This window comes from Myxococcales bacterium, from assembly GCA_016706225.1.
Lineage (GTDB): Bacteria > Myxococcota_A > Polyangia > Polyangiales > Polyangiaceae > JADJKB01.
This window is the reverse complement of the sequence record JADJKB010000002.1, coordinates 115344-169938: the sequence shown is the minus strand read 5'-3', so window position 1 is coordinate 169938 and position 54595 is coordinate 115344. Positions and strand designations below refer to the sequence as shown.

58 protein-coding genes, 1 tRNA gene and 1 other RNA gene (2 of these 60 only partly in view) are annotated in these 54595 nt (G+C 67.8%); 37 read left to right on the top strand and 23 right to left on the bottom strand.

What is annotated here, in order from left to right; translation table 11 throughout:
* Together IPI67_00895 and IPI67_00890 are read right to left on the bottom strand one after the other, a co-directional pair.
* On the bottom strand, positions 1-1363 hold the 5' portion of the coding sequence (locus tag IPI67_00895) for a hypothetical protein (protein ID MBK7578734.1). 29 nt of this gene lie to the left of the window's left edge; the window shows 1363 of its 1392 coding nt (coding positions 1-1363); it begins with the start codon at positions 1361-1363; its stop codon lies off the left edge, out of view.
* Entirely contained in the window at positions 1360-2028 is a 669-nt protein-coding gene (locus IPI67_00890; GenBank protein ID MBK7578733.1) for a ribulose-phosphate 3-epimerase, read from the bottom strand. The genes IPI67_00895 and IPI67_00890 overlap by 4 nt, the downstream gene beginning before the upstream one ends.
* Before the next feature lie 104 nt (positions 2029-2132).
* Between IPI67_00890 and IPI67_00885 the strand changes: the two genes are divergently transcribed.
* The 4 genes from IPI67_00885 to IPI67_00870 all read left to right on the top strand — a co-directional run bounded on the left by IPI67_00885 (position 2133) and on the right by IPI67_00870 (position 4910).
* Positions 2133-2570 (top strand): GNAT family N-acetyltransferase, encoded by a 438-nt coding sequence (locus IPI67_00885; GenBank protein MBK7578732.1) that lies wholly within the window; start codon positions 2133-2135, stop codon positions 2568-2570.
* A 2-nt stretch (positions 2571-2572) separates the two neighbouring features.
* Entirely contained in the window at positions 2573-3376 is an 804-nt protein-coding gene (locus tag IPI67_00880) for a TIGR02266 family protein (protein MBK7578731.1), read from the top strand.
* An 83-nt stretch (positions 3377-3459) separates the two neighbouring features.
* Positions 3460-4401 carry a hypothetical protein gene (locus IPI67_00875; protein MBK7578730.1) on the top strand — a complete coding sequence of 314 codons (942 nt, stop codon included), beginning with the start codon at positions 3460-3462 and terminating at the stop codon, positions 4399-4401.
* Complete coding sequence (locus IPI67_00870; protein MBK7578729.1) at positions 4341-4910, top strand: cyclic nucleotide-binding domain-containing protein; 570 nt, start codon at positions 4341-4343, stop codon at positions 4908-4910. Before IPI67_00875 ends, IPI67_00870 begins: the two co-directional genes overlap by 61 nt.
* 1 nt (position 4911) lies before the next feature.
* Here IPI67_00870 and IPI67_00865 read toward each other — a convergent pair whose 3' ends face one another.
* The 4 genes from IPI67_00865 to IPI67_00850 form a co-directional block, all read right to left on the bottom strand.
* The gene (locus IPI67_00865; protein MBK7578728.1) at positions 4912-5382 is read right to left on the bottom strand and encodes a hypothetical protein; all 471 of its coding nucleotides are present in this window, start codon (positions 5380-5382) and stop codon (positions 4912-4914) included.
* A 132-nt stretch (positions 5383-5514) separates the two neighbouring features.
* Positions 5515-5901 (bottom strand): hypothetical protein, encoded by a 387-nt coding sequence (locus IPI67_00860; GenBank protein MBK7578727.1) that lies wholly within the window; start codon positions 5899-5901, stop codon positions 5515-5517.
* A 110-nt stretch (positions 5902-6011) separates the two neighbouring features.
* A complete protein-coding gene (locus IPI67_00855) occupies positions 6012-6845 on the bottom strand; it encodes a prephenate dehydrogenase/arogenate dehydrogenase family protein (GenBank protein MBK7578726.1) in 834 nt (277 codons plus the stop codon).
* The gene (locus IPI67_00850) at positions 6842-7717 is read right to left on the bottom strand and encodes a hypothetical protein (protein MBK7578725.1); all 876 of its coding nucleotides are present in this window, start codon (positions 7715-7717) and stop codon (positions 6842-6844) included. The genes IPI67_00855 and IPI67_00850 overlap by 4 nt, the downstream gene beginning before the upstream one ends.
* A 111-nt stretch (positions 7718-7828) precedes the next feature.
* Here IPI67_00850 and IPI67_00845 point away from each other — a divergent pair, with 111 nt between their 5' ends.
* On the top strand, positions 7829-9451 hold the full coding sequence (locus IPI67_00845) for a protein kinase (protein ID MBK7578724.1): 1623 nt from the start codon (positions 7829-7831) through the stop codon (positions 9449-9451).
* Complete coding sequence (locus IPI67_00840) at positions 9439-10674, top strand: SAM-dependent methyltransferase (protein ID MBK7578723.1); 1236 nt, start codon at positions 9439-9441, stop codon at positions 10672-10674. The genes IPI67_00845 and IPI67_00840 overlap by 13 nt, the downstream gene beginning before the upstream one ends.
* 27 nt (positions 10675-10701) lie before the next feature.
* Here IPI67_00840 and IPI67_00835 read toward each other — a convergent pair whose 3' ends face one another.
* Positions 10702-11052, bottom strand: a complete 351-nt coding sequence (locus IPI67_00835; GenBank protein MBK7578722.1) for a hypothetical protein — start codon at positions 11050-11052, stop codon at positions 10702-10704.
* Between the two features lie 444 nt (positions 11053-11496).
* Here IPI67_00835 and IPI67_00830 point away from each other — a divergent pair, with 444 nt between their 5' ends.
* On the top strand, positions 11497-12027 hold the full coding sequence (locus tag IPI67_00830) for a hypothetical protein (protein ID MBK7578721.1): 531 nt from the start codon (positions 11497-11499) through the stop codon (positions 12025-12027).
* Between the two features lie 47 nt (positions 12028-12074).
* Positions 12075-13379, top strand: coding sequence for a serine--tRNA ligase (gene serS, locus IPI67_00825; GenBank protein ID MBK7578720.1), 1305 nt, complete (start codon positions 12075-12077; stop codon positions 13377-13379).
* A 4-nt stretch (positions 13380-13383) separates the two neighbouring features.
* Here the strand turns inward: serS and rnr are convergent, their stop codons facing one another.
* A complete protein-coding gene (rnr, locus tag IPI67_00820) occupies positions 13384-15855 on the bottom strand; it encodes a ribonuclease R (GenBank protein ID MBK7578719.1) in 2472 nt (823 codons plus the stop codon).
* A 114-nt stretch (positions 15856-15969) separates the two neighbouring features.
* On the opposite strand from rnr, the gene IPI67_00815 reads away from it, so the two are divergent.
* The gene (locus tag IPI67_00815) at positions 15970-17301 is read left to right on the top strand and encodes a thioredoxin domain-containing protein (protein ID MBK7578718.1); all 1332 of its coding nucleotides are present in this window, start codon (positions 15970-15972) and stop codon (positions 17299-17301) included.
* Between the two features lie 62 nt (positions 17302-17363).
* The gene (add, locus tag IPI67_00810; GenBank protein MBK7578717.1) at positions 17364-18551 is read left to right on the top strand and encodes an adenosine deaminase; all 1188 of its coding nucleotides are present in this window, start codon (positions 17364-17366) and stop codon (positions 18549-18551) included.
* Here the strand turns inward: add and IPI67_00805 are convergent.
* The 5 genes from IPI67_00805 to IPI67_00785 all read right to left on the bottom strand — a co-directional run bounded on the left by IPI67_00805 (position 18511) and on the right by IPI67_00785 (position 23277).
* A complete protein-coding gene (locus tag IPI67_00805) occupies positions 18511-19425 on the bottom strand; it encodes an AgmX/PglI C-terminal domain-containing protein (protein ID MBK7578716.1) in 915 nt (304 codons plus the stop codon). The two genes, add and IPI67_00805, sit on opposite strands and share 41 nt — an antisense overlap.
* Positions 19426-19445: 20 nt before the next feature.
* Positions 19446-20378, bottom strand: a complete 933-nt coding sequence (locus tag IPI67_00800) for a J domain-containing protein (GenBank protein ID MBK7578715.1) — start codon at positions 20376-20378, stop codon at positions 19446-19448.
* Between the two features lie 18 nt (positions 20379-20396).
* The gene (locus IPI67_00795; GenBank protein MBK7578714.1) at positions 20397-21257 is read right to left on the bottom strand and encodes a class I SAM-dependent methyltransferase; all 861 of its coding nucleotides are present in this window, start codon (positions 21255-21257) and stop codon (positions 20397-20399) included.
* Between the two features lie 17 nt (positions 21258-21274).
* Positions 21275-21520: a DNA-directed RNA polymerase subunit omega gene (locus IPI67_00790; GenBank protein ID MBK7578713.1), complete on the bottom strand. Its 246-nt coding sequence runs from the start codon at positions 21518-21520 to the stop codon at positions 21275-21277.
* Between the two features lie 80 nt (positions 21521-21600).
* A complete protein-coding gene (locus IPI67_00785) occupies positions 21601-23277 on the bottom strand; it encodes a hypothetical protein (GenBank protein ID MBK7578712.1) in 1677 nt (558 codons plus the stop codon).
* A 124-nt stretch (positions 23278-23401) separates the two neighbouring features.
* Between IPI67_00785 and IPI67_00780 the strand changes: the two genes are divergently transcribed.
* The 3 genes from IPI67_00780 to IPI67_00770 are packed head-to-tail and all read left to right on the top strand — an operon-like array spanning position 23402 to position 25005.
* A complete protein-coding gene (locus tag IPI67_00780; GenBank protein MBK7578711.1) occupies positions 23402-23770 on the top strand; it encodes a hypothetical protein in 369 nt (122 codons plus the stop codon).
* Between the two features lie 11 nt (positions 23771-23781).
* Positions 23782-24363, top strand: coding sequence for a hypothetical protein (locus tag IPI67_00775; protein MBK7578710.1), 582 nt, complete (start codon positions 23782-23784; stop codon positions 24361-24363).
* A gap of 30 nt (positions 24364-24393) precedes the next feature.
* Positions 24394-25005, top strand: a complete 612-nt coding sequence (locus IPI67_00770; GenBank protein ID MBK7578709.1) for a DUF938 domain-containing protein — start codon at positions 24394-24396, stop codon at positions 25003-25005.
* Here the strand turns inward: IPI67_00770 and IPI67_00765 are convergent.
* Positions 25002-25289, bottom strand: coding sequence for a DUF2277 domain-containing protein (locus tag IPI67_00765; protein MBK7578708.1), 288 nt, complete (start codon positions 25287-25289; stop codon positions 25002-25004). The two genes, IPI67_00770 and IPI67_00765, sit on opposite strands and share 4 nt — an antisense overlap.
* A 154-nt stretch (positions 25290-25443) precedes the next feature.
* Between IPI67_00765 and IPI67_00760 the strand changes: the two genes are divergently transcribed.
* The 3 genes from IPI67_00760 to IPI67_00750 all read left to right on the top strand — a co-directional run bounded on the left by IPI67_00760 (position 25444) and on the right by IPI67_00750 (position 29528).
* Positions 25444-25929 carry a hypothetical protein gene (locus IPI67_00760; GenBank protein ID MBK7578707.1) on the top strand — a complete coding sequence of 162 codons (486 nt, stop codon included), beginning with the start codon at positions 25444-25446 and terminating at the stop codon, positions 25927-25929.
* Between the two features lie 66 nt (positions 25930-25995).
* Positions 25996-28644 carry a right-handed parallel beta-helix repeat-containing protein gene (locus tag IPI67_00755; GenBank protein MBK7578706.1) on the top strand — a complete coding sequence of 883 codons (2649 nt, stop codon included), beginning with the start codon at positions 25996-25998 and terminating at the stop codon, positions 28642-28644.
* A gap of 122 nt (positions 28645-28766) precedes the next feature.
* The gene (locus IPI67_00750) at positions 28767-29528 is read left to right on the top strand and encodes a hypothetical protein (GenBank protein MBK7578705.1); all 762 of its coding nucleotides are present in this window, start codon (positions 28767-28769) and stop codon (positions 29526-29528) included.
* Positions 29529-29715: 187 nt separating this feature from the next.
* Here IPI67_00750 and IPI67_00745 read toward each other — a convergent pair whose 3' ends face one another.
* Together IPI67_00745 and IPI67_00740 are read right to left on the bottom strand one after the other, a co-directional pair.
* Positions 29716-30228: an alpha/beta fold hydrolase gene (locus IPI67_00745; GenBank protein ID MBK7578704.1), complete on the bottom strand. Its 513-nt coding sequence runs from the start codon at positions 30226-30228 to the stop codon at positions 29716-29718.
* Positions 30229-30351: 123 nt separating this feature from the next.
* A tRNA-Ser gene (locus IPI67_00740) sits at positions 30352-30438 on the bottom strand.
* 364 nt (positions 30439-30802) lie between these two features.
* Between IPI67_00740 and IPI67_00735 the strand changes: the two genes are divergently transcribed.
* Both IPI67_00735 and IPI67_00730 read left to right on the top strand, forming a co-directional pair.
* Positions 30803-31357, top strand: coding sequence for a DUF433 domain-containing protein (locus IPI67_00735; protein MBK7578703.1), 555 nt, complete (start codon positions 30803-30805; stop codon positions 31355-31357).
* Complete coding sequence (locus tag IPI67_00730) at positions 31332-31730, top strand: DUF5615 family PIN-like protein (protein MBK7578702.1); 399 nt, start codon at positions 31332-31334, stop codon at positions 31728-31730. The genes IPI67_00735 and IPI67_00730 overlap by 26 nt, the downstream gene beginning before the upstream one ends.
* A gap of 56 nt (positions 31731-31786) precedes the next feature.
* Here the strand turns inward: IPI67_00730 and IPI67_00725 are convergent, their stop codons facing one another.
* Positions 31787-32194: an OsmC family protein gene (locus IPI67_00725; GenBank protein ID MBK7578701.1), complete on the bottom strand. Its 408-nt coding sequence runs from the start codon at positions 32192-32194 to the stop codon at positions 31787-31789.
* A 42-nt stretch (positions 32195-32236) separates the two neighbouring features.
* Positions 32237-34060: a hypothetical protein gene (locus IPI67_00720; GenBank protein ID MBK7578700.1), complete on the bottom strand. Its 1824-nt coding sequence runs from the start codon at positions 34058-34060 to the stop codon at positions 32237-32239.
* Positions 34061-34206: 146 nt separating this feature from the next.
* Here IPI67_00720 and aspS point away from each other — a divergent pair, with 146 nt between their 5' ends.
* Complete coding sequence (gene aspS / locus IPI67_00715) at positions 34207-36099, top strand: aspartate--tRNA ligase (GenBank protein MBK7578699.1); 1893 nt, start codon at positions 34207-34209, stop codon at positions 36097-36099.
* On the opposite strand, the gene IPI67_00710 is transcribed toward aspS, so the two are convergent.
* Entirely contained in the window at positions 36083-36268 is a 186-nt protein-coding gene (locus IPI67_00710) for a hypothetical protein (protein ID MBK7578698.1), read from the bottom strand. The genes aspS and IPI67_00710 overlap by 17 nt on opposite strands.
* Positions 36269-36293: 25 nt before the next feature.
* On the opposite strand from IPI67_00710, the gene IPI67_00705 reads away from it, so the two are divergent.
* From IPI67_00705 to IPI67_00670, 8 genes are read left to right on the top strand one after another with little or no spacing between them, the layout of a single operon-like run.
* Positions 36294-37691: a response regulator gene (locus IPI67_00705; GenBank protein MBK7578697.1), complete on the top strand. Its 1398-nt coding sequence runs from the start codon at positions 36294-36296 to the stop codon at positions 37689-37691.
* Positions 37691-38059, top strand: a complete 369-nt coding sequence (locus IPI67_00700) for a hypothetical protein (GenBank protein MBK7578696.1) — start codon at positions 37691-37693, stop codon at positions 38057-38059. Before IPI67_00705 ends, IPI67_00700 begins: the two co-directional genes overlap by 1 nt.
* Entirely contained in the window at positions 38056-38832 is a 777-nt protein-coding gene (locus IPI67_00695; GenBank protein ID MBK7578695.1) for a methyl-accepting chemotaxis protein, read from the top strand. Before IPI67_00700 ends, IPI67_00695 begins: the two co-directional genes overlap by 4 nt.
* Positions 38829-40811 (top strand): Hpt domain-containing protein, encoded by a 1983-nt coding sequence (locus tag IPI67_00690; GenBank protein ID MBK7578694.1) that lies wholly within the window; start codon positions 38829-38831, stop codon positions 40809-40811. The genes IPI67_00695 and IPI67_00690 overlap by 4 nt, the downstream gene beginning before the upstream one ends.
* A 55-nt stretch (positions 40812-40866) precedes the next feature.
* On the top strand, positions 40867-41337 hold the full coding sequence (locus IPI67_00685) for a GNAT family N-acetyltransferase (protein ID MBK7578693.1): 471 nt from the start codon (positions 40867-40869) through the stop codon (positions 41335-41337).
* 3 nt (positions 41338-41340) lie between these two features.
* On the top strand, positions 41341-42174 hold the full coding sequence (locus IPI67_00680) for a dihydroorotate dehydrogenase electron transfer subunit (protein ID MBK7578692.1): 834 nt from the start codon (positions 41341-41343) through the stop codon (positions 42172-42174).
* Positions 42171-43079: a dihydroorotate dehydrogenase gene (locus IPI67_00675; protein ID MBK7578691.1), complete on the top strand. Its 909-nt coding sequence runs from the start codon at positions 42171-42173 to the stop codon at positions 43077-43079. Before IPI67_00680 ends, IPI67_00675 begins: the two co-directional genes overlap by 4 nt.
* A gap of 8 nt (positions 43080-43087) precedes the next feature.
* The gene (locus IPI67_00670) at positions 43088-44377 is read left to right on the top strand and encodes a hypothetical protein (GenBank protein MBK7578690.1); all 1290 of its coding nucleotides are present in this window, start codon (positions 43088-43090) and stop codon (positions 44375-44377) included.
* Between the two features lie 8 nt (positions 44378-44385).
* Here IPI67_00670 and IPI67_00665 read toward each other — a convergent pair whose 3' ends face one another.
* On the bottom strand, positions 44386-45024 hold the full coding sequence (locus tag IPI67_00665) for a hypothetical protein (GenBank protein ID MBK7578689.1): 639 nt from the start codon (positions 45022-45024) through the stop codon (positions 44386-44388).
* Between the two features lie 172 nt (positions 45025-45196).
* On the opposite strand from IPI67_00665, the gene IPI67_00660 reads away from it, so the two are divergent.
* On the top strand, positions 45197-45934 hold the full coding sequence (locus tag IPI67_00660; protein MBK7578688.1) for a metallophosphoesterase family protein: 738 nt from the start codon (positions 45197-45199) through the stop codon (positions 45932-45934).
* A 9-nt stretch (positions 45935-45943) separates the two neighbouring features.
* On the opposite strand, the gene IPI67_00655 is transcribed toward IPI67_00660, so the two are convergent.
* Positions 45944-47485 carry a cysteine--tRNA ligase gene (locus IPI67_00655; protein ID MBK7578687.1) on the bottom strand — a complete coding sequence of 514 codons (1542 nt, stop codon included), beginning with the start codon at positions 47483-47485 and terminating at the stop codon, positions 45944-45946.
* 14 nt (positions 47486-47499) lie between these two features.
* Entirely contained in the window at positions 47500-48264 is a 765-nt protein-coding gene (locus tag IPI67_00650; GenBank protein MBK7578686.1) for a rhomboid family intramembrane serine protease, read from the bottom strand.
* Positions 48265-48375: 111 nt separating this feature from the next.
* Here IPI67_00650 and IPI67_00645 point away from each other — a divergent pair, with 111 nt between their 5' ends.
* From IPI67_00645 to IPI67_00615, 7 genes are all read left to right on the top strand, one after another.
* Positions 48376-48879: a hypothetical protein gene (locus IPI67_00645; protein ID MBK7578685.1), complete on the top strand. Its 504-nt coding sequence runs from the start codon at positions 48376-48378 to the stop codon at positions 48877-48879.
* Positions 48876-49727: an ABC transporter permease gene (locus tag IPI67_00640; GenBank protein ID MBK7578684.1), complete on the top strand. Its 852-nt coding sequence runs from the start codon at positions 48876-48878 to the stop codon at positions 49725-49727. Before IPI67_00645 ends, IPI67_00640 begins: the two co-directional genes overlap by 4 nt.
* Positions 49727-50119 carry a hypothetical protein gene (locus IPI67_00635; GenBank protein MBK7578683.1) on the top strand — a complete coding sequence of 131 codons (393 nt, stop codon included), beginning with the start codon at positions 49727-49729 and terminating at the stop codon, positions 50117-50119. The genes IPI67_00640 and IPI67_00635 overlap by 1 nt, the downstream gene beginning before the upstream one ends.
* 84 nt (positions 50120-50203) lie before the next feature.
* Entirely contained in the window at positions 50204-50746 is a 543-nt protein-coding gene (locus tag IPI67_00630) for a MerR family transcriptional regulator (GenBank protein ID MBK7578682.1), read from the top strand.
* Positions 50747-50753: 7 nt separating this feature from the next.
* Positions 50754-51191: a DUF2203 domain-containing protein gene (locus IPI67_00625; GenBank protein ID MBK7578681.1), complete on the top strand. Its 438-nt coding sequence runs from the start codon at positions 50754-50756 to the stop codon at positions 51189-51191.
* 4 nt (positions 51192-51195) lie between these two features.
* Complete coding sequence (locus IPI67_00620) at positions 51196-51771, top strand: GTP cyclohydrolase I (protein ID MBK7578680.1); 576 nt, start codon at positions 51196-51198, stop codon at positions 51769-51771.
* Complete coding sequence (locus IPI67_00615; GenBank protein ID MBK7578679.1) at positions 51768-52445, top strand: SDR family oxidoreductase; 678 nt, start codon at positions 51768-51770, stop codon at positions 52443-52445. Before IPI67_00620 ends, IPI67_00615 begins: the two co-directional genes overlap by 4 nt.
* A 12-nt stretch (positions 52446-52457) precedes the next feature.
* Here the strand turns inward: IPI67_00615 and ffs are convergent.
* Positions 52458-52546: signal recognition particle sRNA small type (gene ffs / locus IPI67_00610), an RNA gene on the bottom strand.
* A 113-nt stretch (positions 52547-52659) separates the two neighbouring features.
* On the opposite strand from ffs, the gene IPI67_00605 reads away from it, so the two are divergent.
* Both IPI67_00605 and IPI67_00600 read left to right on the top strand, forming a co-directional pair.
* Positions 52660-53433 carry a hypothetical protein gene (locus tag IPI67_00605; GenBank protein MBK7578678.1) on the top strand — a complete coding sequence of 258 codons (774 nt, stop codon included), beginning with the start codon at positions 52660-52662 and terminating at the stop codon, positions 53431-53433.
* 11 nt (positions 53434-53444) lie between these two features.
* On the top strand, positions 53445-54595 hold the 5' portion of the coding sequence (locus IPI67_00600) for a hypothetical protein (protein ID MBK7578677.1). The gene runs 304 nt beyond the window's last position; only the first 1151 of its 1455 coding nucleotides appear in the window; its start codon is at positions 53445-53447; its stop codon lies beyond the right edge, outside the window.

Sequence of the window (54595 nt, the reverse complement as noted above, 5' to 3'; positions counted from 1 at the left end):
ACCGAGTAGCCTCGGCGCACTTGCTGAGCCCCTTCGGCCCGGCTCCCTCGCGCGCGAACGGCCCCGCCACCAGCGCGACATCGCGACCCGCCAGGACCGCTGCGATGGGGCCCGCGGCGCTGCGCTCGGCGCACACGTGTTTGGCTTTCGCGGCGGCCTTGGCGCGATCCGGCGACACGTACTCGGCGGGGCGTGCTCCAGCTGGGCGAAGCACGCCCCGGGCGAAGGCCGCGAGGCCGCGCGTCGCAGCGGCTTCGTTGTCGTAGCGAAGATGCCAGGCTAGCGCGTACTGATTCTCTTTTCGGAACACCGCGACGCGATCGCCAGCCCAGTCGCTCGCGCTCTCCGCGGCCGCGCGGCGCGGCATCCATTCCTCGAGCAGAATCCGAACTGACTGCTCACCCAGGATGTCTCGGTAGATGACCTCGGTAGGGCCGCCGGGCGGCGCGGACGGGATGGGGACCGGCTCGGCTTTCTCGCGCGAGACGTATTTTTCGGGGTGGAGCAGCTGTTCGGTGGTGGACGGAAGATCACGCCAGATCGCGTCCACACTCGCCCAGCCCCCACGCCGGCGGGACCAGTTCACGAACGAAAGGCCGTCGATGTACGGCGAAACCACCGATCGTTTGAGGATGCCCGGGACATTGGCCGACTCCATGGACAGCTCGATGGCGCCCCGCGCCTCGAGGCTGATGATCTCGTCGGAGACGTCTACGGCCCGGAGCCCCCGGGTGGCCAGCACGTGATCGAGCATGGCGCTGGTTGCGTCACCCTCGGCGAGAGCGTGAATCGCGCTCTGTTCATCGCCCGAGTCCTCGCGAAACTTGAGGCGCTTTTCCAGGTCGTAGTGCTGATCTTGCAGCGCGTGGACCAGCTCGTGGGCCAGGGTCGCGCTGCGCTCGGCGGGCGGCAGGTCGCGCGCCAGGAACATCGCCTTCTGTTTAGGATCGTAAAAACCAGCCAGCTGCGAGCCCATCAACTCGAGCAAGCTCTCTTCATAGTCGAAGCTCGCCGGCACGACCCCGAGCGCGAACAGCATCTGGGTCTCGGCGCCGATGATGGCCGGGGGCACCTCCGTCGCCAGCTCCTTCTTCACGAACGCGACCATCTCGGCGCGGCTGATGGAGTGACCCTTCACGGGACCCTTCGCCGCGAGCTCGCGATGACGTTCCACGACGCGAAGTGCTCCGGCAACGATACGATCGGCCTCGGCCTCCGGGCTGGCTCCCACGCCAGCGTCCACCGCTTCGACGAGCGGGTTTGCGGGCGGGGCCGTTGGCGAAGCGTGTGGGGCCTCCGCGGTCGGGGCCGGCCCACAGCTCACCAGAAGGAGCCCGCAGGCCAGCGCGACGGTGGGCCTCATTTCGTGCCCGTCTGGGCCCGGAGTGCCTGGATGGCAGCGGCACGATCCGACTGGCCGAAGACGGCTGAGCCCGCAACGAGCACGTTGGCGCCCGCCTCGATCACACTGCGCGCGGTGTCCGGCGCGACTCCGCCATCGACCTCCAAGTCGATGGCCAGGCCTCTCTGTTCGATCATGCCGCGGAGCGCGCGCAGCTTGGGCAAGGCCGACGGCAGGAACCGCTGGCCACCAAAGCCCGGATTCACACTCATCACCAGAATCAGGTCCAGGTCGTCGAGCACGTGCTCGATCGAGCTCTCGTGTGTGTGCGGGTTCAGCACGACGCCGGCCTTCTTCCCCAGACGCCGGATCTCCGCGAGGGTGCGCTGCAGGTGCAGGCTCGCCTCTACATGAACGCTGATCACGTCGGCCCCGGCCTCCGCGAACGCCTCCACGTAACGTTCCGGTTCGACGATCATCAGGTGGACATCCAACGGCAAAAGTGTGGCCGCCCGCGCCGCCCGGACCACCACCGGGCCCAAGCTGATGTTCGGCACGAATCGCCCGTCCATCACGTCGACGTGAATCCAGTCCGCGCCTCCGCGTTCGACTGCCTGGATCTCTTCGGCAAGGCGCCCCAGATCGGCGCTCAGAATGGACGGCGCGATTCGGAGCGGGCTCGACATGCCCTCCGGGGATACACGAGCTGCCTCAGCGCTGCCAGGCCTCCCCCGGTTTGTCGACACTCCGTCAAGTCGAGCGTGATATCGTCGGGTCGAGCGACGAAGCGATGATCACGCGTTCCCTCGGCAAGCAGGACTACGACCACATCGTCCAGGTCATCGACCGATGGTGGGGTGGCCCGACCAGCGCCCTGGCCCACCCGTTATTCTTCTACGAGCTCGGGCAGTTGGCCCGCGTGGTCGAGCACGACGGCATCCTGGTCGGTTTCCTGTTCGGCTTCATCGCCCAGGCTGCACCCAAGACCGGCTACGTGCATTTGGTGGGGATCCACCCGGATTATCGCCGACGTGGCGTCGGCAAGGTGCTCTATCAGAGCTTCGAAGAAGAGTGCCGCGCTCAGGGTTGCGCGCGGCTCAAGGCCATCACGACCGTCGGCAACGAGGGCTCGATCGCGTTCCACAAAGCCACGGGCTGGACCGTGACAGCGGTTGAAGATTACGCGGGCCCTGCCCGGCCGCGTGTGGTGTTCAACAAGGTTCTCTGACCATGACCAGCGTCGCTAACGCGCGTACGGCAGAGGTGCGATCTGCACGCGAAGCCCGGGCCATTCTCGCTGAGGCATCGGCCGGGCTTCAAGGGGCTCCCAGCGACGGGGAGCTGGAGAAGGCCATCGAATTTCTGGCGCAGGCCAGCAGCACGCTCTACGAGCTCGAGACGGATTCGCCAGCTTCCGAGGACTATCGCAGCATCCGAGCCGCGATCGCGCATTTGAGCCACGCCCTCGGCGTGCTTCAGGGACTGCCGCCGGGCCCGGCCGTCGACGCCGCGGTCGAGGCCTTGGCGCGAACGCTGGCGTTACTCTATCCCGTAGCGCGAACACACCAGCGCCGCCGCCGCCGGGTCATCCTGGACATTTTTGGCGACCCGGACTCGATGCCGGCGCTCGCGCCCCCAGCCCCGGAGCCCACCGGGGCGCCTCCAGAGCGGGACGACTTCGCCGGGCGGAACCAACGCGCCGGCGGGGACCGCGTGTTCGTCGAGGTCGACATCGGTCTCGCCAGTCAGTCGCATTTCTACACCGGACTCTCCCGAGACCTCTCGCGGGGCGGACTCTTCGTGGCCACCTACAAACCTCAGCCGCCGGGCACTCAGGTGACGGTGAACTTCGTGCTCCCGGATGGAAGAGCGGTCAAAGCGCGCGGGGTCGTGCGCTGGACCGTGGACGCGCGCGATGACATGGCCCCGGGAATGGGTGTCGCGTTCGAGCAGGTCGACGCAGAAGATCTGAACGCGATCGAAGACTTCTGCGGGGCGCGCTCGCCGATTTACCACCAATCCGGGGATGATTGAGCGAGGGCCGGCGGACCCTCGGATTTCATTCATACTCAAGAGGCGATAAGGTTTTCCGGCTCGCTCGTCCGCGGGAGGCATCCATGCGCAGGCTTTTCCTGATACTTGGCTTCAGCTCCCTCGCGAGCATTTTGAACTGTGCTCAGTCCGAGTCCGTCAGTGGCGGCGGTGGCTCCGGCGCCTTTGGTGGATTCGCAGGCGACGCAGGTCCCGGCGGGACTTCAGGCTCGGGCGGCGGCGGCTTCGGCGGCGCGGGGCTGACGGGAGGCGGCGGCGGCGCGGGCGGTGTTGCGGGCCAGGGCGCGGTCGGCGGGGGCGGCGCCAGCGGTGGAATTGGCGGCGCTGGAAGCGGGGGTGGCGGAACCGGTGGTTCCACCGGCGGCGCGGGCGGCTCGACCGGCGGGACTGCGGGCTGCACCCCCCCGGTAGTTGGTGGCGCTTGCGATACCTCCCCGCAGTGCGGGTGCAATAGCTCGGAGGCGTGCAACGTCACCAGCGAAGCCGGCACCACGCAGTGCACACCAGCAGGAACGATCACACCCTACAACATCTGCACCAACCTGAACGACTGCACGAAGGGCCACGCCTGTGTTGGCAGCGCATGCAAGGCGTACTGCGAGAAGGACGCGGACTGCAGCGCGACCGGCGGAGCGTGTTTCCAGGTTCAGTTCACCAGCGCCGGGACCAGCAAACCGATTCCCGGCATGAAGGTCTGCTCCAAGAAGTGCGAGCTGCAAAACCCGGTCTCCGCGTGCGGCCCCGGTCTGAGCTGCTACCCCGACGTGAAGGCCATTCCGCCGAAATCCGACTGCGCAAAAGCGGGCACTGCGACCACAGCGGGCGCATGCCTAGCGGACGGAACGGCGTGTGCGCCCGGCTACGCATGCCTCTCCAACGGCGACTGCAAGAAGTGGTGCCGCGTGAGCTTCACGGGCGATTGCGGCAGCGGTAAGACGTGCCAAGGATGGGCCTCGCCGAACGAGGTCATCGTCGACGGCATCACCTACGGAGTTTGCACACCTTGACCGGACTGCCCTCGACTGTGGAACCCGCGGAGCTGCGCGCCATCGGTTTGTTCGGCGCCCTCAGCGACGAGGTTCTCGCGCATTTGTCGGCGTCGCTGACCGTGACGACACCGCCGGCCGGCACGGTGGTGTTTCGTGAGGGCGACGAGGCCCGCGACATGTTCATCCTCGTCGACGGCGAGCTCGAGGTGTTGAAGCGCAGCCACCGCGGGATCGACGCGAGGGTGGCCATGCTCGGACCCGGCGACTGGTTCGGCGAGATGAGTGTCGTCGACGTACAGCCGCGCTCCGCGACGGTCCGGACTCTGGCGCCCACGCGACTCGTGCGCTTGACCAGCGCCGATCTCGACGCGCTCTACCGCTACGACGTCAAGTCGTACGCGATCATCGTGTTGAACCTGGCGCGAGAGCTGAGCCGGCGCCTGCGCGTTGCCGACGGCATCTTGGCGGACTTCATCGCCAACGTGCTCGACAGTTACCTGGTGCGCCGCGGCCCGGCCGCCGGCTGACTCAATCCGAGGCTGAATCGAGCGCTGCGTCGCCAGCGTCCGTGTCGGCGTCACCCGTCGCGCCGTCTCCTGCGTCGGCTTCGGCGTCGCCCCCGCCATCCAGATCGGCATCGCCGCCGCCATCGACTGGGCTCGTGCCGCCGGCGCCACCCGTTCCCGCAACGCCGCCGCCACCTGCCGCGCCACCACCACCGGCCGCGCCACCAGTTCCGGCCGCGCCGCCACCTCCGGCTGCGCCACCGCCACCGGCCGCGCCGCCCGCGCCCCCGCCGGCTCCGCCCGACGCGCCTCCGCCGCCATCCTGTAGCGAGCCGCCGCCAAAGCCCGAGCTCGCTCCCACTCCGCCCGCCCCGCCAGCGGGGACACCACCCGTAGCTCCGGTTTGATCCGAGGGGACCTCAGGCTGTGGGTTGAGATCACAGGCGGCGAGGGAGGCTGTGACAAGCAGAAAGAGCAGCCAACGGCGAGCCATGTGTCAACACACTAGCACAGCATGCGCCATGCGGCACAGTGACGATCTGCGGTCCAATTGGGGCGATTCGCTGCACCAAACCGGCACATGCTGGCACACCTGTCGGCCGCCAGGGTCAGTCGTGGCGCATGTTCAGTCCGCGGCGTCGGGGTCAGCGACCGCGTCGCCGACGTCGCTGTCGGAGCCTGCTTCTCCGTCGCTCGCGTCCCCGTCAGCGTCCGGACCCGCGTCTCCTGCGTCGTCGTCCGCATCGGCATCCGGGCCCGGGACTCCGCCGTCGAGGATGCCCGTTCCACCCCCAGAGCCCGAGCTCCCGGCCATACCGCCGAAGGAAGAGCCCGCTGCTCCGCCCACGCTCGCGCCGCCAACTCCTCCACCCGCGGCGGCCGACCCGCCAAAACCACCCGTCTCGTTGCCGCTCGGCACCTCGGGTTGCGGATTCAGATCGCAGCCCGCGGCGGATGACAGCATGAGCCCAAGGGCCCAAACCCATCGTGGAACGCGGCGCATGCGGGTCATGTGAAGCAATCCTCTGGCCAAACGTATCACGCGTCAGTGGGCCAGACACGCAACCGGTACGCGGGGCGCGGGCGCAAGAGCCAAGCGCGCCCAGCCCGCGGCCACGACGCTCAGTCGGACGAGCTGCCGCGCGCTCGCGCTTCGTGGATCAGGGCGAGCGCTGCTTCGACGTCCGGAGCCGCTCGTTCGAGACCCTCAGCGACCCTACCCAGCTCGGCCTGAAGCTCCCGCAACACCGCTGCGACCTCATCGGCGTTCGTGACCAGGATGTCCCGCCAGATCGCCGGATTTCCCCCGGCAACGCGGGTCGCGCTCGCAAACCCCGGACCCTCCGCCGCTCGGCTTCCCCTGCGTTCGGACAAGACCACCAGCACGCTGGCCAAGAGCTGAGGCACGTGGCTCGTGAGTGCGAGCGCTCGATCGTGAGTGGCAGCGCTCATCAGCACCGGCTCGGCGCCGAGCCCCACGACGAAGCCTCGCACGGCCTCGAGTGCCGCTTCGCTCGCGCCATCGGGACACAAGATCCAGCGCTTGCCAGCAAAAAGCTCGGCGTGCGCGGCCGCTCTTCCGGACCGCGAGCCTCCTGCCAATGGATGCCCGGGGACAAACACTCCGGCACGACGAGAGCGCGCCGCGACCTCTGCGATCTGCCGCTTCGTCGAGCCTGCGTCCGTGACCACCCGGGCCAGGCTGAGCACGCGCGGGAGCTCAGCCGTGATCACCGAGACCGGAGCGGCGAGCACCACCAGGTCCGCGCGTGCCAGCTCGGCGTCGACGGCCTCACTCGCCTCGGCGGCGAGCACGCGCGCGCCGAAAAATTCGTCGTTGCCAGGCTCGATGGCGGAAGAAGTGTCGATCGCAACGACCTCCGTTTCCGGCCTTCGAGCCGCGAGTGCCGCGGCGATCGAACCTCCGATCAGACCAAAACCGACGATGCAGATCATCGCCGCACGGCGGCGCCCACTGCGCGAGCTCGCTCGGCGAGCTCCACAGCGTCGGCCCAGCGCAGGGTCGCTGGTACGGGGCTGGGCACGTCTGCTTTTCCGACCCACACCCGCAGAATGATGCCATCGGCGCCCGCACCGATGGCCGCGCAGGCGACAGCAGCCGAATAACGCGTGCGCTGCGCGATGCTGGCCACATCGACCACGATCGGCAAATGCGTGCGGATCTTGGCGCGCGCAATCGCGGCCACTTCCAGCGTGCGCGCACCGTTCGGATATTCGCCGCCGGCCTCGAGCAGCACGACACAGCCTTCTTGGCGGGCGAGCTCGCGCTCGGCAGCGCCGATCCATTTGTTGGCGCCCCAGCTCGGCCCTCGCTCGACGAACTTCACCTGAGTCGGCGAAGCAGCGCGCACCTTCAGCGGCAGACACGTTAGCGAGCCAACACTGTCGGGCACGATGCGCGCACGACTCACCGCTGCATCGAAGGGTCGCCCGGCAGCGACCTCGTAACCGACGTCGCTGGAAGGCGGCCCGCTCTCGTCCCCGTCACCACCACCCAGCCCGATCGGTTCGATCGCCACCCAGGGGCGCTGTCCGCCGATGATGCCCCACGGACCCTCCGCCACGGTGGAGGCCTCGCGAAAGCGACGCGACGCCAAGCGGAACGGCTCGCTGACCCGCACGACATCCGCGACCCAATCGAGGTCCTTTGCGACCGCGACGTGAAGCTCCGTCACGTCTCCGACCACGCCGAGCAGCGTGCGTGTTTGGCCGCTCGAACGATGAACCTCGAAACCGGCACCTACCAGATAGGCGATGACGGCCTCGACCGCCGCGTCCGGCGCCTCCGACTCCATGACGACAACCATGGACGAACCAGCGTATCAAAACGGGGCCGCCGGAGAAGCCGAGTTCTTGCCGTTCTTCGGCTTGGCCTCCGCTCCGGCGGGAAGCTATGGTTTGGGGCCAAGGTGGACGGCATGAATCAGGGGCGGATGCCCATGGCGAGCCAACCGGACGAGCTGATCGGGACGGTCGTCGCGGGGCGTTACAAGGTGCTGCAGCGCCTTGGCCAGGGCGGCATGGGCACGGTCTACCTCGCCGAGCACCAGGCCATCGAGAAGAAGGTCGCGCTCAAGGTTCTGCGCGCCGAGTACTCCGCCAAGCCCGATCTGGTCACGCGCTTTCAGCGCGAAGCCATCAGCGCGTCGCGGATCAAACACCCGAACGTGCTCGACGTCTTCGACTTCGGCCAGCTCGACGACGGCTGCTTCTTCCTCGCCATGGAGTTCCTCGAGGGTCGGGACCTGGCCGACGAGCTCGAGTACTGCCGAGTGCTCACCGCCGAGCACGCGCTGCGCATCATGCTGCAGATCGCCAAGGCGTTGTCGGTGGCCCACGGCAAGGGTGTGGTGCACCGCGACCTCAAGCCCGAGAACGTCTTCCTCCAGCTCACGGCGGACGGAGAAGAGACGGTCAAGATCGTCGACTTCGGCATCGCACAACTTCGCACCAACGAAGAGGCCGCCGCGAACGAACCATCGCGTCGGCGCCTGACGCGAACCGGCATGATCTTCGGCACGCCGGAGTACATGTCTCCGGAGCAGGCGGCCGGAAAACACGCCGATTTGCGCGTGGATATCTACGCAACCGGCATCATCTTGTTCGAGATGTTGACGGGCGCGGTGCCGTTCACCGGTGACACCTTCTTTGCGGTGCTCAACGCCCACATGAACGACCCGCTACCGTCGATGCGCGCCATCAATCCCGAGGTCGCCATCTCACCCGATCTCGAGGCGGTGATCCTCAAGGCGCTGGCAAAGAACCCGGACCACCGCTTCCAGTCCATGCGCGAGCTGGCGGCAGCGCTGATGAACACGCCGGAGGCGGCCGCGCTCGATCCCCTGGCCCGCAAGAGTGCGCTGCCCGGGATCACGACCGCAGAGTTCGGCAACCTCGGCCGCGACTCGGCGGCGGATCTCGTGCCGCACGCCCACGTGCAACCCGGCGCCGCACACGACCCGAATGCGGCCGGCCTGGACCAGGCTGTGCGCGCAGACACGATGCCGGTCGGAGTGACACGCGAAGAGATCCCCGTGCGGCGTTCCGGCAAGGGCGTCTGGATCGCCCTGGCCGTGGTCACGCTGGCCGCCGTGGGCACCGCCGCGGTGAAATTCATGCCCGCCCCGAAGACGGTCGCGAGCGTCGAGCCTCCACCCCCGGCTTTTCCCAGCACAACGGTGCAACCCGTGGAAACGGCGGCCCCACCCGTGGAGCCTGCGACGAGCGCCACCGTCGCCGCGCCCAGCGGCGTTCAAATCAAGGTCGTGACGGAGCCCGACGGCGCGGTGGTGCTCAAGGGTGGCGCCCAGGTCTGCGACACCACACCGTGCGAAGTCACGGCCAAGAAGGACGAGACGCTGGAGCTCGAGGCCCGCAAGAACAAGCTGCGCGGTACGGCCAAGGTGCTCGCGCAGAGCGACCAGACCGTCACCATCAAGCTGGCGGCGCCGGCAGGCGGAAGACCCGCGGCCCAGCCGTGTTACCAGGAAGTCGTCACCGACGGGCTGAAGGGCTTGAAGCCCGTCCCATGCCCCAAGTGACGCGGCACACGCCGACAACTGGCGTCGGCCGCTTCAGCTTCCGCGGCAATCGCCGCGACACTCGCCACGGTTGGTTGCGTTTGACGCCAGCGTACTCGTTGCACCTGGTGCAATCGCTCGTGGCAAAGCGCGCGCGCGCCGATCTGCCAGTGCTCGATCCTTTCTCGGGTAGCGGCACGACGCTGCTCGTTTGCACCGAGCTCGGAGTGCCCTCGACGGCGCTCGAGCTGAACCCATTCCTGGTGTGGCTGGCGCGGGCCAAGGCCGCCCGTTACGACGCCGCCGCGTTGTCCGCGGCGTCGAAGACCGTCGAGGTCGCCGCGAAATCGGTGCGCGCGGCCCGGGCCCCGAGCGCCTGGACGCCCCCGCTCCACAACATCGAACGCTGGTGGGACGCCGCCACTTTGTCGGCACTTTCCCGGGCTTTCGCGGCGATCGGAGCCCAAGAGCCGAGCAGCCGCGCGCGGGACCTGTGCTGGCTGGCCTTCTGTCGGACGCTGGTGAGCGTGTCGACCGCGAGCTTTCGTCATCAGTCGATGTCGTTCGGCAAAGCCGCAGCGCGCACTCCCGCCGAGAGCCGCGCAATCGTCGCTCGCGAGCTCGAGAGCAGCTTCGCGTCGCTCTCTCGGGCCGCCGCCGTCCCACTCCCGACCGTTCGCCGCGAGGTCGTGCAGGGTGATGCCAGAGCCGTGGCGACGGCGCTCGGCAAACGGCGCTTCGGAACCGTGATCACCTCACCGCCCTACGCCAACCGCATGAGTTACATCCGCGAGCTACGGCCTTACATGTACTGGCTCGGGCACCTGGCGGACGGTCGCTCCGCGGGGGAGCTCGATTGGCAAGCCATCGGTGGGACCTGGGGCGCCGCCACCAGCAACCTTGGTCGCTGGAGCGCGCCCAAGGGTACGGCGAGCTCGTTCCGCGACCTGCCGGGGTTGCTCACCGCGATCGGCAAGAACAGCGAAGTGCTGTCACGCTACGTCGAGCGTTATTGCGTCGACATGGCGGCTCACCTGAAGAGCTTGCGAGCCGTCGTGGCAGACGGCGGGGAAGTGCACTACGTCGTCGGCAACTCGAAGTTCTTCGACGTGCTCGTGCCCGTCGAGGAGATCTTGGCCGCTGAGCTGAAAAAAGCCGGGTTTTCTCGGCCGAAAATCGCACGACTGCGCAAGCGCACCAGCAAGCGCGAGCTGTTCGAGTTCTGCGTCAGCGCACGGGGCTGACGCCTCGCGCGACGCGCGCCCGGTCTCTCAGGCCGCGTCAGCGAGCAAACCGAAGGCAGCGACTCCGAACCGCCGCAGCTCACGCCGCACCTCGCTCGCGCGTTCGGGGGCCCCGGAGAGCGCTGCCAAGAGCTCCGCGCACCAGCCGTCGAGGGTCGCCTCGCAGCTCGACAGATCTTCACTCTCACCCGAGAGCACACGGCGCCACGCGCGCGCGGTCACGCCCAGCGTGTCACTCATGCGAATGCCACCATCGCTGCTGATGGCGTGACCGCTCTCGACCAGCCGTGCGCAAGCCGGAGCACCGAGCGTCTCGATCGCGACGAGCTGGTCGGTCAAGAACGCCGGCAACACGGCCGCGGCCCGCGTGGCTCCCACGCCGAGCAGAACCCGACCGAGGAGCGACAGCAGCTGAGTGAAGCCGTCGTTCGGTGCGGACGCCGAAAGCTCGAACCCCGGCGCGGCTTCGACTTCGCGTGCGGCTTCGGCTTCGCGCGCCGTTTCAACTTCGCGCGCGGCTTCGGCTTCGCGTGCGGCTTCGGCTCCGCGTGCGGCTTCGGCTTCGCGCGCCGTTTCAACTTCGGAACACCGCGCTTCAGGCGGCGCGCCCGACCCGGGAGGACGCAGAACCGCACGGGGCCAGCCCGTAGGACTCAGGGTCACCCAGGCGGCGCCCGCGTGAAGCGCAGGGTTGTCGTTGGGGAGCTCGGCGCACGGCGCTCGGAGGGAAGCCACGCGGCCATTTCAGGCTGCGCCATCGGCTGCGGCCAACATTGTGGGGGCGCGCGAGCGCTCATCGCGGGACCACGCTATTCTCCGCCCATGCGCTCCGTTCTCGTGCTCCTGGCTCTTGGCGCCCTGAGTTGCTCGGCGAATCCGCCGCCGCGGTGGCAGGAGGGCGGCGCACCACTGATGATCGCACCCGCCCGCTGGGACCGCGGCGACGACGATCCCATCCAGATCCACGCCGATGGCAAGGTCACCGACGGCGGCGATCTGTTGTTCGTCGTCGACCGCGCGGGTCGTGTCGTCGACAAGGACTACGAGCCGGTCGCCATCCTCCTGCCCGACGGTCACATCGGCGGCCCCGACAACCAGCTCCTCGGCCGCATCGGCCAGGCCAACGCGGCCCCTCCGGGCTCGGCCGCCGCCTGGCTGGCCGTGCTGCCGAATGGGCAGGTCGTGCGCTTCGACGAGGAGGGCGACCGCCACAATGCGGGCGTCTGGTACGGCTGTGAAGGGCCGCAGAAGCGCACCTGCACACTGGTCACCCACGTGCTGTGGGTGCGGGACTACATGCGCAACTCCCGCGGCGGGGTCTCGGTTGGCGTCGGCGTGATGATGGTGCGCTGAGCACACCTATCGACGAACTCCCGGGGATTCGCTAGAACCTGCGCGCCATGTTGGACGGTCGTTGGGTCGCGGATCACCTCACCGATGCACGCGCGGGCCTCGCGCGGCGGTCGGCCGAAACGGCGAGCTTGCTCGACACCGCGGGTTCGGTGTTCGAACGGCGGCGTGTGCTGATTGGAAAGACGGAGGCGCTGCAAGCCAAGCGCAACGCCGCCAACGAACAGATGAGCAAGCTGGCGAAGGGCGGTGACAAGACCGAATTCGCCGCGCGGCGCGACGAGCTGCGCACGCTGTCGGCTGAGATCAAGACCCTGGAAGACGAGCTCACTGCGGTCGAGCGCGATGTCGAAGAGCGCATGCTCTCGATCCCCAACCTACCGCACAGCTCCACACCGGACGGCGCCGGAGAGGCGGAAAATCCCGTGCGCCGCAGCTGGGGTGAAAAGCCGAGTTACGATTTCGAGCCCAAGCCACACTGGGAAATCGGCGCCGCGCTCGGCATCCTGGACTTCGAGCGTGCGGCGAAGCTCTCGGGCGCGCGTTTCAGTGTGCTCTGGGGTCTCGGCGCGCGGCTCGAGCGGGCGTTGGTCGCGTTCATGCTCGATCTGCACACTCGCGAGCACGGTTACACCGAGGTGTACCCGCCGTTCATGGTCAAGGCCGCGGCGCTGCGCGGCACCGGACAGCTGCCCAAGTTCGAGCAAGATCTGTTCAAGACCTTCCGCAACGATCCCGAGGACGCCGACCCGCTGTATCTGATTCCGACGGCGGAGGTGCCGGTGACGAACCTGCACGCCGATGAGATCCTCGAGGGCGACACGTTGCCCCGGGCGTACACCGCCTACACACCCTGTTTCCGCAGCGAAGCCGGCTCGTACGGCAAGGACGTGCGTGGACTGATTCGCCAGCATCAGTTCGACAAGGTGGAGCTGGTGCGCTTCGTGACCCCGGAGAGCGCCGAGGAGCAGCTGGAGGTCCTGACCGGCCACGCGGAGCGAGTGCTGCAACAACTGGGGCTGCACTACCGAGTGATTTCCCTGTGCGCGGGCGACCTCGGGTTCAGCTCGACCAAGACCTACGACCTGGAGGTCTGGTTGCCCTCACAGGACGCCTATCGAGAGATCTCGAGCTGCTCGTGGTTCACGGACTACCAGGCGCGGCGCGCGAAGATCCGCTACCGCGCCGAGGCCAAGGGCAAACCACGGCTGGTCCACACCCTCAATGGCTCGGGGCTCGCCGTTGGACGCACACTCGTGGCAATTCTCGAACAGGGTCAACAGAAGGACGGCAGCGTGGTGATCCCCGAAGCGCTGCGGGCCTTCATGGGCACCGACCGCATCACCGCCCGGTGAGCGCTCAGCGGCGGCGCTTCTTCTTCCCGCCGCGACCTGAGCCAGCGGTCGGCGCGCCGGGACGCTGACCGCGTGCACCACCCCCCGAACGCTGACCGCGTGCTTCGCCGCCTGGGCGACCACTGCGTGCATCACTGGCCGCACCTCCGCGGGCCCCCGGCTTGCCGCGCCCGGCTGCCGCTTGTTTCGGCGCGGCACCCGGCCTTCCGCCGCGACCTCGGCCACCGGCATTTCCTCGGCCGGGCTCCGGGCGCCCTTTGCCTGGTCCGCCCGCTCCACGCCCGCGACCGTGCGCCTCTGCGCCCCGAGCGCGCCCGAGCTGTGCCAGAACTTTCTCCGGCAAGACCCGGCGTGCCGAGCTCATGCGACGAAGAATCGCCACGTCTTCGATCTCGACGACCACGCGATCACCGAGCGTCACGCGATCTCCAGAGCGCACACCGACCACCGAGAGCTCGTCTTCACTGGCCTCGTACTGATCGGGACCGAGTGCCTCGTAGCGGATGAACACGTCGACGAACGGAGCGTCGAGTGCAACGAAGACTCCACTGCCCACAATCGCCGTGACCCGGCCCTCGAGGATCTCACCGATGTGAGTCCGCATGTGAAGCGCGCGGTACAGATCGACGACCTCGCGTTCGACTTCCATCGCAGCCCGCTCGCGCACACTGGCCGCCGTGGCAGCGGCCCGCAGATCTTCGATTGCCTGCGGCGAGAGGTCGATTTTCCCGCCGCGCAGCACGTGTTTCACCGCGCGGTGCACCACCAGATCGGGGTAGCGCCGGATCGGCGAGGTGAAGTGCACATAGGCCTCCGATGCCAAGCCAAAGTGTCCGATGTTGGCGATGTCGTACTGCGCTTGTTTCAGCGAGCGCAGGAGCAGCATCTCGAGCACCTGCTTCTTCTCGTGTCCCTCGATGCTGGCCAGGAACGCCTTGACACCCTTCGGCTCGAACAGGACCTCGAGGTCGATCTCCATGCCGATCGTCTGTGCACAGTTGGCCAGGCGCTCCAGCTTCTTTTCATCCGGTTTGCCGTGCACGCGGTAGATGGCCGGACAGCGCCGTTTGCCGAGCCAGTCCGCGACCAGCTCGTTGGCCAAGAGCATCAGCTCCTCGATCATCTGGTAGGCGCGCTTGACACCCGGATCTTGCGCGCGGCGCACGACGTCCGTGGGCTCGCCGGTCTCCTGATCCAGGACCACCTTGGCCTCCGGAAGATCCAGGTCGAGAGCGCCACGATCGAGGCGCCGCTTGCGGAGTTTGCGGGCCAGATCGTCGAGGACCTTCAGGCCCTTCTTCATGCCCTCCGCCTGCGCGCTGCGGGGCGGGGCCTCGGTGAACCCGAGGGCTCGGGCGACGCCGGGGTAGGTGAGCATGGCCTGCGAACGCATCAGGCCCTCGACCACGTCGAATTTTTCCACCGTGCCGTGGCGATCGAGATCCGCGATCACGCACAGACACAGGCGCTCCGCCTCCGGCATCAGCGAGCAGAGATCCGCCGCGAGCGCCGCTGGCAGCATGGGGATCGCACGGTCGGGCAGGTAGATGGTGCAGCCCCGCGCCCGCGCCTCGGCGTCGAGCTCGGTACCGGGTTGGACGTATTCGCTGACGTCCGCGATGGCGATGTACGCGCGGAACCCGTCACCGAGGCGCTCGACCCAGACCGCGTCGTCGTGATCCCGTGCGTCCTCCGGATCGATGGTGGGCAGCGGGACGTGGCGCAGATCGACGCGGCCTTCGGGGTTGAGGCGGGAGAGCTTGGCCGCCATGGCCTCGGCCTCACGCACTGCACCTTCCGGGTGGTCCTCCTCGATCTGCTCCCGCACCAGGATCTTCTCGACCTCGACGATGGGATCGCCAGGCGCCCCGAGCACGGCGACCAGATCCGCTTCGGCGTTTTCGTTGGCGAACTTCGGAAAGCGCGTGATGTTGACCACCGCCGCGTCGCCGTCGTTGCCGATCCGCGCGTGACTCTTGACCACGATCGGCCCGCGCACTCGTGCGTCATCGGGCTCGAGCCACACACTCTTGCCGCGTCGGCGGAGCACGCCCGCCAGCCGCGGGCTGCGACGCGAAATGATGTCGTCGAGCCGCCCCTCCACGCCGCGCGACGTGCGACCGATCACGGTGACGCGCACACGATCACCGTGCATCGCCCCGCCGATGCCGTCGGGCGCGACGTACACGTCGTCCTGCCCAACCGCGGAGACGAAGCCAAAACCACGCGGGTGCACGCTGAGGATGCCGTCCCAGGTGGAGCCGCTCGCGTCCGGGCGACGCAGAGCTTTGAAGCGCTGGCCCGAGATCGGCTTGATCGTTCCGTCGAGGCCGAGCTGATCGAGCAGGGTGAGGAGTCGTGAATAGGCGGCTTCATCGACGCCAAGTCGGGTGGCCAGCTCGCGGGCGTGCAACGGCCGGTCGGCCTCGTGCAGACAGCCTACGATCTCGCCGCGCGCGGGCAGGGGTTTTGCCATGCGCGGGGGCATAGCCCGGGGCGCCGGCGCCGTCCTCTCGAAGCGGCGTCCGCGCGAAAAACGCGCTCTCAAACCCGGCTTCCAGCCTGCGTTTCCGAGTACTATGGCGCGACCGTGCGAATCGCTCTCTGGCTCGTCGTCCTGCGTGTTGCGGCGCTCGTCGCCCTCGGCGTGAGCGGCGCCCTGCTGGTCGACTACGTCAGCTTCAACCCCATGTTCTGCAGCGCGGATTCGGGCTGCTCGGCGGTTCGCGCCAGCGGGTTTGGTTACCTGTTCGGGGGCACGCTGCCGGTGCCCGCGCTGGGCATCGCGGGCTTCGCGGGGCTCTTCGTCGTGTCACTCTCGCGCGGGCTGAGACCCTGGTTGTTGCCGATGGCGAGCCTCGGAGCTGTTGCGGCGGCGACGTTCCTGGTGCTGCTGACCTTCGTCATCCACGAGTTCTGCAAGCTGTGTGTGATCGTCGATGCGTCGGCGTTCGTCTGCGTGCTGGCAGCCTACCTCCAGTACAAGAGCGATCCCGACGGCCTCGATCGCGATCCACTCGCGGGCTGGGCCTGGGCTGCACTCGCAGCCGTGGTCACTGCGACTCCGATGTTGTGGCCGTTCTTGCGGCCTGCGGCGCCGATCCCGGCCGCGGTGCAGCAGCTGTATCAGCCGGGCAAGATCAACGTCGTCGAGTTCGCCGACTTCGAGTGCCCCTTCTGCCGCGCGCTGCACCCGGAGCTGAAGAAACTCATCAAAGAGTACGAGGGGCGCGTGCACTTCGTACGCCTCAACATGCCGCTGCCGCGCCACCCGAGCGCGATGGGTGCAGCGAAGGCGGCCGTGTGCGGCGCCGCGCAGGGCAAGGGCGACGAGATCGCGGATCGACTGTTCGAAGCGGAAGACCTGTCAGCAGCCGCGGTGCGCCGCATTGCCGTCGGGCTCCAGCTCGACCCCAAGCGGTTCGATGCCTGTCTCAGCGACGAGAAGACGCTTCAGCAGATCGAGGGCGAAGGGAAGATCCTGCGTGACGCAGGCTTTCAAGGTCTGCCGACGACGTACGTCGGCTCGCGGCAGATCGTGGGCATGGTGGGAGAAGAAATCTTCCGCGAGGCGTTCGAGGCCGCGGCCCGGGGAGACGGCGGAATCGGCGTCCCTGCCGGGGTATTCGCCAGCATCGTGCTGGTCGTGATCGGCGGGGTGCTGTACCTGGGCCGGGGAGAACCTGCCCCGGTCGAGGTTCCCGCGCCGAAACCGGGAGCTGCGCGGGCACGACGCGACGACGACGACCCGGATGACGACGACGACACGGGCGGCGACGACACGGACGACGACGACACGGGCGGCGACGACCCGGACGGCGACGACCCGGACAGCGACGACCCGGACAGCGACGACCCGGACAGCGACGATGACGGCCCCGCCACGAGTGGTTCGAGCGAGGGCGACCCTTCGAAGGACTGAGCCCGGGCCAGGCGGCGGCCGCCGCCGGCATCCGCGCGACCGCCCTTGTGGTACACTCGGACATGCCAAACAAAACAACCGCAGCGCCTGCCGAGCTCGTCCCGCTCGAAGTGTTCCAGGCGCTCCCCAAGACGGACCTGCACGTCCACCTCGACGGCTCGCTCCGCCTGGAAACCATCCTCGATATCGGCAAGAAAGAGGGCATCGAGCTGCCGGCCAACAGCGTGGCCGGACTGCACGAGGCCATCGGGTGCGGACGAAACTTCGGCTCCCTCGTCGACTATCTCAAAGGTTTTTCCATCACGTTGCCGGTGATGCAGACCGAAGACTCGCTCGAGCGCATTGCGTTCGAGCTCGCCGAAGACGCACACCGCGAGAACGTCCGCTACATGGAGGTCCGCTACGCCCCGATGCTCCACACCGAGCGCGGGCTGAAGCTGACCAAGGTCGTGGAAGCCGTGCTGGATGGGTTGCGCCGCGCGCGCGAGACCTACGGCATCAAGGCCACCGTGATCATCTGCGGGATCCGCAACATCTCGCCGGAGAGCTCGTATGAAATGGCCGAGCTTGCCGTCGCGTACAAGGGGCGCGGCGTCGTCGGCTTCGATCTGGCCGGGGCCGAAGCGGACTTTCCGGCAAAACACCACCGCGACTCGTTCCAGCTGGTGCGCGACAACAACATCAACTGCACCATTCACGCGGGCGAGGCCTACGGTCCGGAGTCGATCGCCCAGGCCATTCACGTGTGCGGCGCACACCGCATCGGGCACGGCTGCCGCCTGCGGGAAAATGGCGATTTGCTGCACTATTTGAACGATCACCGGGTGCCGCTGGAGTGCTGCCCGTCGAGCAACGTCCAGACTGGCGCCGTGCGCGACATCGCCAGCCACCCGCTCAAGCTCTATTACGATCTGGGCCTGCGCGTCACCGTGAACACCGACAATCGTTTGATCACGGACACCACCGTGTCGAAAGAGCTCTGGCTCTGTCACACGAAGATGGGGCTCTCGTTCAAGGACATCAAGAGCATCATCGTCGCTGGCTTCAAGTCGAGCTTCCGCCCGTTCCACGAGAACCAGGCAGCTCTCCGCCGGGTGACTCAGGAGCTCGAGCGCTACGACGATCTCGGCAACATCAAGCCCGGCGCAGCACCCGCCGCCGAGTCCCGGCGCGCGCGCGCGAGCGCCGAGCTTCAGGCGGAACCTCCAGCTAGTGCCCCGGGTCGAGCGTCAGCGGGTACGACAAGCTGATGCTCTTGCCGGCTCCGGGAGCCGGAAACCGCAGCGTCTTCACAGCGGCCGCCACGCAGGCCCCGACCGCACTCTTGCCCAGGCTGCCGCGCGTCGTCACCGCGGTCACCACGCCCTTGGGGCCGATGGTGACGTTCAGACCGAGGTCGCCCTTCAAGGCGGGGTCTGCGGCCAGTCCTCGCTCGTAACAGCGGCGAAACTGCTGCTGCAGGCTGCGCATGCGGCGGCGAAGCTCGTCCGGCGTCGCGCGCGCCTTGGGGTCGACGACAAAGGGTTGCTCGAACAGAGTGCGGCAGCGGATAGCAGCGGCGTCGTGCAAGTGGGAGCGCTCGGCGATCTCTACACACTGTTTCAGCGCCGACCGCGCAGGCTCCCGGGCGGACTCGAGGGATGAGTCCAAGGTGGAGAGATACGTCGACGAGAGATCCCTGTCCTTGGCGATCTGTCGAGGCATCGCGGCCTCCCCCAGGCGGTACGTGCGCTCCGCCAGGCGCAGGGACATCTCCGCGGCTTCCGCGAGCACAGTCACGCGGTGTTCGTCAGTGAGGGCAGCGGCAAGCGCCGCCCGGTACTCGCGGTTCGTGTCCTCTTGAAGCTTGCGCGTTCCGGTCAGCCACGGCGCGAACTTCTCGGAGACGAAGCGCTGCGCGTCGGCGGAGGTCTGGTACTGAGCGATCGGCGGAGGCTTGAGCTTCTCCAGCTTCGAGCGAGCGGCTCGCGCACGCTTGAGCGCGAGGAAAAATGACTGCGGGTCTCCGGGAGCCGCGCGGGGAAAGCTCGCGCTAGGCGGCGGCGCCTGGGCCAGGGCAAGGCCCGGCAGCAGACACGACACCAACACCCCGGCCCGCCACAGACGCATGGGAAGCCGACGCATTCGCCGGGCAAAACCTTGGGTCAAAAGCGGATCCCGGCGCGCACGTCACCGGTCATGGCCGCCTCGAGCGTCTCGACCGCCTTGTCGAGCTCGGCGCCGTCCGCGGCCGGCAGCTTCACCAGGAATCTCACGTACAGATCCCCCTGCTGACCGCCGCGCTTCACTCCCTTCTTGGTGAGGCGCACGGTTTGACCGCTCTGGGCGTGCTTGGGCACGGTGAGGCTCACTTCGCCGTCCGGCGTTGGAATGCGGACCTTGGCGCCCGCGTGCGCTTCTCCCACCGTCACCGGCAGATCGAGATACAGGTCGAGGCCCTTGCGTTCGAAGTTCGGGTGCGGCGTGACCCGAATCGTCAACACGAGATCACCGGCTGCACCGCCAAAGCCCGGCGAGCCGTGACCCGCGACCCGGACCTTGTCCCCGTCTCCGGCTCCGGGTGGAACACGCACGGTGACCTCACCGCCGCCCTCCTGAACCCGCAGGCTGAGGGAGGCGCCGCGAATGGCGCTGACGAAGTCGACCGTCACCTCCGCCGCCACGTCGGAGCCTTTTGTCGCGCGGCCGCGGCCGCGGTTCTGGTTGAAGAGATCTCCAAAGAACTCCCCGAAGCCGCTGCCATTGCCGCCGCCGCTCAGGATGTCGTCGAGGGAAAAACCCTGGGCGCCACCCCGACCGCGCCCCGAACGCTGGGCCCGCTTGTAGGCCCGCGCCGCGTCCACGTTGAACCCCTCACGCAGACCCTCTTCACCGAACTCGTCGTAGAGTTTTCGTTGCTTCGAGTCGCTCAGGACCTGGTAGGCGCGATTGACGGTCTTGAAGCGAGTCTCGGCCTTCTTGTCGCCGGGGTGGCGGTCCGGGTGCAGCTTCGCGGCCAGCTTTCGATAAGCCTTCTTGATCTCGTCCTCGCTGGCGCCCTTCGCGACGCCGAGCTCCCCGTAGAAATCCGTGGCCATGACTTCTCAGGCAGGAACCTACGCTCGGGATCGCCCTCTCGCAACGGGGCGTCCGCGATTCGGGCGTCCGGCGACGGTGGCGCTGGCGACCAGAGAGTCGGCGTCGGGGCCCGGGGGGTCGTCGCTGAAATCGGCGGTGAAACGCAGGTCCGAGAAGCCGTTGTAGTGCAGCAACGCCTCCATCTCGCGCGGGAAGAACTGGCGATGGGACAGGGGGACACTGGAGGCCTCGGCGCCCCCGCTCGGTGTCATCTCCATCCAGACCACGAGCAACTGGCGCAGCGGGTGGTACTCGAAGCGCTCGCGGTAGCGCGTCGTACGCTTGGTGATGGGATGTTTGAAGCTCGGGGCGCTGAACGCACGATTGGGGTCGAGCGCCAGATCCGCCGGCGCCGGTAGCGAGAAGTCGAAGACAAACCGCCCGCCCGGCGCGAGGTGTTCGCGCACCCGGGCGAAAAATTCCTCGATGTCGCGGCGCTCATACAGGTGGAGCACGGTGTTGAACGGGGCGATCACCAGGGGAAAACGCCGGCGTAGCCGCACGCTGCGCATGTCGCCGTGCACCGGCTCGATCAGCTCGCGAAGACCAGCGTGGGCGCGTCTCAGCTTTGCATCCAAGCTCTTCAGCATCGCTTCGGACAGGTCCACACCCACGACCTCGAAGCCGGAGCGGGCGAGGCTGATCGCAACCCGACCGTTGCCCACGCCGTACTCGAGCACCGGTCCGCCATGGCGTTTGGCGACCGACACGTAGTACGCAACGTCACGCCGCCGGGCGCGATACGCGAGATCGTAGTACGCCGGATCGTCGTAGTGCGCGCGCGCCCCCGCATCGCGCACGGCATCGACGTCGTCGATCACCGGCCGACGCTTGGCCATCAGAGCAGCTCACCCGATCAGAGTGTGCGATCGGTCGCGATGCACTCCGCGATGTACTCGCGCACGACGTCGTCGGCGGTGCGGTGGAAACGCACGCGGCCCTTGGCGATCTCGCGCAGGCTGACGACCGCCGGCTTGTTCTTGGCGTTGACCAGCTGCGGAGCACCCTTCATCAGCTGACGACAGCGCGTGGCCGCGAGCACCACCAGGGCGAAGCGGTTCTCTTCTTGCTCCAGGCAATCCTCGACAGTGACGCGTGCCATCTAGATCTAGCTCCTTGGAAGGGGGCGCGGACACTAGCCAAAGCCCCGAGTCCGCGCAACTCGCCGGCGATTGTCGGTGATTAGCCGCGCTTTGTGGGCGGTCGGCGGCGTCGGCGGAGGGCGCCGAGGGCGAGCGCCCCGAACAACCCCGCGAGTGCAAACCCCGTCGGTCGGGCGCCGACGCGACAGCCGCACCCGCCATCGTCGCTCGAGCTGTCCGACTTCTTGCCACCGGTCCCGGAGGACGTGCCGCCGCTCGAAGCACCACCGCTCGAAGCCCCACCGCTCGAAGCGCCACCACTCGAAGCTCCGCCCGCGCCGGCAACCCCACCCACGCCCGCGCCGCTCACCCCGCCCGCTGCAGTGCCCGCCGCGCCACCGCTCGAAGCACCACCGCCGCTCGGTGCGCCACCCGCGCCGGTACCCCCGGCGGCAGTGCCTCCCGAACCTCCTGCACCACCGGTGCCGCCGCTGCCCCCAGTGGCCGTTCCGTACTCGTAAGCGCCGATGTCGATGGTCCCGACGGTCGGACGCGCCTGCGCCGTACCCACCGCTTCGACCGTGTGCAGCGGCGGATGGAACGCCGCCCCGATCGGCGACACGAACGGGTACCCCACGGGGCTCACGGTATTCGGCGCGCCCTTGTCGACGAGCGGACTCGACGCGAGCAAGTGCACATCGAGGGTCGCCGCGTTCACGAAGCCGGGATCAGCGCCGTTCAAGCTGCCGGTCCATTGTGCCGGGGCGTTGGTCGAGCCGGTCTTGTACCAGTTGTTGCTGCCGGCAATCACCGCGCTGCCACTCTTCCAGTTGGCCTCGACCATGCGCACCAGGTTCACCGTGCCGGCGCCGGTGGCCCAGAACACGTTGTTGTGCATCTCGACGCTCTCGATGCCGTCGAACAGCCGAAAAACCGCGCTGCCGCCTGGTTGTGTGATCACCGTGTTGCTCACGAAGCGGTAACGACCAAAGGTCTGTCCGGTGCCGTCGCCGCCGAAGCGCGCCACGAACGTGGTGGCTCCCTTGATCAACACATTGCCGACCACGTCGGAGTCTTCACGCGCCAACGACTCGGTCTGCCCGTCCGGACCGATCAGCTCGAGCTCGTGGTAAACGGCGCCCTGGATCCAGTTGTAATAGATCTCGTTGCGCTCGGCCCGAGACTTCACGTTGTTGCCACCGTTCGCGTCGTGCACGTAACAGTGCTGCATGCGAAACACGCTCTTCGGGTGCGCGGTCTCGTCGGTGGCCATGTAAATCTGATGATCGAAGGTGCCGCCGCCGCACTTGTAGACCTCGACGTACTCGAGCAGCAGGGTTCCGGAGTCCGAGTCGGCTCCGAGCAGCCCGTGTTTGGGGCAGTCGTGGATCACCGAGTCGCGCAGTGCAATGTCGTCGGCGTGGTGATAAAAACAGCGGAAGGAGCCGGCCGTGAGCTCGAGCCCCTCGAACACGTAGTGGTCCCCTTGCGCTTCGATGGTGTTGGTGGCGCCGCTGATGACCGGCCGTTTGCCGTTCACGCGTAGACCGCGGATCGTGATCTTCTTGGCGGCGGTCCCCGCCTTCGCGAAGACGACACCGCCCGTGTAGGTCGCGTTGCCATCGACCTCGACGAGATCACCCGGAGCGAGCAGCCCGGCCACCGCGCTCAGCTGTTTGTATTGCTGGGTCGGACCGACCTTGTAGGTCGTGGCCGAAGCGAGCCCGGCGACGAAGAAACATCCCACCCCGAACAATCCAGCCGTCTTCCCGCGCATGTTCATGCCTCCCGGGCCGAAGGCTACGGGATTTCTGGTCCGACGGCATGCGGACTTCTCGTGCGGCCTCGGGTCCTCGCGACAATGAGCGCGTCACATTCCCGCGTCCGCCGGCGATGACCGGGTGTTGACGCGCTCGGTGCACCCGCTGGTGCCCCGCGCGTCAGCCGGCAACGCACGCCCGTTCATCGCGTGCGACTCGGAGGACTCGTGGCAGAGAGCTTTGCGCGCCGGTCGGCGCGTGGGTGCGGGAGTGTGTCTCGTGGTCGGCGTGGCCATCGTCGCGCTGACATCGGGTGGGGTGAAAGAAGCAGCGGCGCGGCGAGCCACGCGGCCGACCGTCCGCGCGAAAGCCCCGGCGGCCGAGGCCAAGGCGCCCGAGCTCCCGCCGCTGCCGGCGGGACCGGTGTACTTGAACGACGAACGGGGAACACCCAACGTGCTCGTGTATCCCGCGCGACGTGCCAGCGCATCACCGCGTCCCCCGCCGTGATGCTGCACGGCATGTGCGACGAGCCCGAGTGGGAGTGCCCACATTTTGCCAGCTCCACCACCGAAAACGGCTTCCTGGTGTGTCCGCGCGCCAACCTGCGCTGTGATGGCGGGGGTTCGATCTGGTCCTTCGACAAACGTTTTGGCGCAGCCATCGAGGCGAGCATCGCCCGCGCCGCCAGCGAGTTTCCCGAGCACGTCGCTGCCGGCGGCGCGCGCACCCTGATCGGATTTTCTCTGGGTGCGATCCGCGCCATCGATCTGGCGAACACCGGTGACGGACACTGGCGAAGTGTGATCGCCATCGGCGCGAAGGTTCACCCCCGGGCGAGCCAGCTGCGGCAGGCCGGAGTGCAACGAGTGGTGCTCGCCGCCGGGGAGCACGACATGATGAAGTGGTACATGGTGGGTGAGGCGAAGAAGCTCGCGCGCGCCGGCTTCCCGGTGGCGTTCATGAGCATGGGCAAAGTCGGCCACACCTTCCCGCGGGACCTCGAGCCGCGCATGAAGCGCGCCATCGCCTGGGCAAACGGCGACGACTCTGCCTTCGTGCCCAGCGAAAAGGGCGAGCTCGCGTTCACCGGAACGCCATGAGTGAGGGGTCCACGCTAGCCTGGCGAAACCATGGACGCCCGCCGCTTCGCCCCCGCCACCTCCCGAAATCGCGACCCCATCCTGGCCGTGCTCGCGCGGCTCGTCCCTGCGGGCGCGCACGTGCTCGAGATCGCCGCGGGCAGCGGCGAGCACGCCTGTTTTTTCGCCAGCCAACTCCCCGTCGCTAGCTGGCAGCCGACCGACCTCGACGCCGAGAGCCGCGCCAGCATCGACGCCTGGCGCAGCGCGGCCCACGCCGAAAAACTCCTGCCCGCCCTCGAGCTGGACGTCACGACGAACACACACCCCGCACACAGCGCGGATGTCGTGCTCTGCATCAACATGATCCACATCTCACCCTGGCAAGCGACGCTCGGCCTGATGGCCACGGCGGCGCGAGTGCTCCGTCCCGGCGGCGCACTGGTCTTGTACGGCCCCTATCGCAGAGACGGCGCCCACACGGCGCCCAGCAACGAGGACTTCGACGCCTCACTGCGTGGGCGTGATCCTCGCTGGGGCGTTCGCGATCTGGAGGAGGTCGTGCGCGCGGCGGCCGAGTGCGGCTTCAGCCACGAAGAAGTCGTGTCGATGCCGGCCAACAACCTGATGTTGATCTTCCGCGGGCCGAGCCCACGGAGCTAACCCTTCGGTGCCTCGACATAACGCGGTCGCCGCGCGGCGCGGGCTCGTGCCTTGTCCCGCTCGACGTCGCGGTTCTTCGGGGGCGCGTGAGTCTCGAGGCTCTCGAGCAGCTCCGTGGTGGCGTGTGCGACTCGTTCGATGGCGCGATCGAACGCGCGCTGGTTCGCACTCGCCGGTCGGGTGCTGCCGCTCACCTTACGGACGTACTGGAGCGCGGCGGCGCGGATCTCTTCTTCGGTGGTGGGCGGCTCGAAGTTGAAGAGCGGGCGAATGTTGCGGCACATGGGCTCCTCCGTTCTCGGAGAAGTCTAACGCCGCGCGGCAGCAGGAGAAGTGCCGCAATTTTCCGAATTTCATCGGGTCTATTCAACGGCCAAGAGCCCCGGTACCTTGATCGACTCGGGACCCCGCCCGCTGGGCGCGGCAGGAGACAAGACCATGAAGCTGAATCGTGAACAGTTCCTCGCCGCCGCCTTCGCCCTCAGCGCAACGGCCGGTGGGTGCAAGCTCGGCAGCAAGACCGACGACGTCGCCGCGCAAGCAGCGCCCGAGTCCCCGCAAGGACAGGCACAGCCGGCAGCCCCGGGTGAGGCGCCCGCGGGGGCACAGCCGGGTGAGTCCCCCGCAGGCGGAGCTGCGGATCCAAGCCGTGATCGCGCCGGCGCGGAGCGGGGAACCGCAGTGGCCCCGGGCACGCCGAGCAAGGGCCTCGTGGCGTCCCCTGCCAAGGAAGCGAACCTCGCGGGCACGCCCAGCAAGATCGCGGCACCCGCCAAGGAGATCGCGCCGCCTGCCAAGGAGATCGCGCCGCCCGCCAAGGAGATCGCGGCGCCCACCAAGGAGCTCAAGACGTCTCCAACCAAAGAAGCTCTGCCGGCACCGACCAAAGAGAAATACCCGCCGGCGCCGACCAAAGAGAAGTGACCCGCGCACGAGCTGCGCTCGCACTTCGGCGCGACCTCGGCCACAATCGGCTGGAGGTCGTTGCCCATGCTGCGCACACTCAACAACACCGTGTCGCGCGTTGCGCTGTGCTTCATGCTGCTGGTTTCGAGCGGCTGCGCTTGCGGTTCTTCTGACGACGCGAATCCGAGCAATGGTGGCGCCTCGGGCGGCGGCGGAATTGGCGGAGCGGGAGGCGCAGCAGGCGCTGCGGGGTCTGCCGCCGGCGGTGGCGCGGGGACGGGCGGCGGCGCGGGCGCGAGCGCGTGTGAGCCGAGCTCGACCGAGACGTGTGAGCCGTGTTCCGGCATCGGCTCACGCCGCTGCGCAAGCGATGGCAGTGGTTGGTCAGCCTGTGAGTGCACGACCTATGGCGAGGAGATCGCCGTCAGTCCCGGCGGCAACGACTCTGCTGCGGGCACCCTCGCGGCGCCGTTCGAGACGCTCGACCGCGCGAAACAAAAGGTCACGGAGCGGGTGGCGGCCGGGCTGAAGAGCGGCGGCATCGTGGTCTGGTTGCGGGAAGGCGTGTACACCGCGAGCGGCACGCTCACACTTGGCGCGAAGGAGTCAGGCAGCGACGGCAAGCCGGTGGTCTGGCGTGGTTATCCGGGAGAGCGCGCGCGCTTGGTGGGCGGCGCGAGCATCGCGCCGAGTGCGTTCAAGCCGATCAGCTCGAGCTCACCGATCTTCGCGCGCCTCGATGCGCCGGCTCAGGCCAAGGTGCTCGAGCTGCCGCTCCCATCCGTGGGAGTCACCAACTACGGCGCGCTCGCCCGGCGAGGGTTCTGCGCCGGAGCGTCGAAGGGCCCGCTCGAGCTGTTCGTCGACGGCGCACCCATGACCCTCGCGCGCTGGCCGGACGCCGGACAAAACGACGTGCAGACCGATCTCGAACAAGCGAACGCCGTCGACGTGTTCGGCAAACCGAGCCCGGACGTGACCGGTCACTACGTGAAGAGCGGCACCAAGGACGGAGTGTCGGCCTTCACACGACAGGGGCTGGTCGGCGGCCTGCAGTATCAGCTCTATCGCCTGACCTGGGACTACCAGAACAACACCTACACGGCCTGGTTCCTCACCACCGATACCTCGGGGTATCCGAGCGACACCCATCCCTGGTGGTCGCACTACGATCAGACCCTCGGCCAGATGAACCCCTCCGCCGGCGCCTCGGGCGACGTGTCGTTTCAAAATCCGGACGCCGTCAACCACGGCTTCGCGAGCATCAACGAGGCAATCTCGAGCACCGTCTGGCGTTACACCGGTGATCGCCCGAAACGCTGGGCCGATCCCACCGAGGTGTGGTTTCACGGTTTCTGGAAGTACGCCTGGGCGGACTGTCACGTGCCGACGGCAAAGATCGATCTGGCGACCCAGACGGTCACGCTCGGAGATTCACCGGGCTACGGCGTCGCGGCAGGCCAGCCCTACTACGCGTACAACATGCCCGAAGAGCTGAGCGTCCCCGGCGAGTACTGGGTCGATCGCAACACGGGCTCACTCTATCTCTGGCCGCCAGACAACTTCTCGTCCGCCGAGGTCGTGGTGTCGCTGCTCGAAGCGCCGCTCATGAGCCTGGACAGCGCGACCTTCGTGGAGCTGCGGGACTTCACGCTGGAGGCCGGGCGGAGTGAGCTGGTGCGGGTGAACGCAGGCTCCCACAATCAACTGGTGGGGCTCACGCTGCGCAACGCCGGCACCAACGCCGGCTCGATCTCCGGCACTGAGCAGCTCGTCCGCTCGTGCAACGTGTACGGCACCGGCAATGGCGGGTTCTCCGTCTCCGGCGGCGACCGGCCGTCGCTGACCCAGGGCAAAAACTCCGTGGAAAACTCGCATTTCCACGGGCTTTCCCGCTGGGAGTGGACCTACCGCCCAGCGGTTCGCCTGGACGGCGACGGCAACGCCGCGCGCAACAACACGATTCACGAGCTGCCGCACTCGGCGATCCTCTACGGCGGCAACGAGCACCAGATCGAGCGCAACCACATCCATCACGTGTGCCAGTTCTCGAGCGACGCCGGCGCCATCTACGCTGGCCGCGACTGGGGCGCGCGCGGCAACGTGATCCGCCACAACTTCATCCACGATCTGAGCACCTGGTTCGAGGGCTACGGAGTCCAGGGCATCTATCTCGACGACTGCCTCAGCGGCGTTCGGGTCGAGGGCAACGTGCTCTACAAGATCTCCGGCTACGGCATTCAGCACGGTGGCGGGCGGGACGACCTGCTGATCAACAACATCATGGCCAAGTGCGGCGGCGCGCTGACAGCCGACAGCCGCTGCACCACCTGGCTACCCAACGGTGAGCCCAACAACACCCCGGGAGACAGCTGGAACTTGCTCGAGAAGCTGAACGCCGTGGGTTACCAGAAGGAGCCCTGGGCCTCCCGCTGGCCGGAGTGCGCCGCCATCCCCAACGACTGGGCGGCCATCAGCTCGCCGCCCTCACACTGGCTCTTGCCCGAAGGCTCGCAGCTCTCGCGCAACGTGGGTTTTGCCAACGGCAAGTGGGCGAACGCGTCAGCCCAGACCTTCGCCGCCTATGCGAAGAACGCGGACAACCTCGAGGACATCGATCCACTGTTCGTCGACGAGGCGAATCTGAACCTCGAGCTCCTACCGAGCTCACCCGCCTTTGGCATCCCGGGCTTCGAGAAGATCCCGTTCGACACGATCGGAGTGAAGCCCTGAGCGCGGAAACCGCCGAGGGACGCGCAGCTTCATGCAGCGCGCTGTCCTGGAAATTCAGCACCTTCGCGATTGCGCTCGGGATCACCGCGTGTGGGTCCGACCCGGCACAGGAGGCGCCTTCGGTGGTCACTGGCGGCGCCGGGGGCATGGTCGTGGTCGGCGGCGCCGGGGGTGCAAGCGGCGGCGCGAGCAGCCGTGGGACGGGGGCTACGGCAACCGACGACCCAGAGGTGATGGTCGCTTCGTTCGTTGCCGAGACCGAAGCGGGTCGCGGTCCGGCGCTCGTCACCTTCCACAACGACACGGAGTTCACGCAGTCCCTGTGGGTCGGGCAAGCCGCATTCGTCGAGCTCCTGCCAGGGACCGTGGCGGGGCCCGAGCTCGCCGCCAGTGCCGCGGTCGAGGTCGATACGACCACGGGCAAACACAGCAGCTTCGGCTGCGTCGTCTATCACCTGGCCGAGTACACCGGGCCACAGCTCCTCGAACCCGGCAAGCACTACTCGATGTCGGTCAAGTACGTCGCAAACCTGGGCTTCGTCGGCACGCTGACGGGCGCGCCCGCCGACCCGTTCGTCGCGGTGCGAGCCGAGGTCCACGAGAGCAAACCCTCCAACTCCGTGAGGCCGTCGCAGGTCGCGCTGGAGTTTGGCGGAGCGCGCGGGAGCGTCGCGAGGTGGAGCACCTACGACGACACTCCAACGAACTACCTGCACATCGGGCCCACGGGGTTCAGCGGGAAGGTCAGCTTCACCGCCCGAACTGGCTCACACTACCAAACGAGCAGCACCGCCGAGCTCGCTGCCACGCCGGGCTACACGATCGTGATCGCCGAACAGCCGGTCAAGGGAGCGACCGCGACCCTGACGCTCGAGAGGCAGTGAAGCGCGCGCAAGCCTCCGCGCCTCAGTGCCGGCCGCGCGAAGGGCTCGAGGGCCCCTCGTCGACCCGGCAAGTCTCGCATGCTGGCGAAGAAGATGCGGCGGGTCGTTCGAGGCCCGTGGCCGCGGAGCGCGGCACGATACCGCGCGCGAGGAAACGCCGACCGATCGGCGACCGCCGCGAAGAACATCAGCATGAGCCCGAGCCTCCCCAGCAGCAGCCGGAACAACAGCCGACCCAGGATCGGGATCTTCGCCAGGCGGAGCGGTAGCGGGACGGGTGTGTCCGGGAAGATGTTGGTCGCCGCCACAGTGATCGACTGCACGCGGTCTCCGAGCCGACCTGCGACGAGAACGGCGGTCGGACCCCGAAGTCGAAACCGACCAGATGGAAGCGATCGACACCGCGCGCCCGGAGCAGGTCGATCACCACCGCGGCGTGTTGTTCGGCATGAAAATCTGCGGGAGCTTCTGGCGAGTCGCCGAAGCCGAGCAGGTCCGGCACCAGAACCCGACAGGTGGACCCCAAGCGCGCCCCAACCTCGGCGAAGGTGCCTCGCCAACCGGGGATGCCGTGCACAAGCACGACCCAGGGGCCGGAGTCGCCGTAGGTGTCGAAACTGAGCGGCCTCTCCGCCACCGGAGAAGAAGGCAGGGGAATCGGCGCGGAGCGAAGTGCAGAGGCGGTCAACGGAATCGTCATGCCCTGATCAACGATCGACAGCCGAAGATCGGATGAGCTATCTCCGCGCGCCCCGCGACCGGGTCGGGGCGGAGGAGAAGGGACCCGCCGTTCGGAGCGTCAGCGATGACGAGCTTGAAGGGGCGGAGGAGAAGGGATTCGAACCCCTGGTACCGTTCCCGGTACGGCGGTTTTCAAAACCGCTGCCTTAGACCACTCGGCCACTCCTCCAAGTTGTTGAACTGAAACTGCTTCTGCCGCTCCCTTTCCTGGTGCCGACGATTCGTGCCGACGATTCACTGTCGGCGGAATTCCACGTGGATGACTTTAGCGCCCTCTTGGGGCTGCGTCTCGGCCTGCGTGGTTCCGGATACGACGAGAGGAGCGGGGGCGAATCGCCAAGCGCGGTTAGCTCCGGAATGATCTGGTGGAGCGCCAAGAACGGGCCGAGGTGCTTGGCCGAATGAGATGACCCGGCTCCGGCTTCTTGGGCAAAGCCGGGAGGGTCAGGGCGAGGCCTAATCCGGGCCGGGTTCTGACTGGTCTTGCGCCTTCCAGCCCCGAGCGTATAGTGTTCACTGGATAGGAAATAGTTATGGCCGGCACGCTCACCACCAACGAGGTCGCAGCTCTGGTCGGGCTCGACGAAAGCCAGGTGCGGAAGGAAGTCGAGCACGGGCTCACCGGCAGCGGAAGTCCGCCCCGGTTCAGCTTCACCGATGCTGTCTACTTCGGTGCTCTTGCCATGCTCGGCCTCCACCTTGCGGTCGAGGACCGACGACGGCTGCACGAACTGGTCGCTCGTGGAATGTCCCGACCAAAGCTTCCTGAGCGGATCGAATGGACCCCCGTACTCGAATTGAGGATCGGGAAGGTTGCCGAAGTCATCGGTGATCGGCTCGAACACTTCGAGGCGTGGAAGTCGAAGCTCGTCGTCGATGAGCGCATCCTGGGAGGCGAGCCCGTCTTCCCGAAGAGCCGCCTTGCCGTGCGCAACATCGGCAAGCAATTGCTGCGTGGCGTTTCGGGCGACGCTCTCAGGGAGGACTACCCTTACTTGAAGCCAAGGGACATCGAGTTCGCCAAGTTGTACACGCTGGCGTACCCCCGGATGGGACGGCCTCGTGAACGTCAAGCTCCTGCTGGATGAGAACCTGTCCCCTCAGGTCGCCGACCGGCTCTGCAAGGAGGACGGCATCGACGCTTGTGGGGTTCGGGATCGGGGTCTTCTCGAAGCGACCGATGCCGAGGTTCTCGACCGGGCCTTCGCCGAAGATCGCATCCTCGTGACCAAGAACGTGGACGACTTCGACAAGCTTGCCCGGAGCCGGGAGCTTCATGCCGGGATCATCCTGATCGAGGATGGTGATCTTCCCCGGGACGACCAGCTTCAGGTTGTCCGGACGGCCGTCGCCACGATCCGATCCAGGACCGACATGGTGAACTGCGTCATCCGGATCCCCGTCGAAGGCACGCCCGTGTTCGAGGAGGTTCCCACCCCCGGCAACACGGGCGCTCGATGACGAGCTTGTGCTGGCTCACGTAGGTTGGTGGTCGGGGCATCGCTGCACCTCGACCGTCAGGTGGGCGGTGCGTCGACGAGCGTGCTCTCGATCGCGATCTCGCCGGTCAGCGTTTTGTGGACGGGGCACTTGCTCGCGATCTCCAGCAGGCGGGCGCGCTGGTCGGCGTCGAGAGGGCCGTGGAGCTGGATTCGGCGGCGAATGGCGAAGGCCGTCGAGGTGCGCTCGGCGTCCAGGGTCACCTCAGCCCGCTCCAGCGGCCAACCCTTGCGGTCCGCATACAGCTTCAGCGTCATCGACGTGCAGGCTCCCAACCCCGCCAGCACCAGCTCGTGCGGCGCGAGCCCAAGGTCATCGCCGCCACTCTCCTTCGGCTCGTCCGCGATGATCTCGAGCCCCCCGACCTGGACCCGCTGGCCAAACTTACCCGCGGCCGTGCTGACCGAAACACTGCGAATGCTCATGGGCGCAATGCATAGACACCGGTGAACCGGAACGCCACCCCATCACTGAATCAGGTCGCTCACGTCCACTCCACCTTTGGGATGCTTCTTGAGCCGCGCCTCGAGCTCGCGGGCAAACGGGTGCGCCGGATCGATCTCGCGCAGGTCAGCCACCAGCTCGGCCACACTCTCGCGATCTCCGAGCTGCGCCAACACCGTGGCCTGCTCTTCGGCGCGCGAGCTGAGCAGCGTGATCGTCGCGCGATCGCGATAGTCAGGAGTCTGCGCCGCCGCGAGCACGCGCCGGAACGGACGCCGACCCTTCTCGAGCGCCACCGTGCGATCCGAACGCCCGAACGCGTGCGGCGCAAAATGCAGCCAGAACGGTCGCGGGATCAGGTGATCGACCAGACGTCTGTCCCACGCCGGATCCAGCTCGACATACAATGGCCGAAGATCAGCCAGCGACGACAGCGCTCCCTCCGACGGCTCGCCGTTCACCGCCATGTCACGGATCAGCGGCGCCAACCCGGGCTCGAGCGCCAGGAGCTTCGACGCGACCGAACCCTTGCTGAGCAGCGGCAGCGGCACCACGACCACGTCGGGGCGTTCACCGCGCGCAACCCGCGCCGCCCACAGCCGCCATGCCACAGTCTCGGAACGCACCAGCAACAGACTCCGGTGCGGCAGCGCGCCGAGCGCCTCGTCAGTCCAGACCTCGGCCGCGTTCTGCGTGGTGCGGTCGGCAGGGAACCCCGAGTCCTCGGCCGTCACCAGCACGAGCGTGAAGTCGAACGCCACCAGGAGCCACGCCGCGTAGCGCGCCATCGGCACACTCGATCGCTGCAGCGTCACCGCCACAGTGTGCACGCCGAGGGCCGCCGCCGCCGCCAGGGCAGAGAGCGACAGCAGGCGCAGCGGCGTCAGCGAGTCCGCCGACAAGAGCCCGGCGCGGCTCGCGGGAAACACCACGTCCGCCACGATCAACGCGCCCAGCGGCACCGCGATCCAGCGCGTGCGACCGCGCACCAGGCCCCACACCAGACCGCCCAGCGCCAGCGCACAAGCGATCAACCCCACCTCGCTGAACCACGTCGCGAGCACGCCGCTCTGCTCCGCCGCGGCGTCGAGCCCCGACACACTCGCCGACGAAATCGTGTAGCCGAGGTGCACCCACGACCGCACGGCGAACGGGCGGACCGCCAGCGGGATCACACACAACACGATCACGAGCGCCGCGCCGCCGGCGCACAGGGCAAGACCCCGGCGCGGCGGCAGCTCGCCCAGCGCAAACACCTGCATCGCGAGCGCAACCACGAGCGCGCCCCCCGCCGTGTGACTCTCCATCGTCGTCAGGCCAATGAAGGCGCCGAACCCGAGCCAGACCCGAGCGTCGCGGGTGTCGGCGCTCGGGCGAAGCAAGAGCCCGCCGAGCACCAACGCCGCGGCCAGCGTGGAGCCGCCCGCAATCGTACCCTCGAGCTGCCAGGTCGGCGCGAGGGTTGCGGTCAACGCCGCCGCGAACGACAGCCACGGGATCAAGCGCGGCGTCCAAGCATTCTGCTCCAGCAAGCGCGCCGTGAGCGCGAACAAGAGCCGCGCCGCGATCGCGAGACACACCGCGCTCGGCAACGCCGCGCGCAGCACGCGCCCGCCGAGCGGCAAGAGCGAAGCCGCTTGCATGAGCACACTCGACAGGGTGCCTTCCCCGCCGATGGGCACGAGGCCGAGGGCGCGGACGATCGGAAGATCGTCGCGCCACTGCGTGAACGCACTGACGCGAGACAGCGTCACGAACAGGGGCACGGCGAAGGACAGCCACCCGAGGAGCGGGTACAGCCAATGCCGCTCCGGGCGGAGCAGTGGCGGCGCATCGCTTGCGGTCACCCCCGACGGTTACGATGCGCCGGGATTTCGGCCCAATTTCCGGAGCATGGCCCGGGCTTTCGGCGGGGCTTTTGGGCCAATCTTGCCGGGCTCTTGGGCGGATGGGCACGCCGCGCTAAAAGCGGTGCCCCCCGAAAGGACTCCCCTTGGCCCGCTTCATCGATGAGCTCAAGCGCACCCACTCGAACGACGCGCTCCGCGCAGCCAACCTCGACGAGGAGGTCGTCCTCTTCGGCTGGGTCGACAGCCGCCGCGACCACGGCTCGCTCATTTTCGTCGACCTCCGAGACCGGGAGGGCCTGACTCAGGTCGTGTTCGACCCCGACGCCTCCCAGGAGGCGCACGATCTGGCCGAGCAGGTCCGCAGCGAGTGGGTGATCGGCATCCGCGGCCGGGTGCGCTCCCGCGGCGAGCAGTTCAGCAAGAAGGAGAACAAGCTGGTGTCGGCCACCAACCCGAACCTCCACACCGGAGAGATCGAGGTCGTGGTGACCGAGGCCACCATCTTCAACAAGGCCGAGACGCCGCCCTTCGAGATCACCGACGACATCGACACCCGCGAAGAGGTGCGCCTGCAGTACCGCTACCTGGACCTGCGCCGCCGGCCGCTGCAGCGCGCGCTGCGCATGCGCCACACCATCAACCAGGCAACCCGCAACTATCTCTCGGGCCAGGGCTGCCTCGAGATCGAGACGCCTTTCCTGGTCAAGTACACGCCGGGTGGCGCGCGCAACTTCCTGGTGCCTTCGCGGCTCAACGCCGGAAAGTTCTACGCACTGGCGGAGAGCCCGCAGATCTTCAAGCAGCTGTTCATGGTCGCCGGCTACGAACGCTACTTCCAGATCGTGCGCTGTTTCCGTGACGAAGATCTGCGCCTCGATCGCCAGCCGGAGTTCACGCAGATCGATCTCGAGATGAGCTTCGTGAACCAGGACGACATCTTCTCCATGGTCGAAGGCCTGGTGTTCGCCATCTGGCGCGAGGGGCTCGGCATCGATCTGCACGAACTCTTCCCCGACGGGCGCTTCCCGCGCATGAAGTTCGAGGACTCCATGCGCGACTACGGCAACGACAAGCCGGACATCCGCTTCGGGATGAAACACATCGACCTGACCGACCTGATCATCGAACACAACGGCGGCGGCGTGCCGTTCTGGCAGCCCATTGCCGAGAAATTCAAGACCGGCGTGCACCGCCGGGAGCTGCCGGCGGAGATCGTCAAGGCCATGGTCGTGCCGGGTGACGCGGGTTTTTCCCGGACCGACACCGACAAGCTCGAGCAGCTCGCCAAGAGCATGGGCGCCGCGGGCCTGGCCCGGGCGAAGGTCGCCGCCGACGGCTCTTGGACGCAGTCACCCTTCGCCAAGACCATCGAGCCCGGACTGCGGGAGGCGATCAACGCCGCCTGCGGCGCGAAGGAGAACGACCTCATCATCTTGCAGTTCGGCAAGGCGAGTGTGGTCCACACGGTGCTCGCCAACCTGCGCGTGCACATCGCCAAGAAGCTGGGACTGATCCCCGAGGTCGGACACGGCGATCGTTACCAGTTCCTGTGGGTCGTCGATCCGCCGCTGTTCGAGTGGGACGAAGACGGCAAACGCTGGGGCGCCGCGCACCACGCGTTCACGCGCCCGCACGACGAGAGCGTGCCGCTGCTCGAGACCGATCCGGGCATGGTCCTCTGCCATCGCTACGACCTGGTCCTGAACGGCTTCGAGATCGCCGGCGGCAGCATCCGCCTGCACGACCCCGAGGTTCAGCGCCGGGTGTTCAAGTCGCTGGGGATCTCGGACGAACAAGCGCAAGAGAAGTTCGGCTTCCTGCTCTCGGCCTTGCGCTACGGCGCGCCGCCCCACGGCGGCATCGCCCTGGGCATGGATCGCCTGGCCATGCTGGCCGCCGGCAGCGACAGCATCCGGGACGTGATTGCCTTCCCCAAGACCCAAAAGGGCACGGACGTCATGAGCGACGCACCGAACAACGTGAGCCCAGAGCAGCTCGCCGACCTGCACATCCGAACGGTCAGCGAGGACGGCTGAGCTTCTTGCGGCTCCGAGCTTGGCCGGCCGGGTCGGGTTTTGTGGCGGGTTTTCCCCTCATCACGATGACCAGGCCGGCGCGCTCGAGCGCGTCGAACACCGGCAGCCCGGTTGGAACGACCGCCGCGCCAGGCGTCCGTGGTCTCCCCTTCTTGCGCAGGTCTGACATGACCCGCCTAGAATAGCGCGGAGCGATGGGCGCGCGCATCCTCGTCGTCGACGACAGTCCCACGATCCGCAAGGTCGTGGCGTCGATCTTGACGTCAGAAGACTACGAGGCGGTCACCGCTGACGACGGCCAGGACGCGCTGTCCAAGCTCAAGGCCGGCGAGCCCATCGATCTCGTGCTGCTCGACTTCGTGATGCCGCGCATGAACGGCTACCAGTTCTGCCGCGAGCTCCGCGCGCAGCCGGACCGCGCGAACATGCCCGTCGTCCTGATGAGCGCGAAGGGTGACCGCATCCGAGGTCAGTTCGTCCAGCAGACCGGCGCCATCGATGCCATCACCAAGCCGTTCGACGCGCGCGGACTGATCGCGGTGGTCGAAGGCGCGCTCAAGAAACACGAAGAAGGTCGCGGGCGCCCGGTGCCCGAAGCGGGCGCCATGCCCGACGACGAGACCATCGCCGAGGTCATGGCACCGAGCCTGAGCGCGCCGAGTGATGACCCCGCGCTGCGCCGCATGCAGACCGCGATGGAGTTCTCCGCCGCGCTGGTCCGGATGGTGCAACCGGCGCTGGCGCAGATCTCCGGTGTGCCGGCCGACACCACCAAGCTCTTCACCGACGCCATCGTGCGCACCATCACCCCGGACAACATGGGGTCGCTCACCAGCCTGCTGCGGACCCTGGACTTCGGCGAGAACACTCAGGAGGTGTTGTCCGGTGACGTCTCCGTGATCTCGATCGCCGAAATCTTGCAGCTTTTGCACCTTCAGCACCAGTCCGGCGGGCTCGTCATCTCCAACAAGAAGAGCGAGATCACCCTGTTCGTACGCGAGGGCAACGTCGACTTCGCGCGCTCGCGCGGGGTGCGCGACGAATTTCTGCTGGGGCGCTATCTGGTCGAGTCGTCAGCCATCAGCCGCGAAGATCTGGACACCGTGCTCGGGCAACGCTCGGGCTCCCGCCGCCTGCTGGGCGACGTGCTGAAAGAGCTGGGGCTGGTGGAGCCCGAGGCGGTCACCCACGCCATCACGCGCCAGGCCTCCGAGCTCGTGTACGAGGTCGTGCGCTGGAAGACCGGTCGCTTCACCTTCACCGTCGGCATCCCGCCGGAGGTGTCCACCGTACGTCTGGGGTTGTCCACGAGTGCGCTGGTCATGGAGGGCTTCCGCCGCGTGGACGAGTGGCGTTTGATCGAGGGCACGTTCGACTTCGAGGAGACCATTGCTCGAGACGAGGGCGCCATCGAGCGCGTGGGGAGTGACTCGAAGCTGACGAAGCGCGAACAAGCCGTGCTCGAGTCCATCGACGGGGAGCGTACCGTGCGCGAGATCGTCGACTTCATGGAAGGCAGCTCGTTCGAGGTGTGCAAGATCATTTACCAGTTCTTGAACTCACGCCTGGTGCGAAGGCGGAGTGCTTCCTGATGTCGTCGGGCGCGGGGCTCGTGCTCTTGGTCCGGGGAGAAGCCCGGTTTTTGCCGGCGATTCTGGTCCAGAGTGTGCAAACGATGCCGCGTCTCTCTCCGGTACCAGGCAGCTCACTCAGGCTGTCGTGGGTCGGCGGCCGAGTGATCCCCGTCGCAGCCATTGGTGAGGGCGGCCCGCACCTCGTGGTCTGCCTCGCAGACGGCGAGGTCGTCGGGCTCGGCGGCGTCGAGGTGGAACGTTCGGGCTTCTTCTCTCCCAGCGGCGACGGCGTGCTGCTCGACGGGCAGACCGTGCCGCCGCTCGACGTCACGGCCGAGCTCGAGCGCGCGGGCGGACATGAGACCGCGACCGGAGCCCACTCATGAATCGCACCGAGCGCTGGCTGGGTACCGTGCGTGAGCTCCTGACCGGCGAGCGCTCCCGAGCACGCGGTGACAGCGTCGACGACGCACGCCTGTTCCGGGCGTTCGCGGCAGCGGAGCGCGCGGCGGAAGTGGCGCTCGGCGCCAGTCAGTCGGCAGGTGCGAGCTCCGCGCAGCAGAGGAACGCACTGGACGCGGCGGCAGACGCGCTGACCCTGTTGTTTTCGCGGGCCCAGAGCGCGCGTTCGAGCGTGGCGGCGGCCCGGGACTCCCTCGATCAGATCCGGTTGATCGCCCTGAACGCCGGCCTGGAAGGTGCGCGCCTGGGTGACCCCCTGGGCAAACCTCTGATCATGGTGGCCGAAGAGATGCGCAATCAGTCGCTCCGCGCGCTGGCGGCCCTGGATCAGCACACGGCGCTGCTGGACCACGGTGATCGCGAACGCGACAAACTCCGCGAGCAGGTCCAGGCCGCACAGCAGCGCACTGCCGAGGTCGCTCGCGATCTGTTGCAGACTCAGGCCGCGCAGCGCGACGTGTCGTCGGCCCTCGGGGAGGTTGGCCAGCGCGTGAAAGAGGTGACCCGCACCGATCCCGAGACGGCCGCGCTCGTGGGTGACGCCGCCGATCATGCGCGCGCGCTGATGGTCTCGCTGTCGTCGCTGGCAACCAAGCCGCATCGTGCGTCGCTGATCGGTTCGCTCGGGCCCACGTTGGGACCGCTGATCAAGTTGCTGCGCGAGGAGTTCCGCGGCGATCTGGGCGGCGAGCAGTGAGTCGGGAAGATCTCGACGCCCTTCTTGCACAGGAGATCCGCCGTCGACTCGCGTTGATCGGCTCGGGCGAAGCCGACCCGCGAGATTTGAGAGCCGCGCTGCACACCCTCAAGGGTTCGGCGGCGATGGCGGGCCACGGGGATCTCGCGCTGGTCATCGCGCAGCTCTCGGCGCGCGTGCGTGGCGGCGAGGCGGGCGCTGCCGGTGCCGCGGCCAGAATGTTGACTGAGGTCGCGGCGCGGCTCGGCGAGGGCAAGCCGCCCTTCGCGACGGTCTGGCCCGAGCCACCGCCCGGCCTCGGCCCGTCGACGGTCAACCCCGCGTACCGCGCGGAGTACCTGGCCGCTGTTCGTGAGCGGTTCGAGGAGCTGTCCGCGGTCGCAGACGAAGATCCGACCCGCGCCGGCGTCGAACGCGCGATCCGCACGCTGCACTCGATCAAAGGCACGGCCGCAGCGGTCGGGGACGACCTGACGGCTTGGTACTGCCACGGCCTCGAGGCCTCGCTCAAACGGCCGGGGGTCGAGCCGCGGGTCACGCTCGCGGAGCTGGCCCGTCACGGCAGCTTGCTCGCGACCATGGTCGAAGACGGCGCGGGCGCGCTGGAAATTCTGCGCGGCTCGTCGGGTCAAGCGCCGCCGCCATCGGCGCACAACAGCGCCCCGCCACCCGCCACCCGGCGCCCATCGGTGCAGCCCGAGGACGACACGGGGGAACACACCGTGCGAGTGCAGGGGGTCTCGCTCGAACGCGTGCTCGAACGCGTCGAGCTGATCCGCCTGGCCCACGACGAAGTCGCGGGAGCTTCTTCGGCGACGGAGCGAGAGTCGGCTCGCCTCGGAGAGCTTCGCCGCACGCTGATCGAAGCGCTGCGTTTGCTCGGTCCACCTCGGCCCTGGGGACCGCCGGCCAAGGCGTTGGTCAGCATCGAAGGCGTGGCTCATGCGCTCGGTGCGACCGCGGAAGATCTCGCTCGAGGCAGCGCCCTCGGGCGGCGCGGTGCGGAACGCATGCGCGCCGCCGCCGAGGACGTAAGACGTGAGATCGGCCTGGTGCGCCGCACGACCTTGTCGGCGGTGCTCACCCGAGTTGGCGCAGCCGCCGAACGCCTGGCCGAGCGCGAAGGTCGCGACGTGCGCGTGGTGATCTCTGCCACCGATGCCCCAGTGGAACGGGAGGTCGCCGAGCGCCTGGTCGACCCCTTGATGCAGCTCGCGCGCAATGCGCTGGCCCACGGCATCGAGCCCACCAGCGAGCGCGCCGCGCGAGGCAAGAGTCCGACCGGAACCCTGCGGCTCTCGGGCTCGAAGATCGGGAATTTCCTGCATATCGTGTGCGAAGACGATGGCCGGGGAGTGGACATCGAGTCGGTGCGAAGCTCGGCGATCGCGAGCGGCTCCATCAGCACCGAGGCGGCCCGTGGCGCCAGCGACGACGAGTTGCTCTCGCTCTTGTTCGTGCCGGGGCTCACGACCAAACGTGAGGCGGACTTGTTGGCGGGACGTGGCGTGGGTCTCGACCTCGCGCTCAACACCGTGCGACGACTGGGCGGAACGATTCGCCTCGAACGGATCCCCGGCAGCGGGCTCCGCGCCACGCTGGAGCTCCCCATCGAACGCTGGACCACGGACGTGCTCTGGCTCAACGCCGGGGCGTGGAACGTCGCGCTGCCCGTCAATTTCAGCGGGCGGCTGTCGCGGGTCGATCCCAAAAAACCGCCGGTACACCTGCTGGCTTGCCTGGGCGAGGAAGCACCCAATCCACCGCGCCTGTCCCTCGAGCTCTCGCTGCGGGGGATCCCGACCGTCAGCGTCGGCATCGACGCAGTCGGCGAAGTCGAGGAGTGCAGCTTGCGCCCGCTGCCGACGCTCTTGTCGCAGAGTGGCCCCTTCAGCGGCGCCATTCTGCGCGGCGACGGCTCGCTGCTCTTGGCCTTGGACGCAGCGCTGCTCGCCGTCCGGGCGTGGGCGCTCGGCTGAGCTTGAAAGCCGGCGCGGGCGAGGCAAAGCTCCGGGCACGATGATCGTCGAGCCGATGCGAGCGAGCGACCGTGAGCGGGTCGACTGGATCGCGCGCGAGGCCGGTCAAAACCTGGACGTTGCCGCGGAAGAGGCCCGCAGCTTCGGCCGCCTCACCGTGGCGCGCGAGGGCCACGAGCAGGCGGCCCTGGGAGTGCTCTCGTGCTGGGCCGTCGCCGACGAGCTCCACGTGATCAACCTGGCCACACACCCCGGATTTCGCCGTCGCGGCGTGGCGCGCGCACTCCTCGACGACGCCCTCACACAAGCCGCGCGCGATCGGCGGCGTCTCGTGCTACTGGAGGTGCGCCGCACGAACCAGGCGGCGATCCAGCTGTACCGCCAGCTCGGTTTCACCGTGGCGGCGGTCCGGCGCGGGTACTACGCGGACAACTCCGAGGACGCCATCGAGATGATGCTCGCCATTGATCCAGACACCGGGCTGTTCTTGTCGGGCCACGACGAGATCGAGCTCGAGGAGGCTTGAGACATGGCATCACCCACCCTACCTCGTCGTGCTCAAATCGTGGCGCCGCTGCTGCGCCGCGAGAGTGTCGGGGACGCCTACCACGTGCTGACGTTCGACGCGCGACACGAGGGCGAGGCGCTGCCGGGCCAGTTCGTGATGGTGCGCGGCGAAGAGTGGGGAGACGCGCCGCTCTTGCCGCGACCGATGAGTTATCTCTCAGGCGGGCCGACGCCGTCGATTCTGATCAAGGTCGTGGGTGAGGGCACCACGCGCATGGCCCGCGCCGAACCCGGTGAGCCGTTTTCGCTGCTGGGCCCGCTCGGTGTGCCGTGGCGACCCGCCGCCGAAAATCGCCGGCAGATCCTGGTCGCGGGCGGAGTGGGCGTGGCGCCGCTCCTCTACCTCGCGCGCGCGCTAAAGGCCGCGGGCCAAAGCCCGATCGCCGTCTACGGCGCCCGCACCAAGAACGATCTGCCGCTCGACGACGATCTGGCGGAGGTCTCCGAGGTTCACGTGACGACCGAAGACGGCTCGCGCGGAACGAAGGGGCGAGTGACGGACGTGCTCGATGCGCTGTTGAAGGAAGACACCGAGGTCTTCACCTGCGGTCCCGATCGCATGATGGCGGCGGTCGCGGCGATTTGCGCGCGCCGGGACGTGCCGTGCGAGGTCTCGGTCGAGACGCCGATGGCCTGCGGTTACGGCGTGTGCCTGGGATGCCCGATCCCCTCGGCTGACGGCGGTTACTTGTATGCGTGTATGCAGGGGCCGTGCATCGACGCGCGCCGCATCGACTGGAGTCGAGCGGATCACGCACCGCGCCGCTCACAAGACACGGAGAGGCCGGAAGCATGAGTTTGCTCGCGGTCAACGTTGGAGGGCTCGAGCTGCGAAACCCGGTGCTCACCGCCTCCGGAACCTTCGGCTACGGCCTCGAGTACGACGACTTCTTCGACGTCGCCGAGCTCGGCGGCATCTGCACCAAGGGCCTCAGTCTGCACCCACGCGCGGGCAACGCACCGGAGCGCATCTGTGAGACGCCCGCGAGCATGTTGAACGCCATCGGTCTGGCCAACGTCGGGGTCGAGGCGTTCTGCCGGGAAAAACTGCCCACGCTGCGCGCCCGCGGGATCACCGTGGTGGCCAACATCTTCGCCAGCACCACCGAAGATTTCGTGGCCATCACCGAGCGCCTCGACTCCGAGTCGGGGGTGCATGCGCTCGAGCTCAACGTCTCGTGTCCCAACGTCTCACACGGCGGCATCGAGTTCGGCAAAGATCCTCGGCTGGCCGCTCAGGTCACGAGCGCCGTGCGCAAGGCGACGAAGCTGCCGGTGTGGGTCAAGATGAGCCCCGAAGCGGGGGACATCGCGGCGGTCGCCAAGGCCTGTGAAGACGCAGGCGCCGACGCCATCACCGCCATCAACACGATCCGCGGCATGACCATCGACATCAACACCGAGCGGCAGCGGCTCGCGAATCGCACCGGCGGGTTCAGTGGCCCGGCGCTCCGGCCGATCGCGCTCCGGATCGTCTACGACCTGGCGAGCGCGGTCTCGATTCCAATCATCGGCATCGGAGGCATCTCCAACTGGCGGGACGCCGTCGAGTTCCTGCTGGCCGGTGCCACGGCGATTCAGGTGGGGACGGCGAGCTTTGCTGATCCGTGCGCCGCCAAGAAGGTCCTGACCGGGCTCGAGGCCCACCTCCGCGCCCGCGGGCTGACGGCGAGAGAGCTGATCGGACGCGCCCGCCAGTGAGGAAGCCCATGTTGCGACGACTGCTGATGACCTGCGCCTTGCCTCTCTGCGCCGCGTGCCCCTCCAACGGTTCGGGCGGCGGACAAGAGAACCAGAACCAGCCCAGCCCCAACGCCAGCATCTTGCCGGCTCCGCTGGCATCGGGCGCCGAGCTCAAGGCTGCAAAGACCGACGCCGGCCGTGGCGGGATCCCGGCGGACTCCGCCGGTCGGCTCATCGTCCCCGAGGCGGGTCCACCCGAACCGACTGCGATGCGCGAAGACGAGGCGCTGCCCCGCGACACGCTGAGCGCGAAGGACGGGACCGGGGTGACGCTGGAGGCCCGCTTCAAATGGCTGGATGTGCCCGGGCCCAACAGCGTGCCCGAGCTCTCGAATGACGCGCTGAAGAAGGCTCGCGAGAAGACCGCGCTGAACGTGACGGTGGATCTCGCGCCGGCTGGCCGCATGCGCTTCGTGTTTGCGTCGGCGTCGTTCCCGGTTCCGTCCGGCGCGGAGCTGCGTGCCCAGACCGAACGTTATGGTCACGTCCTGGTGTGGCCGGACGGCAACCTCTACCGCATCCTGGGCGCCGGCACCTTGCGTGCATTGCTGTCAGAGCGTCGCGCCGACGCCCTGCCACTCGCCCGCGCGAAGCCGGTGAGCAAAGGCAAAGGCAACTACCTGGGCCTCGAGACGAGCAAGCTGCAGGTCAGCACACCGGTGGGTGACATTTCACTCGAGCTCGCGCCCGTGCTGAACGTCGGCCGCTCCGGCGAGCTCCTGTGTCGATTGTTGTTGGATCTCGTCGCCATCGACCCCGCTGCAAAGATCTGCGCCGATGGGTTGACACCGCTGCGCGCAGAGATGCGTTGGCCGCAAGGCGGGAAGCTCGCCTTCGACGTCGGCGCCATCTTGCGCAAACCCGAGCTGCCGTTTGGTTTTCTGTTCGTGCCGCCCGCGGGCGCTAGCTTCCGCCCCGGAGAGCTGCCCCCGCAGGCAGCAGGCGTGCTCTTTTCGCGGGACGAGCTGGCGGCCTTCCACACCAAACCCATGGCCGGCGAAGTTGAGAAAGACGCTCCGGGGGAGGGATTGCTCGCGGTCAACCGCACGGACTCGGTGCGCTACGTGCTGCTCGATGGCGTGCCGGTCGCGTGGATTCAGCCAAAATCGGAGCAGTTCTTGATCGGGCCGCTGCCCGGTCGTTACTCGGTGTCGTTCCGTGACTTTCTGGGCGGGGCCATCGAACCGGCGCGTGTCGTTCAGCTACCTGCGCGGATCAGCGTCGGCGCAGAAGACGCCGGCACACCCGCACCGTGAGCCAGGCCTCACGCCTCGCCGATCGGTCGGCCCACCACCGAGTAGTCAGCGGGACCGTAGCTCACCTTGTCGAGGCCAGCACGCTTGAGCTCGACCTTCAGCTGGTCGGCGGCGATCTCGATCACCTCGAAGCGCGTAGCTAGCATCCAGTATTCGTCCTCGCTCACCGGCGGCAGCTCGGCGAGCCTGCGCTCGAGCGCCTCGCCGTCCTCCCGATCGAGCACCAGCTCCGATGACGGACCGTCGTGATCCGACGACTGGTAGATCGCATCCCAGGCGAAGGCCATCGGATCGAAGGCGAGGTACATCTCTTCGAAACAAATCTGCCAGCCGCGAACCACGGTCTCGGACGCGTACCAGAAGCAGGGCATGGTCCTGCGCACCACCTCGCCGAAGTAAGCCCCCGCGCTCCGAGTCACGAGCTCCATGAGCTCGGGCCTGTCGCGTGCGTTCTCGCGGACCGTCCCGAGGTAGTGGTCGAGGACCGGGAGTGTCTCCGGCGAGTAGTCGAGCTCCACGCCCAGGGCGCTGATTACGTACTGTCGCGCGGCCTCTGCCAGCTCGATGATTTCGTCCGGCGGGAGGTCGGGGAGCTCGCCTTGCGGGGTAGGGTCGCCATCTTTCTCGGGGTCCATCGCGCTTGCCACGCCCGAGCTTAGCCCCAAAACCTGCCCTTTCGCGGAGCTGCACGCCCGGCCAGCCCAGCCGGCGCTGACTTACGGGCTTGCCGCGACCGACGAATCGCACGACAGATCCGTTCTGCGTCTCCGAAAGCCCTTGGGGACCGTGTTAGATTCGGTCCCCTGCCCCAGCACCCCGATGCGCCTCGGAATCCTCAGCGACATTCACGCCAACTACGAAGCCTTGAGCGCTTCGGTGGAGGCGTTCAAGAGTGAGTCCATCAAGGAGTACTACTGCCTGGGTGACACCGTTGGGTACGGTGGCTCTCCCAACGAGTGCGCCGACATCGTGCGCGATCTGGTCAAAGCGACCATCTTGGGCAACCACGACGCGGCGGTCGCCGGTCGCATGGACTACTCGTACTACTACGAGGCCGCGCGCCACGCCCTCGACACGCACGCGCAGCTGTTGAGCAAAGAGAACACCGACTGGTTGCGCGGACTGCCCTACCAGATCCGGCTGGACGCCGTGGGTGTGCTGCTCTGCCACGGCTCTCCGGTTCGACTCGAAGAGTTCGAGTACATCTTCGCGCCCGAACAGGCGCGCGAGTGCCTGCCGATCTACGACGAGCTCGCGCACATCACGCTGATTGGCCACTCACACCTGTGCAAGGTGTTCGCGCTGACGCGAAACAGCGTCGAAGAGCTGCCCCCCGTCGACTTCGAGCTGGAGCCGAACAAGAAGTACATCGTCAGTGTCGGCTCCATCGGCCAGCCCCGCGACTACGACAACCGGGCGAGCTACACCGTGTACGACACGGACAAGAAGCGCTTCGAGTTCAAGCGCGTCGAGTACGACATCGAGACGGCGGCGGAGAAGGTGCTGCGGGCAAAGCTCGAGCGCAACTTCGCCCACCGCCTGTTCATCGGCGTTTGAGCGCGTAGCTCAGGCTTCGACGGACCAGTCGGTCCCGGCCCCGGCGTCGCGCAGTCGCACGCCGACGGCCTCCAGCTCTTGCCGGAGCGCGTCCGCGCGGCTGAAGTCCTTGGCTCCGCGCGCGGCCGCTCGCTCGGCGATCTTCGCGTCGATGTCGCCGGCCGAGAGCCCGCGCAAGCGCAGGCGGCGCTCGCGGGTACGGGCGGCGTACTGCTCTCGGCTCGCAGCGAGCAGGCCGAGCTGGCGACCCAGCGCTTCGCTGAGCCCGAGCGCCTCGGCGGCAACGGCGCGGGCTCCGCTGACGAACGCCGCGTCCTTGCGGCGCTTCTGCGCCAGATCACACAGGTCGTTGCCGAGTCTGACAATTTCGCCGAGCTCTGCCAGGGCGACGCTGGTGTTCAGATCGTCATCCAGCGCGGCCTGCGCGCGCTCCATCGCCTTGCCCAGCTGCCCGCGAGGCGCGCTAAGCTCGGGCGCGAGTTTGTCCGGCACACCCGCCGCCTCTGCCGCGAGCTCCGCGAGGCGCTCGAGGGTGGTGTACACGTAGTCGACGCGGCGCTCGGCCTCGTCGACGCCGGGGAACACCACACGCCCATCGGGCAGCGACTCGGTGTCGAACTGGATCGGCCCGCGATAGTGCACACCCAGCAAGAACCAGCGAAACCCTTCCGGGTCGTTGCGGTCCAGCACGTCCTTCACCGTCACGAAGTTGCCGAGCGATTTGCTCATCTTCTCCTTGTCGACGTTGACGAAGCCGTTGTGCATCCAGACCCGGGCAAAGTCCCCCTGACTGGGCGCGGCGGCCTCACTCTGCGCGATCTCGTTCTCGTGATGAGGGAAGATGAGATCCATGCCGCCGGCGTGGATGTCGAAGCCGTGGCCCAGGTACTTCTCACTCATGGCCGAGCACTCGATGTGCCAACCAGGTCGGCCGTGACCCCAGGGGCTGTCCCAACCCCACTCTTCCTTGGGCGCGCCCTTCCACAGGGCGAAGTCGAGAGGATCCTGCTTGGTCTCGTCCTTTTCGACCCGCGCACCCGACACCAGCTCGTCGATCCGACGACGTGAGAGCTTGCCGTAGCCCGGAAAGCTGCGCACCGAGAAATACACGTCACGCAGCCCGCCGGGCATGTCGACGACGTAGGCCGCCCCCTCGGCCACGAGCTTCTTCACCAGCTCGACGATCTCGTCCAGGTGGTCACTGACCTTCGGCTCGTGCGTCGGGCTCGCGCAGCCGACCGCACCAATCTGCTCCCGATAGACGTCCGCCATGCGGCTCGAGAGCGCCAGCGGCGTCTCGCCGTTCTCCTTGGCGCGCGCCAGGATCTTGTCGTCGATGTCCGTGATGTTGCGCACGTAGGTGACGTCGTAGCCGCGCGCCCGGAGGTGGCGAACCAACACGTCGAAGGCCACCGCCGCGCGTGCGTGCCCGGCGTGCGGCACGTCGTAGACCGTGGGCCCGCAGCAATACACGCCCACCTTCATGTCCTGCCGCGGCTCGAGCGGCTCCAGGTTGCGCGTGAGGGTGTTGTAGATGCGGACCGTGGTCATTTCGGCCGCGGAATCTACCACGCCCAAGGGTCACGTCGAGGTCCGTCCCGAACCTCACCCGCCCGCAAGCGTGGCTCGGTGGGCCGGAAGCCATGCCAGATCTGACTCCGGTGCCGCGCGCGGCCGAACATCAGCGGCCGAATCGCCAGGATGCCCAGGACGAAGCCACCGATGTGCGCAAAGAAGGCCACTCCTCCGGACGCTGCCGTCGAGAGCGACGACACACCGCTCAGCAGATTCCACACGAACCACTCACCCACGACCAACCACGCGGGGAACACGAGGAACGCACCGAACACGAACCACAGCGGCAACACCGGATTGACCACCACGATGGGTGCGCGGGGGTAGAGCACGAGATACGCGCCGAGCACGCCAGCGATGGCACCGGACGCGCCGACCATGGGCACCACACTCGCCACGTCGATCCCGATCTGCGCAGCGGCAGCCGCGAGCCCGGCGAGCAGATAAAAGAGCAGGTAACGGCGGTGACCGAGCGCATCCTCGACGTTGTCGCCGAAGATGTAGAGGAAGAGCATGTTTCCGAGCAGATGCCCCCAGCTGCCGTGCAGGAACATGCTCGTCAATAGGGTGGCGCCATCGGCGACCGGGTTCGCGACCCAGCGCGCGGGGACCAGCCCGTAGTCCCAGACCAGGGACGCCACCGCGCGCGGCGGCAGGCCCCGGCCGATCAACCAGACCGCCACATTCGCCACGATCAACGTCGTGTTGACGTAGGGCGTCGTGGTCCGGGGATTGTCGTCGCGGATCGGAAGCATGCTCGGGAGACCCGCACCGTAAGTCCCGGATCGACGCCGCGCGACCCCCCAGCCACAACGACCCCGGCTGGCGCCTCCGGCCGCGACCGGTGCTAACGTCGGCCCCTCACGATGCTGGGGCGTTCCTCTTGCCTGTTCGTCGGCCTGTTTCTGGTCGCTTGCGGCGGCGCGGCCTTCGACGGCCAGGTCTACCGCGACGGCGATCTGGCGTTTCGGGTCGGGCCGCGCCCGGCGAACTGGCGCGCGCTACAGGCCGAGAACACCCTGATGGCCTTCCGCGACGACCGCGACGGCGCCACGGTGGCGGTGAACGGGCGCTGCGGGAAGGACGGCGACGACGTGCCGCTCGAGGCGCTGACCCATCACTTGTTTCTCCACTTCACCGAACGGAAGGTGGAGTCACAAGAGCGGCTCTCGCTGGACGGGCGCGATGCGCTGCGTACGGTGCTCTCGGCGAAGCTCGACGGGGTGTCGAAACATTTCGTGGTGATCGTGCTCAAGAAGGACGGCTGTGTGTACGACTTCCTGCACATCAGCGGCGGTGAGCAGGCAGCCTCGGACGAGTTCGAGGGCTTCGTGCGTGGTTTTGCCACCCTGAGTCGGGTCGAAGAATGACCGACAGCTCCGACCCCTCCGACGCCGAACCGACCTCCGGTCGCGTCAGCATGCTGCCGCGCCCGGTCGAAGAGCCGGCGTTCTCTCATCGGTTTTTGGGTTTCCTGGAGCACCTGGGCATGGTGGCGCACATGGTCAACAGGACCACGCGCGCGCTGTTCAAGCGACCCTTCGAAGGGCGAGCGATCATCACGCAGATCGAGTCGCTCGGCGTCAAATCCCTCGGCATCGTCGTGGTCACCAGTGTGTTCATCGGCATGGTGATGGCGGTCCAGTTTGCGTTCGGTCTGCGCAAGTTCGGGGGCATGGAATACACCGGGCGCGTGGTGGCGCTGTCCTTCGCCCGGGAGCTGGCCCCGACCTTGACCGCTGTCATCGTCGGTGGACGCATCGGAGCCGGCATGGCCGCCGAGGTCGGTTCCATGGCCGTCACCGAGCAAATCGACGCGCTCCGCGCCCTCGGCGCCGACCCCTTCAAGAAGCTGGTCCTGCCGCGCCTTTTCGCCTCGATCTTGGTGATGCCGGTGCTCGGCGCCATCGCACTCGTGCTCGGCTTCGCCGGCGCCATGATGATCACGGATTTTCAGTTCGGGATCCCGGCCAGCTTCTTCTTCTACAGCGCGCTCGGCACGGTCACGATGAAGGACTTCCTGAGCGGCATGATGAAGACCCCCTTCTTCGGCGCGATCATCGCGCTGGTCGGCTGTCACTTCGGCATGCAGACCCGCGGCGGCACGGAGGGGGTTGGCAACAGCACCACCCGCACCGTGGTCGTCGTTTCGATCTCGATCTTGATCGCCGACTTCTTCTTGACCAAGATCTCCATCGCACTCATGCCTGGACTCTGATGTCGACGCGCCTGGCCACCACCGTCGGTGCCGCGCTCTGGCTGGCCTCGGCCTGCGGCAACTCCGACGACGCGCACCCACCGCAATACAGCCCGGACGCCGCGGGGGTGATGCCTCGCACCTGTGACGACGTGAGGAAGGGAGAAGTCCAGGGCAACGTCGTCTGGGTAGCCGGTGCGATTGCGGGCTGCGGCGCACCGGGCCTCGTGTGTCCCGTCTTCGGCATCGACGCTTTTGCGTCGGTGTGCGCAAAAGGCACGCCGTTCGCCACCTGCCAGAGCGGCAGGTGGGTCGTGCTGTGTGACCCCGACGCCGGCGTGGTTGCGAGCGATGCGGGTGACACGAGCGACGCAACGTCGGACGCGACCGCCGCTGACGCTGCGTCCGAGTGAGCTTCGAACGCGCACGTTGCGCGTGCGCGCAGCTTGACAAGGAGTTCCTCCCCTCTACTCTTTCAGAGAAGCAGCGTGGCCAGCGTGACCCGAGCGATCCCGACCAAGATTTCGCCGCGGCGCCGCGCGCGCCCGGAGGCACGGCGTAAAGACGGCCTGTTGACCACCGGCGACATGGCTCGGATGAGTCACAACACCCTGCGCACGGTGCGGTTCTACGAGGAGGTCGGGTTGCTGGTGCCGCTCCACCGAACCGGCGGTGGACACCGACTCTTTCCCATGCGCGAGCTGCGCAAGCTGTTGCTCGTGACCGATCTCCGGGCGGCCGGCTTCGCGCTCGAAGAAATCCGCGACATGCTCGAGCTGAAGGGCCGAGCGCGCTCCGGTGCCGGGGCCTCACGAGACGTGCTCGCGCGCATCCAAGAGCACACCAGCATGATGAGCACACGCATCACGCTGCTCAAACGCGTGCTGGTCGAGCTCGACGCGACCAAACAACGCTTGCTCGCCTGCACAGCATGCGAGGACCGCAAGCTGTTCCCGGGGTCGTGCGGAGACTGCCCCGCGATGAAGAGCGCCGAAAGTCTCCCGGACGCACTCGGTGTGCTCTGGGGCATCGACACCTGAGGGGCCCTTGGCGTTACCGCGAGTGTTCACACTGGCCGAGGTCGACGCACTCATCCCGCGTCTGACCGAGCTCGTCGCTGAGCAGATGCTGCGCCAGAGTGCGGTCGAGGAGAGCCTCGCTGAGCTCGCTCGCCTGGCGGGGGGACTGCCCCGAACGATCGAGTCCGCCGACGACGACTCGCTGGATGTGGCCCGTCTCAAGGCCGAGCTACGAGCGCGCATCAAGGCCTACGATGAGGGCTGGCGCGAGGTACAGAGCCTCGGTGCAGTGGTGAAAGACCCGCAAATCGGCCTCTTGGACTTCTACGGCCGGGTCGAGGGCAAGCTGGTCTGGCTGTGCTGGCGCTACGGCGAAGAGTCGCTGCGTTACTGGCACGAGCTCGACTCTGGATATTCGGGGCGGCGTCCCTTGCGCAACGACACGCGCGAACGCCTCTGGAATTGAGCCCATGGACAAGTCCGCAGCCGCGCGAGCCATCGCCGATTTTCTGCGTGCGCTCGGGCACGACCCGGCGAGTGATCCCGAGCTTGCAGAGACACCCCAGCGCGTCGCAGAGGCGTTCGCGGACGAGCTGCTCTCCGGCTACGGCACGGACATCGCGAACCTGCTCAGCGATGGCTCCGCATCGCACAAGGACCACCCGGGCATCGTCGTCGTGTCGAACATCGCCGTCGCCACGGTCTGCCCGCATCACCTCTTGACCTCACTGGGGCACGCGACCGTTGCGTATCGGCCGGGCGCGCGTGTGCTCGGCCTCGGCACCATCGCACGCCTGGTCGACGCGTTTGCACGACGCCTCGCGTTGCAGGAACAGATCGGGGAGAACGTGGTCGAGGCGCTGGTGAATCTGGGCGGGGCACGCGGCGCGTTTTGCCAGCTCACGCTGCGGCACGGCTGTCTGAGTGCCCGCGGGTCGCACAAGTCCGACGCCATGGTGCGTACCCAGGCCAGCGCCGGCGATCTGGCGGACGCGGCCCACGCGCGGGAGCTGGCAATGGCGCTGGGCTCGGAGCCCGCCCAGTGACCCTCGCCATCGTCACCGGCGCAAGTCGCGGCATCGGACGAGCGATCGCCTGCGCCCTGGCTCGACGCGGCGTCGACTTGATCCTGGTCGGTCGGCCCTCCGCCGAGCTATCCAAGCTTCAGGCTGATCTGGCGGGGACCGTGCGGGTATGCGTCGAAACCTGCGATCTCGCGGCTGCCTCATCCGTCGCGGCATCCGGCGCGCGACTCGCCAACGAGCACGCGCCCGACGTCTTGATCAACAACGCGGGCGTGGTCGAGCGAGCTGCGATCGAAGACACCACGGCGGAAGCCTGGGACCGGCAGCTCGCGGTCAATCTGCGCGCTCCCTTTCAATTGACGCGTGCGCTGCTCCCAGGCATGCGGCGCCGGCGGCAGGGACGCATCATCAACGTCGGCAGCATCTCGTCAACCGTCGGCAGCCCGCGGGCGGCCGCTTACGCCGCGAGCAAGTGGGGGCTCGTGGGTTTCACCAAGAGCCTGGCGCAGGAGCTCTCCGACTCGGGGGTCTCGACGCTGGTTGTCCTGCCCGGCTCGGTGGACACCGAGATGCTCGCAGGCAGTGGCTTCGCTCCGCGCATGACCGCCGAGGACGTCGCCAGCACGATCGTGTTTCACGCGCTCGACGCGCCGGCCGCGCACAACGGCGCGGTCATCGAGATGTTCGGAACCTGAAGCGCACAAAAAGGGAAAGGGCCCACCACACCCGCTCTCCTCCTACCGTTGCTGCCTTCCGGCCCTGGCGGGGTTCGAGGTGCGCTGTTGGTGAGCCCACACTGTGCGGACAACGCTTGGTAGCGCAGGGCGAGCAGGCTGGCAAGGACCCGAAACGCGCGAGCGCGGTCGTGCTCGACAGACGCCCCAGCCGGGCGCACCTTGCAGGGACTCGATGCCCACCCGTGGTTTCTCTGCAGCCAGCCTGTTCGCCTTCGTCGGCTCGGCGGCGCTGGTCGCCGCGGCGTTGACGTTCGGACGTCACAACCCCTGGTGGCTCGGCGTGCCCGTGGGCCTGTTCGTTGCGGGCAGTGTCTGGCTCGCGCTGCGGATCGTCGCCCGCCGGCGTATGCGCCGCATGCTCATGACGGGCCGCGCCGCAGAGCTGCTCGAGCTGTGGGGCGATGCGCTCGGCGAGCTTCCGCATGCCGATACCACCGTGCCGCTGCTTCACGCGACCGCGCTCGCGGCCTCCGGCCACACGGACCGCGCACGCACGGCCCTCTCTCGCGCCGCGCACGGCACGGCCTGGCCGGCCGCGCAGGAACATCGGCTGCTGGTCGAAACGCTGCTCGACTCGTTCGAAGGCGAGCGCTCTGCCTCATTGTCGAAGGCCGAGGAGCTGAGAAACCTACCGCTGCCCGCGGTCGACTCTGCACTGCGTGCGAGGGTCGCGCTCTTGCGCGAAGCGGTCGCGGCGGTGGCGCGAGCCTTTGCTCACGAGCCCGAAGATCGCGACGCGGTGTTGCTCTGGGAGGCCGCGCGCCGCAACGCACTCATCCATTGGCCGCTGCGCTACGCCGCCGCGGTCGTCTGCATCGACCGGGGCAGCAAGGAAGAAGCTCGTCGCCTGTTGGCGGACGCCCCCGAGTGGCCCGAAGATTCTGCATTTCGCGCTTTTCACGCAGAGCTGTCGGCTTACGCCGGACCGGAGACCCGCGTAGACTAGGCGCCCTCTTCATGGGCAACCCTCAGCACCCGTCCAAACCAGGCGACGTCCCGGATCTGGACCTTGGCCCGCTCGTTCCTCGTCGGGCAGAGCCCAACGCCTCCGCAGCCCCCGCGGCTCGAAGCGCAGCCCCGCCCAAAGCGGCAAGCAGCGCCGGAGCCCTCGACTACTTCGGCACCGGCTTCGAAGAAGATCACTTCGACGCCGGCAGCAACGTCGCGGCGCGCGGCGGTGCCGCGACCGGCAACTACGATGGGGCCTCGCTCGATCTCGACGACGAGGAGGGTCAAGCCAAGCTCAGCTTGGAGCTCTCGTCGTACCGGCCCCCCGCGCCCGCGGGCAGCATGGCCCCGGCAGAGCCCGCGCTCCCGCTGCCATCGGGCGCCCCCGGAGCACCCTCCCGCGCGCCACCGCAGGCGAGCCTCGCACCACTGCCCAGCGTCGATTCGGGCGCGGTCGGCTTGCTCGCCGGTTATGGACCGGCACCGAGCGCGATCTACCTGGCACCGCTGTATGCCTTCCGCGTTTTCACGCGAAAGCGTGCGCTCGGGGCCGATCTTGCTCGGGTGAACGCCGAGCTCGGGCGGGCCGAAAACAAACTCGACGAGCAGCTCGCGAGCCTGGCCAGCGGTGTGCGCGGCGAGCTCGAGAACGACGCGCGCTTCGGGGAGAGTTTTGCTCCGGTAAAGCAGCTGGAGTCCATCGCGGGCGAGCGCGGAGCACAGCTCAACCAGACCAACGAGCAATTTCAAAACCAGAACACCGCGCTGGTCCAGCAGCTCGAGGCCGTCGACCAACAGCGGCCCCCGCTCGATCAGGAGAAAGAGCGGCTCAGTACCGACGTGGCCGCTCGTGAGGCCGAGCTGGCGCGCGTCGTCGCGAGGCAGAAGCGTTTCCTGATCGAGGCGCGCTCGGTGAAAATGAGCGCGGAGCAGCGGCCTGCGGGGACGCCGCAGGGAGCGCCCGTGCCGATCCCGCCGGAAGCCCTGACCCAGATCCAGGCGCTCGAGGCCCAGGCGGCGAGCGTGCAGCCCGAGGTCGATCAGCACAAACAGGAGCTCGCGGCGACGCAGTCGGCGCTGCAGGCGGTGCGCAATCAACTCGGCGCGCTGGCCCAGCACACCCGCCGCATCCAGGATCACCAGAAGGCGCTCGAGCGACA

Coding starts and splice junctions, on each gene's coding strand:
- IPI67_00765 (MBK7578708.1), bottom strand. CDS start 25,289: ATGTGCCGCAACATTCGCCCGCTCTTCAACTTCGAGCCGCCCACCACC.
- IPI67_00805 (MBK7578716.1), bottom strand. CDS start 19,425: ATGCGTCGGCTTCCCATGCGTCTGTGGCGGGCCGGGGTGTTGGTGTCG.
- serS (MBK7578720.1), top strand. CDS start 12,075: ATGTTGGACGGTCGTTGGGTCGCGGATCACCTCACCGATGCACGCGCG.
- IPI67_00845 (MBK7578724.1), top strand. CDS start 7,829: ATGAATCAGGGGCGGATGCCCATGGCGAGCCAACCGGACGAGCTGATC.
- IPI67_00680 (MBK7578692.1), top strand. CDS start 41,341: ATGGCATCACCCACCCTACCTCGTCGTGCTCAAATCGTGGCGCCGCTG.
- IPI67_00710 (MBK7578698.1), bottom strand. CDS start 36,268: ATGTCAGACCTGCGCAAGAAGGGGAGACCACGGACGCCTGGCGCGGCG.
- IPI67_00700 (MBK7578696.1), top strand. CDS start 37,691: ATGTCGTCGGGCGCGGGGCTCGTGCTCTTGGTCCGGGGAGAAGCCCGG.
- IPI67_00695 (MBK7578695.1), top strand. CDS start 38,056: ATGAATCGCACCGAGCGCTGGCTGGGTACCGTGCGTGAGCTCCTGACC.
- IPI67_00705 (MBK7578697.1), top strand. CDS start 36,294: ATGGGCGCGCGCATCCTCGTCGTCGACGACAGTCCCACGATCCGCAAG.
- IPI67_00875 (MBK7578730.1), top strand. CDS start 3,460: ATGCGCAGGCTTTTCCTGATACTTGGCTTCAGCTCCCTCGCGAGCATT.
- rnr (MBK7578719.1), bottom strand. CDS start 15,855: ATGGCAAAACCCCTGCCCGCGCGCGGCGAGATCGTAGGCTGTCTGCAC.
- IPI67_00660 (MBK7578688.1), top strand. CDS start 45,197: ATGCGCCTCGGAATCCTCAGCGACATTCACGCCAACTACGAAGCCTTG.
- IPI67_00850 (MBK7578725.1), bottom strand. CDS start 7,717: ATGGTTGTCGTCATGGAGTCGGAGGCGCCGGACGCGGCGGTCGAGGCC.
- IPI67_00640 (MBK7578684.1), top strand. CDS start 48,876: ATGACCGACAGCTCCGACCCCTCCGACGCCGAACCGACCTCCGGTCGC.
- IPI67_00770 (MBK7578709.1), top strand. CDS start 24,394: ATGGACGCCCGCCGCTTCGCCCCCGCCACCTCCCGAAATCGCGACCCC.
- IPI67_00840 (MBK7578723.1), top strand. CDS start 9,439: ATGCCCCAAGTGACGCGGCACACGCCGACAACTGGCGTCGGCCGCTTC.
- IPI67_00635 (MBK7578683.1), top strand. CDS start 49,727: ATGTCGACGCGCCTGGCCACCACCGTCGGTGCCGCGCTCTGGCTGGCC.
- IPI67_00685 (MBK7578693.1), top strand. CDS start 40,867: ATGCGAGCGAGCGACCGTGAGCGGGTCGACTGGATCGCGCGCGAGGCC.
- IPI67_00670 (MBK7578690.1), top strand. CDS start 43,088: ATGTTGCGACGACTGCTGATGACCTGCGCCTTGCCTCTCTGCGCCGCG.
- IPI67_00620 (MBK7578680.1), top strand. CDS start 51,196: ATGGACAAGTCCGCAGCCGCGCGAGCCATCGCCGATTTTCTGCGTGCG.
- IPI67_00865 (MBK7578728.1), bottom strand. CDS start 5,382: ATGGCTCGCCGTTGGCTGCTCTTTCTGCTTGTCACAGCCTCCCTCGCC.
- IPI67_00755 (MBK7578706.1), top strand. CDS start 25,996: ATGCTGCGCACACTCAACAACACCGTGTCGCGCGTTGCGCTGTGCTTC.
- IPI67_00800 (MBK7578715.1), bottom strand. CDS start 20,378: ATGGCCACGGATTTCTACGGGGAGCTCGGCGTCGCGAAGGGCGCCAGC.
- IPI67_00880 (MBK7578731.1), top strand. CDS start 2,573: ATGACCAGCGTCGCTAACGCGCGTACGGCAGAGGTGCGATCTGCACGC.
- IPI67_00760 (MBK7578707.1), top strand. CDS start 25,444: ATGAAGCTGAATCGTGAACAGTTCCTCGCCGCCGCCTTCGCCCTCAGC.
- IPI67_00890 (MBK7578733.1), bottom strand. CDS start 2,028: ATGTCGAGCCCGCTCCGAATCGCGCCGTCCATTCTGAGCGCCGATCTG.
- IPI67_00725 (MBK7578701.1), bottom strand. CDS start 32,194: ATGAGCATTCGCAGTGTTTCGGTCAGCACGGCCGCGGGTAAGTTTGGC.
- IPI67_00675 (MBK7578691.1), top strand. CDS start 42,171: ATGAGTTTGCTCGCGGTCAACGTTGGAGGGCTCGAGCTGCGAAACCCG.
- IPI67_00855 (MBK7578726.1), bottom strand. CDS start 6,845: ATGATCTGCATCGTCGGTTTTGGTCTGATCGGAGGTTCGATCGCCGCG.
- IPI67_00860 (MBK7578727.1), bottom strand. CDS start 5,901: ATGACCCGCATGCGCCGCGTTCCACGATGGGTTTGGGCCCTTGGGCTC.
- IPI67_00870 (MBK7578729.1), top strand. CDS start 4,341: ATGGGCCTCGCCGAACGAGGTCATCGTCGACGGCATCACCTACGGAGT.
- IPI67_00785 (MBK7578712.1), bottom strand. CDS start 23,277: ATGCGCGGGAAGACGGCTGGATTGTTCGGGGTGGGATGTTTCTTCGTC.
- IPI67_00650 (MBK7578686.1), bottom strand. CDS start 48,264: ATGCTTCCGATCCGCGACGACAATCCCCGGACCACGACGCCCTACGTC.
- IPI67_00735 (MBK7578703.1), top strand. CDS start 30,803: ATGGCCGGCACGCTCACCACCAACGAGGTCGCAGCTCTGGTCGGGCTC.
- IPI67_00645 (MBK7578685.1), top strand. CDS start 48,376: ATGCTGGGGCGTTCCTCTTGCCTGTTCGTCGGCCTGTTTCTGGTCGCT.
- IPI67_00655 (MBK7578687.1), bottom strand. CDS start 47,485: ATGACCACGGTCCGCATCTACAACACCCTCACGCGCAACCTGGAGCCG.
- IPI67_00775 (MBK7578710.1), top strand. CDS start 23,782: ATGTGCGACGAGCCCGAGTGGGAGTGCCCACATTTTGCCAGCTCCACC.
- IPI67_00605 (MBK7578678.1), top strand. CDS start 52,660: ATGCCCACCCGTGGTTTCTCTGCAGCCAGCCTGTTCGCCTTCGTCGGC.
- IPI67_00885 (MBK7578732.1), top strand. CDS start 2,133: ATGATCACGCGTTCCCTCGGCAAGCAGGACTACGACCACATCGTCCAG.
- IPI67_00795 (MBK7578714.1), bottom strand. CDS start 21,257: ATGGCCAAGCGTCGGCCGGTGATCGACGACGTCGATGCCGTGCGCGAT.
- IPI67_00790 (MBK7578713.1), bottom strand. CDS start 21,520: ATGGCACGCGTCACTGTCGAGGATTGCCTGGAGCAAGAAGAGAACCGC.
- add (MBK7578717.1), top strand. CDS start 17,364: ATGCCAAACAAAACAACCGCAGCGCCTGCCGAGCTCGTCCCGCTCGAA.
- IPI67_00830 (MBK7578721.1), top strand. CDS start 11,497: ATGCGCTCCGTTCTCGTGCTCCTGGCTCTTGGCGCCCTGAGTTGCTCG.
- IPI67_00745 (MBK7578704.1), bottom strand. CDS start 30,228: ATGACGATTCCGTTGACCGCCTCTGCACTTCGCTCCGCGCCGATTCCC.